The sequence below is a fragment of the Mesotoga sp. BH458_6_3_2_1 genome (assembly GCF_003664995.1).
Taxonomy (GTDB): domain Bacteria; phylum Thermotogota; class Thermotogae; order Petrotogales; family Kosmotogaceae; genus Mesotoga.
Map to the genome: position 1 here is coordinate 1 of NZ_JFHL01000014.1, position 57,671 is coordinate 57,671.

At 44.1% G+C, this 57,671-nt stretch carries 36 protein-coding genes and 3 CRISPR repeat arrays (1 of these 39 running past the window's edge); of the genes, 3 read left to right on the forward strand and 33 right to left on the reverse strand.

What is annotated here, in order from left to right:
* Positions 1 to 409: 409 nt before the first annotated feature.
* From Y697_RS07420 to Y697_RS07475, 11 genes are all read right to left on the reverse strand, one after another.
* Positions 410 to 1,591: a sugar MFS transporter gene (locus Y697_RS07420; protein ID WP_121551013.1), complete on the reverse strand. Its 1,182-nt coding sequence runs from the start codon at positions 1,589 to 1,591 to the stop codon at positions 410 to 412.
* 369 nt (positions 1,592 to 1,960) lie between these two features.
* Positions 1,961 to 3,121, reverse strand: a complete 1,161-nt coding sequence (locus Y697_RS07425; protein WP_121551014.1) for a substrate-binding domain-containing protein — start codon at positions 3,119 to 3,121, stop codon at positions 1,961 to 1,963.
* Between the two features lie 32 nt (positions 3,122 to 3,153).
* Positions 3,154 to 4,386 (reverse strand): alanine racemase, encoded by a 1,233-nt coding sequence (locus Y697_RS07430; protein ID WP_121551015.1) that lies wholly within the window; start codon positions 4,384 to 4,386, stop codon positions 3,154 to 3,156.
* A gap of 24 nt (positions 4,387 to 4,410) precedes the next feature.
* Entirely contained in the window at positions 4,411 to 5,370 is a 960-nt protein-coding gene (locus Y697_RS07435) for an ABC transporter permease (RefSeq protein ID WP_121551016.1), read from the reverse strand.
* A gap of 19 nt (positions 5,371 to 5,389) precedes the next feature.
* Entirely contained in the window at positions 5,390 to 6,118 is a 729-nt protein-coding gene (locus tag Y697_RS07440) for an ATP-binding cassette domain-containing protein (protein WP_014731674.1), read from the reverse strand.
* 52 nt (positions 6,119 to 6,170) lie between these two features.
* The gene (locus tag Y697_RS07445) at positions 6,171 to 7,004 is read right to left on the reverse strand and encodes a hypothetical protein (protein WP_121551017.1); all 834 of its coding nucleotides are present in this window, start codon (positions 7,002 to 7,004) and stop codon (positions 6,171 to 6,173) included.
* An 18-nt stretch (positions 7,005 to 7,022) separates the two neighbouring features.
* On the reverse strand, positions 7,023 to 9,122 hold the full coding sequence (locus Y697_RS07450; protein WP_014731676.1) for an alpha-amylase family protein: 2,100 nt from the start codon (positions 9,120 to 9,122) through the stop codon (positions 7,023 to 7,025).
* 46 nt (positions 9,123 to 9,168) lie between these two features.
* On the reverse strand, positions 9,169 to 10,311 hold the full coding sequence (locus Y697_RS07455; RefSeq protein ID WP_121551018.1) for an ROK family protein: 1,143 nt from the start codon (positions 10,309 to 10,311) through the stop codon (positions 9,169 to 9,171).
* A gap of 1,424 nt (positions 10,312 to 11,735) precedes the next feature.
* Positions 11,736 to 13,124 carry a transglutaminase-like domain-containing protein gene (locus tag Y697_RS07465; protein ID WP_121551019.1) on the reverse strand — a complete coding sequence of 463 codons (1,389 nt, stop codon included), beginning with the start codon at positions 13,122 to 13,124 and terminating at the stop codon, positions 11,736 to 11,738.
* Between the two features lie 289 nt (positions 13,125 to 13,413).
* Positions 13,414 to 13,851 (reverse strand): putative toxin-antitoxin system toxin component, PIN family, encoded by a 438-nt coding sequence (locus tag Y697_RS07470; protein ID WP_121551020.1) that lies wholly within the window; start codon positions 13,849 to 13,851, stop codon positions 13,414 to 13,416.
* A complete protein-coding gene (locus Y697_RS07475) occupies positions 13,835 to 14,110 on the reverse strand; it encodes an AbrB/MazE/SpoVT family DNA-binding domain-containing protein (RefSeq protein ID WP_006489367.1) in 276 nt (91 codons plus the stop codon). The genes Y697_RS07470 and Y697_RS07475 overlap by 17 nt, the downstream gene beginning before the upstream one ends.
* An 872-nt stretch (positions 14,111 to 14,982) precedes the next feature.
* Here Y697_RS07475 and Y697_RS07485 point away from each other — a divergent pair.
* Together Y697_RS07485 and Y697_RS07490 are read left to right on the forward strand one after the other, a co-directional pair.
* Positions 14,983 to 17,469, forward strand: coding sequence for an EAL domain-containing protein (locus tag Y697_RS07485; RefSeq protein WP_121551022.1), 2,487 nt, complete (start codon positions 14,983 to 14,985; stop codon positions 17,467 to 17,469).
* Between the two features lie 1,237 nt (positions 17,470 to 18,706).
* Positions 18,707 to 20,074, forward strand: coding sequence for an ATP-binding protein (locus Y697_RS07490; protein ID WP_121551023.1), 1,368 nt, complete (start codon positions 18,707 to 18,709; stop codon positions 20,072 to 20,074).
* Between the two features lie 580 nt (positions 20,075 to 20,654).
* On the opposite strand, the gene Y697_RS07495 is transcribed toward Y697_RS07490, so the two are convergent.
* Positions 20,655 to 22,070: a DUF1254 domain-containing protein gene (locus Y697_RS07495; protein ID WP_121551024.1), complete on the reverse strand. Its 1,416-nt coding sequence runs from the start codon at positions 22,068 to 22,070 to the stop codon at positions 20,655 to 20,657.
* Positions 22,071 to 23,199: 1,129 nt separating this feature from the next.
* Between Y697_RS07495 and Y697_RS07505 the strand changes: the two genes are divergently transcribed.
* Positions 23,200 to 23,676, forward strand: coding sequence for an ATP-binding protein (locus Y697_RS07505; protein ID WP_310793767.1), 477 nt, complete (start codon positions 23,200 to 23,202; stop codon positions 23,674 to 23,676).
* 489 nt (positions 23,677 to 24,165) lie between these two features.
* A CRISPR array of direct repeats spans positions 24,166 to 24,868; the repeat unit is 30 nt; unit sequence GTTTCCATACCACTATGGTTCTTACGCAAC.
* A gap of 746 nt (positions 24,869 to 25,614) precedes the next feature.
* Here Y697_RS07505 and Y697_RS07510 read toward each other — a convergent pair.
* From Y697_RS07510 to cas7i, 21 genes are all read right to left on the reverse strand, one after another.
* Entirely contained in the window at positions 25,615 to 26,664 is a 1,050-nt protein-coding gene (locus Y697_RS07510; protein WP_121551026.1) for a CRISPR-associated protein, read from the reverse strand.
* Positions 26,643 to 29,870: a hypothetical protein gene (locus tag Y697_RS07515; protein WP_121551027.1), complete on the reverse strand. Its 3,228-nt coding sequence runs from the start codon at positions 29,868 to 29,870 to the stop codon at positions 26,643 to 26,645. Before Y697_RS07515 ends, Y697_RS07510 begins: the two co-directional genes overlap by 22 nt.
* A gap of 48 nt (positions 29,871 to 29,918) precedes the next feature.
* Positions 29,919 to 33,014: a helicase-related protein gene (locus Y697_RS07520; protein ID WP_121551028.1), complete on the reverse strand. Its 3,096-nt coding sequence runs from the start codon at positions 33,012 to 33,014 to the stop codon at positions 29,919 to 29,921.
* A 373-nt stretch (positions 33,015 to 33,387) separates the two neighbouring features.
* Positions 33,388 to 35,535: a hypothetical protein gene (locus tag Y697_RS07525; protein ID WP_183083756.1), complete on the reverse strand. Its 2,148-nt coding sequence runs from the start codon at positions 35,533 to 35,535 to the stop codon at positions 33,388 to 33,390.
* Entirely contained in the window at positions 35,532 to 36,308 is a 777-nt protein-coding gene (locus Y697_RS07530; RefSeq protein ID WP_006489344.1) for a hypothetical protein, read from the reverse strand. Before Y697_RS07530 ends, Y697_RS07525 begins: the two co-directional genes overlap by 4 nt.
* 54 nt (positions 36,309 to 36,362) lie before the next feature.
* Entirely contained in the window at positions 36,363 to 36,821 is a 459-nt protein-coding gene (locus Y697_RS07535) for a hypothetical protein (RefSeq protein ID WP_006489342.1), read from the reverse strand.
* Entirely contained in the window at positions 36,808 to 37,509 is a 702-nt protein-coding gene (locus Y697_RS07540; protein ID WP_183083757.1) for an RAMP superfamily CRISPR-associated protein, read from the reverse strand. The genes Y697_RS07535 and Y697_RS07540 overlap by 14 nt, the downstream gene beginning before the upstream one ends.
* Before the next feature lie 169 nt (positions 37,510 to 37,678).
* Complete coding sequence (locus tag Y697_RS07545; RefSeq protein WP_006489338.1) at positions 37,679 to 38,068, reverse strand: hypothetical protein; 390 nt, start codon at positions 38,066 to 38,068, stop codon at positions 37,679 to 37,681.
* Positions 38,065 to 38,964 carry an RAMP superfamily CRISPR-associated protein gene (locus Y697_RS07550; protein WP_006489336.1) on the reverse strand — a complete coding sequence of 300 codons (900 nt, stop codon included), beginning with the start codon at positions 38,962 to 38,964 and terminating at the stop codon, positions 38,065 to 38,067. The genes Y697_RS07545 and Y697_RS07550 overlap by 4 nt, the downstream gene beginning before the upstream one ends.
* Complete coding sequence (gene csx7, locus Y697_RS07555) at positions 38,961 to 39,719, reverse strand: CRISPR-associated RAMP protein Csx7 (RefSeq protein WP_006489334.1); 759 nt, start codon at positions 39,717 to 39,719, stop codon at positions 38,961 to 38,963. The genes Y697_RS07550 and csx7 overlap by 4 nt, the downstream gene beginning before the upstream one ends.
* Positions 39,716 to 40,039: a hypothetical protein gene (locus Y697_RS07560; RefSeq protein WP_006489332.1), complete on the reverse strand. Its 324-nt coding sequence runs from the start codon at positions 40,037 to 40,039 to the stop codon at positions 39,716 to 39,718. Before Y697_RS07560 ends, csx7 begins: the two co-directional genes overlap by 4 nt.
* A 13-nt stretch (positions 40,040 to 40,052) precedes the next feature.
* Positions 40,053 to 41,609, reverse strand: coding sequence for an RAMP superfamily CRISPR-associated protein (locus Y697_RS07565; RefSeq protein ID WP_121551030.1), 1,557 nt, complete (start codon positions 41,607 to 41,609; stop codon positions 40,053 to 40,055).
* Complete coding sequence (locus tag Y697_RS07570; RefSeq protein WP_006489330.1) at positions 41,606 to 43,174, reverse strand: Cas10/Cmr2 second palm domain-containing protein; 1,569 nt, start codon at positions 43,172 to 43,174, stop codon at positions 41,606 to 41,608. The genes Y697_RS07565 and Y697_RS07570 overlap by 4 nt, the downstream gene beginning before the upstream one ends.
* A 29-nt stretch (positions 43,175 to 43,203) precedes the next feature.
* The gene (locus tag Y697_RS07575; protein ID WP_121551031.1) at positions 43,204 to 44,334 is read right to left on the reverse strand and encodes a putative CRISPR-associated protein; all 1,131 of its coding nucleotides are present in this window, start codon (positions 44,332 to 44,334) and stop codon (positions 43,204 to 43,206) included.
* Positions 44,335 to 44,431: 97 nt separating this feature from the next.
* Positions 44,432 to 44,695 (reverse strand): CRISPR-associated endonuclease Cas2, encoded by a 264-nt coding sequence (gene cas2, locus Y697_RS07580; protein WP_006489328.1) that lies wholly within the window; start codon positions 44,693 to 44,695, stop codon positions 44,432 to 44,434.
* A 163-nt stretch (positions 44,696 to 44,858) separates the two neighbouring features.
* A complete protein-coding gene (locus Y697_RS07585; protein ID WP_121551032.1) occupies positions 44,859 to 45,050 on the reverse strand; it encodes a hypothetical protein in 192 nt (63 codons plus the stop codon).
* A gap of 1,687 nt (positions 45,051 to 46,737) precedes the next feature.
* Positions 46,738 to 48,307: direct repeats of the CRISPR family, unit length 30 nt; unit sequence GTTTCCATACCACTATGGTTCTTACGCAAC.
* A gap of 552 nt (positions 48,308 to 48,859) precedes the next feature.
* Positions 48,860 to 52,088: a CRISPR direct-repeat array (repeat unit 30 nt; unit sequence GTTTCCATACCACTATGGTTCTTACGCAAC).
* Positions 52,089 to 52,775: 687 nt separating this feature from the next.
* A complete protein-coding gene (gene cas1b, locus Y697_RS07600) occupies positions 52,776 to 53,759 on the reverse strand; it encodes a type I-B CRISPR-associated endonuclease Cas1b (protein WP_121551035.1) in 984 nt (327 codons plus the stop codon).
* Between the two features lie 11 nt (positions 53,760 to 53,770).
* Complete coding sequence (gene cas4 / locus Y697_RS07605) at positions 53,771 to 54,280, reverse strand: CRISPR-associated protein Cas4 (RefSeq protein ID WP_006489323.1); 510 nt, start codon at positions 54,278 to 54,280, stop codon at positions 53,771 to 53,773.
* Entirely contained in the window at positions 54,280 to 56,334 is a 2,055-nt protein-coding gene (gene cas3, locus Y697_RS07610) for a CRISPR-associated helicase Cas3' (protein WP_121551036.1), read from the reverse strand. The genes cas4 and cas3 overlap by 1 nt, the downstream gene beginning before the upstream one ends.
* A gap of 4 nt (positions 56,335 to 56,338) precedes the next feature.
* Positions 56,339 to 57,034: a CRISPR-associated protein Cas5 gene (cas5, locus tag Y697_RS07615; protein ID WP_121551037.1), complete on the reverse strand. Its 696-nt coding sequence runs from the start codon at positions 57,032 to 57,034 to the stop codon at positions 56,339 to 56,341.
* A gap of 45 nt (positions 57,035 to 57,079) precedes the next feature.
* Positions 57,080 to 57,671, reverse strand: the 3' portion of a protein-coding gene (gene cas7i / locus Y697_RS07620; protein ID WP_259462377.1) for a type I-B CRISPR-associated protein Cas7/Cst2/DevR. It continues 299 nt past the right edge of the window; the window shows 592 of its 891 coding nt (coding positions 300-891); its start codon lies off the right edge, out of view; the stop codon is at positions 57,080 to 57,082.

Genomic DNA, 57,671 nt, shown 5'->3' on the forward strand with positions numbered 1-57,671 from the left:
ACTTTTCGGGAACTTAGGATTCAAGGCTCTTGGAGGTCCCGGGTCCTTGTCCGCCATCTTTGCTCTACCCTTTCTCTAAGAGACCGCAAAGCAGGTTTATTGGGGCAGACTCCAGGGGACTACAGCGTATGGTTATTCTGAAAATGCCACAATCTGTCATGCTAAACTTGATTCAGCATCTCGTGCTCTTGGTTTTTGTTCTTCCTCACGCGATGCATGAAGCTATGAAGTAATTAGGTGTGGAAAAAGATGTGCGACTTGTCTCAATCCAATGCACAAAAAACCGGTTCTGTCTCGGATTTTCCGGATTCTAATGGTCACTGATTTTCAGTCACTGATTCTCTGGTTTCATAGAGAAAGAGAGACCGCAACGAATCAGTTCTCGAAATCATCTAGACTAACTAAGGTCTTAGTTTCCCCATTGGTCTGTTGTGTCTACAGTTCTATTCAAACTTTCGGTCATGATCAGGATCAAGAGAGCAAACACTGCAAGGTACACTGGGTAGAATCCAATACTCAAATTGCTTGCAACTAGCCCAAACAATGGAGGCATGAAAGTAGTACCTGAGTATGCGCTCGCCATCTGGATTCCAATGATGGCCTGGGAGTTCTCCTTTCCGAAGTTCGACGGCGTTGCGTGAATTATGGAAGGATATATAGGCGCACAACCTAAACCGATTACAATCAGGCCCACTAAAGCTATTTCTGTTCTAAGTGGGATACCCACCATCACTACGCCAACTATCATGACTGCAATCCCGTAACGTATCAGTTTTCTGTCTCCAAATCTGTCTGCAACGAAGCCGTTCAGGAACCTACCTAAAGTTATCCCCATATAGAAGAGCGATGCGAACATTGCTGCAGTCTCCACATCAACTCCACGATACTCGACGAGATAAGTACTTGCCCAGAGTCCCGTAGTTGTTTCAAGGGCGCAGTATCCGAAAAATGCAATCAATACAGAAGGGACACCCTTGATCTTTACTGCTTGAGTAATGGTAAGCGGTTTCGAAGAGGTTTTTCCAGAATCTCCAAAATCCATTTTCCCGTTCTTCCATTTCTGCAAAGTGGCAAATAGAATTATCGTCAACACAATCTGAATAACTGAAACCGTTGCATACCCTCCGCGCCAACCAAGCTTTGTTCCAAGGGAAAAGCTCATGATATAGGGACTGATAGAGGCCCCAACACCCCAGAATGAATGAAGCCAGCTCATATGTCTCGAAGCGTAATGCAAGGCAACATAATTGTTGAGAGCCGCATCGATCGCTCCGGCACCGAGGCCATAAGGCACCGCGAAGAGGCAGATTACCACGAAAGACCTCGACAAGGAAAATCCAAGAAGAGCCATCGCAGTCATTGCAACGCTTATAGAAGTGACGAGTCCCGTTCCCAGTTTTCGCGTCAGTCGGTCTGACATGAGACTGGCAGCAATCGTACCTCCTGAAATAATCATGGAGACCATACCCGCAAACGATAATGGAACGTTGAATGAATCCTTCATAGCAGGCCATGCGGAGCCCAGCAGAGAATCTGGCAAGCCAAGACTAATGAATGCAATGTAGATAATAACCAGCAAGAGTGAAAACATGTGCAACCTCTCAAACTCGGTCGATTCATTTAACAATACTTCGCCGGTGTTTTGCGAAGGATTCGCTACTATGAAGAAACCGGGGTGGTCGATTCCTGATTCATTTAACTGAATTTAAATCAAAAACTGTGGAAACCATTATGGGTAGTGCCTTTTTGTTACCACGACTTACACGTTCATCCATAAATTATTATATCGCAATTTCGCACTCTAGAGTGGCAATACAGAACCGAATTCCATCCTTGTGCTGCACAGTTCATAATGCAGCCTCATGTCCTTTCTGAAATAGAATTTGAGAGCTGATTCTCATATTAAGCGCAAAATTAAGGGAGGGCAATGCCCTCCCATTAACTAGTTTTCTGTTTTCAATTAATCGAGCAGGTCTAGAACGTCCTGAGGAAGCTCGCCTATTGCTTCGAGATTTGTCTTGTTGTACACATCCACCAGGTTAGCCTTCACTACCGGGTACACTCTGCTCACGAAGTAACCCTGAGCGATGTCGGTATTGCCGAGATACCACTTGATGGCAGCGTTGACTGAATTCTCTCCCATTTCAATACAGTCAGCCTCTGCGGCTCCAATGATCGGATTCTCTGGGTCAGCAATGTACTGAGCTCCAGCCTTTCCCCCCAAGTCAGGTGCTGCCACAATGACCTCACCAAGTCTGCCTAGAGAAAGAACTGCTTCTGCCGCGCCAGTGGCAACTCCCATCATCCAGGTTCCCCACATGGCATCTATTTCGGGATACTTCTGCAGTAGACCAATAGCCAGATCAAAAGACTGAGACGGATCTGTGAATCCTGCTTTGCCAACTACTTTGATATCAGGATACTTTGCGAATGTATCTTCCGCGCCCTTCAGTCTCATAACGTTTGTCCACTGTTCTAGAGCAAAGTAGATAAGACCGACTTCTCCCTTGTAACCCATGGAGTAAGCAAGGATTTCTGCCGCTGCAGCACCCTGGCCATAACCATCGGCATCAACGAGACCAACATAGTACTCTTCGTTCTCAAGTCCTGCAGGGGTTGTCCAGTTGTGAAGCTGAGGAACGCCTGCTTTGGCAAGTTCGACGAACGAGGGCCCTAATGTAACTGCTTCCCAGGCTTGCGCAACGACGAAACCAATCTCATCGGCCTTCCCTGCGAGTGTAGTTACCTGGTCGATCTGATCAGCTATTGAGTTGGATCCCATGAAGCTTATCTCGGGTTTGCCTATAGAGGCCAGAACCTTGTTCATACCAAATCTGTTAAGGGTCTCTGTCATGTCCAAGCTAGCACCCATGAAGTAATATTGACCGAGATCGAGCGACTTTGCTTTCTCGATTTCTTCTGCAGTCAGCTCTAGGTCTCCGGCTCCCCTTACTTCTTCACCACTTGGACCTGCCGGAGTCCAGACCTGATGGAACTGCTTCTCCATCAACTGAATGAGTTCTAGCGGGACCTCTCTGAACTTCTCTGCTGCTAGGGCTGCTGACCCGGCAACAATTAAGAAAGCTACTAACAAAACAATTGCTAAGCTCTTTCTCAACATCTTTACACCTCCATTAGATAGTTTGGTGCTTTTTACCTCCCAAAGAAACTTGTCTCGATTGGGTTCCCAAGTCTGTCGAAGATTCCAAGCAAAACAGGCTTGTGACTCTGAATACCTTTGACGATTGCTACATTTGCTCTGGAGACAAACACCTGATTCCGTAGACCGTAGATTACGGAATCTCCCACGGAGAACTCGACTTCTCTGTTTCCATACAGAGTCCCGTAGTAATCAATATAGCTGGACCTCTCGGCAAGGATCTTTCTCCGAAGTATTGAATCCACATTGTCTCCCGAAAGTGCATTAAGCCTGTGATTATGATAGAGCGTTGACCAAATACCCATTGGTGAGTCACCGCTCATTAGACCTCCTCCGATTGCGTAAGCGTTATCACCATTAACATGCGAAATCTCTGATAAATACAGCCAGGCAGGTTTCTCGGGTAGATCCTCGAATGCGTGCCATGGAGTCGTGCCAGTGAACGCATTTCCGGGTTCTACATGGGTTACACCAAGTTCTCTGAACTGGTCCATCATCTGTGCCGAACTGTCTCCGGGCGCGTTTATCTGTGTTATTCTTAACCCTAATTCCTTCTCCAGAGTTTCAGCTGTGCGCTTTAGGGTGAACAGATTTGGCATGGGCATCGTCTTTCTCGCTTTCACGTCAAATCTGAAGCAAGGAAAGCTTACAACTCCGACAACTTTTACCGACGGGAGCTCGCAGATTTTGCCGACAGTTTCGAGTAGATCTTCTTCTTCTATACCTCCGAACTGAAATGGATAGAAGAAGTCTCCCTTACCCACAACTCTTATGAGCAAGTTCTGAACTATTCCCAGATCCTTTGCCACTTCAGAAATCTGTAAAGCCTTCTCATAGGAAAACACAGTTATAACTTCAGGGGCCATTGAAGAGAGCACATATCTTATTGATGCTTTGGGAATTTGAACAAGATGACCTATGTGTCCCACTCTGATCCCGTTTTTCTGCAAACAAATACCGTCTTCAAGATCCACGGCAACAGCCTTGTCAATACCCACGTTGTTAAGTGTCCGACAGATTTCCGGATTCCTTCCAAATTGCTTAGTCATGAAGTACAGATGAATTCCTCTTCCAGCGGCAGCGTCAAGAATTTTGACCGCGTTTTCTTCAACCATATCGAGATCAACAACGACAGAGTTTGCAGGTAGTTCATTTCTTTGATGCATAGAGACTGCCGTTTGTATGAGCGAGGGATTACGTCTGACGATAGTGTCAAGAAAATCCATATTTCACCTCATTCCTAAATGATGCTAGTCACGGTTCATATTCTGCAGGTATCTGACTGAAAGAGCAGATATCAAAATTACACCCATAAAAATGTCACGGTATGCCGGCTCCAAACCAATCAAAGTGACTCCGTTCGTAATGATAGTTAGGACAAATGCTGCCAGCAATGTTTTGAAGGCAGACCCCTGCCCTCCGGTAAGTGCAGCTCCAGCCAGGATGGGTGCAGAAATGGCGGGCATCAGATAGCTAGTCCCCATTGCAGGGCGAGCGGATGTTGCTCTGCTACCCAATATGAATCCGGCGATACCAGCAAGAATTGCGCTGGTAACAAAGAGAGAGATCTTCACTCTATCTGTAGGAATGCCCATGAGGCGTGCCGAACTCTGATTTCCACCAGTTGCATAAACCCATTTTCCGAATCTCGTTCTTGTCAGAACAAACCAGATGACTATTGCTATTCCGATCATCCAGTAGACCGCTGAGGCAATGTTCGCAAACGGTCTCCCAAAGAACATGTTAATGAAGCTCTTGTCCCTGATTATGATCGTTCTGTAGTCACAAAGAATCATAACTAAGCCGCCTATTGCCACTTGAGTACCCAATGTGACAAGGAAGGATGGTATCTTCAGCTTCACGGCAAAGAACGCATTGATTAGCCCCACAGCTGTTGCAGCAAGTACACCAAATGCAATTGAAACAAACGTATTCATGTGTGCAGTGCTGCTTATCGCAACAACAGCGGCAGAAAGCTCCAGAACAGACGTGAATGAAATGTCCATTTCACCAGCTATCAGGAGAAAATTCACGCCAAGTGAAAGAATTCCAAGAATACTCATCGTCTCCAACAGAATCCTGAAATTATTCACCGAAAAGAATCTTGGTTCAAGAATTGAGAACACAACAATCAGAACAACCGCAGCAAGCAGAAGAACAAACAACTCAATGTTGGCCGTACTTCTCTTCAACAAGTTTTTATAATTCATAAAAGACAATCACCTCTCATCACATCATCGAAAGGAGCTCTTCGAGGCTGAGGTCTTTCGTCACTTCGCCCTCATACTCAATTACTCCATGCTTCAAGATTATGATGCGGTCGCATAGTTGCAGTGTGTTGTTCAGATCATGAGTGACAAAGATGAGAGAATGTTCTTCCTTAAGACCCTTCAAGAGTTTGAAGACTTCATGCTTTGCGATTTCCGAGAGAGCAGAGGTTGGTTCATCGAGAAGGACAATTTTGGGATCGGCGAAAACCGCTCTGGCAACCGCGATTGCCTGTCTCTGACCGCCAGATAGATCAGAGACTTTCTTGTTAACATCCATGCTGAATTCCATCTGTTTCAGCGCCTGTTCAGTTTCGTTTTCCATCTTCTTCTTTCTAAGCACGGGAATGAATCCCAGTTTCTTTTCACGAAGTTCCCTTCCAAGAAAGAAGTTGTCAACAATTGTCATCTGATCGACCAGGGCGAGATCCTGATAAACACACTGTATTCCTTCTTCCGCTGCATCCATTGGACTGGAGAATTCAACTTTCTTTCCGTTTATCAATATCTCACCGGATGTGGGTTGAACGGCTCCTCGAATTATCTTCAGCAGAGTTGACTTACCGGCCCCGTTGTCTCCAACGAGGCCCAATATCTCATTTTTTCTAAGCTCAAATGAGACGCCGTTTAACGCTTCTACGTTTCCGTAGTGTTTAACAATATTCCTGCATTCAAGTACGACGTCATCCAAATTAAACACCTCTCTTCTTCGAGGGGGCTGACATAATAATTACCTGGGTCTCTCAGCTTAGCTCGTGCAATCTGTACTTAGCAACAAAGGCCTTCAGTGACTCAGTTGAAGGATCAATAATGATGGAACCTTTATCGCAAAGGCCTTTGAACAGATAAGAGGGAGCCTTACTGCTTGAAATCTCAAGGAAATCCTTCTTGTCCATATAGATCGCCAGTCCGGATTTCCAGTAGTTCTCATCAACCCATCTGTTGATGTCCTGGTATTCTTCTCTCCAGTCCTTCTTCACTATGCCCTGTTTGACTGAGGTTATTAGAGAGATTTTGCCCTTTTCGTCCACCCCTAGAACCAGACTTGTCCAGAGTTCCGTCTTATTCTCAAAAACCGCAATCACAACTGCAGTACCTCTATCGGCAAAGCTTTCCAATACTGATTTGAACTGAAGATACCCGACCTTTCCGGGTAGCAACCACTGCAGGCCGAATTGGCGACTTGCAGGACCGGGATAGGCCACTATTCCAGGGTAATAGCAGTCCAGCAAGCTGTACATTCTGTACATGTACTCATCAAGATCCTCGTCGACTTTCCATGAACTCTGGACTTCATTGTAGTAGTTCTCTACGTGGCTTCTCTCTAGAACCATTACCAGATCAACATTCTTTTCATTTGTCTCAAAGAGTTTCTTTGCGTCCATCTCAGGATCTGTGACCTTCCTGATTGGATTTACAACTTCCACTTCATGAGAATGACTGATGTTTTGGACCTTTCCATTCTCATGTATCACAACGATTCTTCTCTTCTCTCTCAAGCCTTTTAGAACTACATGATGAAGATTTGCCCATTGCTTTACATCGATATCAATCATCAAAGGATTTTTATCCAACATACTCATCATCCCTCCCGTCTAAGCGTTGATTGCCTTCCAGCTGAAGATCCTAATGTCGTGCGCGCAAACTTCCGTCACTAATCTTCCAGCCGAGATCTGTTCCTTCTTTTCTTCCCAGATGTCTGTAATGCTCTCGGAAACGCTAGGCAACGGAATGTCAATTTCAATTTTCTTGTCTGATGGATTTGCCACAAAGAGAATGTACTCATCACTTGTCTTGCCCTTGTACAAAACCAAGTCTGCAACGGATTTACCTTTGTCTATTCTGAAGACCTTAACGGAATCCAAGATCTCGATCAAACCGGAACTGACACTTTCCAGCTCGAAAATCTGTATTAGGGAGCCTTTACCACATGCGAATTTCTTTCCGATTTCCATGCCGTTGCTATTGAGCACTGGCTTCCCTGTTGTGGAACTCACCAGCTTGCTTAGGGCAGACTCTGAGCTGAACGTATCGTCAAGCTTTGGAACCTCCGGACCCAGAACTACCGTACCGCCGGTTTCGATGTACTCGGCCAACTTGTCGGCCGTTTTCTTTCCTATGTAGTCGAAAGCAGAGATAACCAAAACCTTGTGCTTCTTGAGTGCTTCGACTGACTGAGCGGTATCTCCCAAGCTGAACACTACTCCACCTTCTGTCAATGCCCTGTAGAAAGCATCGAACCATGTACTCTTGTGCTGCTGTATTGGTCTTCTGAATCCAAGATTTTCATCGGAGACTATTACTGAACTTGGATATTCGGAGAATCCAAAGACCGGTTCTAGAAAATCTCCTACTACAGGAAGAAGAGTAGTTGCGGCTTCTAGTCTGTCGTAATCTCTATTGACCACAAGTAGTACGTCATCACACTTGGCAAAGTCGTTCCACCGTATCTTCATAAGATTGGTCCCGACTTTCTTGTGAGCGGCGTAAGAGTCTTCTTTTACGACTCCCTTTCTGTTGATAGGGGACCCGAGCCATTTGTTTCTATCAACTAGCATGTACCTGTTGAATTCCTTTATCCCGTGCATAAGCGCTTCTTTCGTTACGAAAACCTCGTCAGTGACGTCTCCGGGCTTTATATACCATGGCCAGACACCCATAATGAACTCTGGAATATATGGAAATCTGCTGCATCCTGAGACATATGATGCGATCGTCTTGACGTGGTCGTAGAGTTCCTTTCTTGAATAGATATCGAAGCCGACAAAGCCAAGCTTTTCTTCGAGAGCAGGGAGATTGAACGGAGTAGTAGGAGCTCCCTTTGCTCCACCGGGACCTAGAGGATGTGGATAGTTGTGGAATAGAGGCACGTGAATCCCCCTTGACTTCATTCGATTACCTAAGTTCTCCATGCTGGTTATCAGGTAGAATTCTCTGTATTCTATCCAATCGAGGTAATAACGAAGCTCTTCCTTCCTTGTCCCTTCAAAACGGCCTGGGGGATCTATCTCGTCAAACCCACTGTAATTTGAAGAGTACATTTTGTTAAGCTCGGAAACCGTGTTGTATTTCTCCTTCAAAAAACTTCGGTAAAGAGCCTTTGAAGAGTCGCTGTAATCTGTTGAATATGGATTGACATTGAAAAAGAATCCCATCTCGTTGTCTACTTGCACAGCGACGAGATTCCCTTTCGGTGGTTGATGCTTCTCGAGTATGCTGAAGATCGCATCATACCATAGATCAACTTCGGCGAGGAATTCCTCTGAATGATAAGCGAGTGCCGGAATGGGTCTTGGCACTTGTGTCAACACAACTTTCCCACCCTTTGCGTTTCTTGCCTGTAGCTTTGGGTCTTCGAGGATTCTCTCCGGGAAACCGAACCAGGTAAGCTCCGAATTTATCTGTGGGCCCGGCCTGACTGCGAAATATAAACCCTTTTCTTCGCAAAGCGTCAAGAATCTGTCTATGTCTCTGCTGGGTTCTACCTCCCCGAAATCAAAAACGCCTCTCTGCAATTCGTGGATTTCCCAGGGAATGTAAGTGGTAATTGCATTGAAGCCCATGTCCTTCACCTTATCAAGAATTCCGCTCCAGGCTTCCGGTTTGCTACGCCAGTAATGAACCGATCCGCTGTACATGGAAATCTCTTTCCCGTCGACCTTGAACTTCTGATCTTCAATTTTAACTGTCGCCATCATTGGCCTCCTTTCAATTCTCTTTTTGAGCTCTAGATATTAATGACTACAAGAATGTTTTTTTCTGAACTAAGTAGCCCGCACCTATTAAGACTCCTTCAGATGGAAATTTGCTTCTTGCAAAATCTACTGAACCGACAAACTCATTCGGGAGAATGTTTTTAATCAGTGGGATTGTATATTTTGTTAGGAGCTCGAATTGGTTGTAGCCGATCCCCCCGGTCATAACAACGATATCTGGATTAAGAATTGAAATCAAGTTACAGAGCGCAAGAGCTAAGCTCTTGCATCCTTGATAGATTAGATCTCTTAAGCGCTCGTCATCAATGTCCCTTTCAAATAGATCTGTGGCTGTGAACCCGTGATATCCAAATTCGTCAAGCTTTCTCTCTAAACAAACACCTGACATCTTTTCTTCAAGCTCGCCGAAGAAGCTCTCTCTGTAATAGGTATTGTCCCAGTTGGAAATTAAGTAACCCAATTCTCCGGCCCTTCCAGTAGAACCTGTATAAAGCCTTCCGTCAATAATCACCCCGCTACCGATCCCTGCTCCAAGGTTAATTACAACAACGTTTTTCTTTCCTTCAGCCACACCTTTCCAGCTTTCACTGAGCGCCTGCAAAGCTGCGTCGTTCTCACAAAAGGTTTCAATACCGAATTGCTCCTCGATCCATGATTTAATTGGAACATTTCTCAAAGACAGTACCGGGATGAAATCGGCAACGCCGTTATTGCTGCCAATTACGCCTGGTATTCCTACTCCTATGCCAATTATCTTCTCTTTTGGAACGACCTCGATTACCCCTTCTATGGCTTCAAACAAAAGACTCATGAACTCTTCTTTTGACATGTTTTCTCTAAGAGAAACTGTTTGTGAAGCTCCTATGTTTCCATCGAGATCGATCATTGCAGCAACTATCTTGGTTCTGCCGATGTCTACTGCCAGTGTCAGTCTGAAATCGGCAACAAAGCCCAATAAAGTAGCATGCTTGCCGCCCTTTGAGCTTCTCTTAACATCCTTCCCGACTTCTCTGACAGCCCCTATGCTCAGGAGTTTGCGAACTCCAAGAGTGACAACAGGCTTACTTATGTTTTCTTTCTTCGCAATTCTGACTCTTGCAATAGGACCCTCATTTCGAATCCTTGCAAGAATAACTCTCTCTCTTTCCGTAAAATGCAGATTCCCCAAGATAGAACTCCTAACCAAGTTAGTATCATAAAGTCCAACGAATGAATTCTATCACACTTTTCCACACCATCAAAACTTGATTCATCATAGTTAGTAAAACCTAACTAATTGTCTGATCATAGAGAAGGCTGATAATCAGTCTAGAATGCGTTTGAATGATCATGACTGAAGTTAAGAGGGAACTATTAAGGCAGTAAATTGTACATTGCTTTCGAAGCAACGGCACTTCAGAGGCTAAAAGGCCCTGTGTGCGGATTGTTGCTGTGATGATAAAAAAGCCTTCAGATGAATGATTTCTTTCTCCGAATTCTTATTGTAATAGAAATCAATGTTTTACATAGATTCTGCAGGAATCTCTCACCTGATTCGAGGAGACTCCCTTCTAGTTGGCAATTAGAGTGCGTTTTCATTCATCGAAAGGGCTAATCTAAGTGATATGGAATTAATGATTACTCCAAGTGTCTCGCATAGCCGAGCAGCCCACAAGAGGCGGAAGCTCTAAAAAGGAAAAAGAGAATCCTTCAGACCGAGCCTTCACAAAGTCGATCAGGTTCTAATGTTTATCCAAATTTCTGCTCAAGTCAAGCAAATCGAAGCAGAGTAATACTAGATGGTACTCCGTAATATATATACAGTTTCGATTTCATTGTTCCACTGAACCTAATACCCCCTCGAAAACCCAGATCCTGAATAGGAGCTTTTCAGGATGACGAAGTGAGAGATCGCAAGAAGTCACTACGGAACGATAACGCAATAAGTTTTCGAAAAGCCGTTATCGGGATAAAGTCCTTAGTAACACCGATAATTGCTAATCTGCCAGCCGTTTCTGTTCGCTAGACCCCAGACTCGAGGCCCGAGAACCGTTTCGTTGGGCTTTTTTACTCGCAACTGTTCTTTTCGGTGAACGGAGAACCGCTCAACGGTCAACCAGTTTCTTTGCTCTTACTAACCTCCGACCCCGGCCTTTATTGCAACTCACATCTTGGAACTTGCAACTGGTTTTTTGCTCTTTTTCTTTGGTTTTTGCCTCCTGGTGCGTAAGCGCCAGCATCACTTCCTCGCGCCAGCGAGCCTCACTTCCTGCTGGAGGCAGCATCACTTCTGATCTTGATGCCACCAACCTGCAACCCCCTACCTCGCTGTAGTTCAAGCCCAGATTCTGAACAGGAGCTTTTCAGGATGACAAACTGAGTTGGTTCTCACAGCCTAACATGATGCCCCTTGAAGGATCTTTCCTCCTGGCAAAGCCCGCCTTGCGTCCTGCAACTTCTTGTCGGAGGACGGTAGACCAGTGACGGTTGACCTGAGAGGCTTCCTGCGAAGCAGCATCACTTCCTGGGATGCTCATCCCAGCATCACTTCTGCATCTTGCAACTGATCTTCTGCTCTTCCCAACCCCCTACCCGCAACCCCGTACCTCGGTTCTATTTCAACAAAATTGTCTTCATGGTGAAAGAATCAAGAATCGCCATTGTGACGTCGAACTCTTCGTTACCGAATTCGCTCTCAACGAACGGAGACTGCAGCGTGATCTCAAGTAGCTGAGTGTCGGCGGGCCTTTCGGCCGGCAAGAAGTCGACGGAGTTTTGAACCACGAGTCTCAATGGATCCTGGTTAGCGAAGAAGTAATCGATGAAGTCCTGTCGCTCCTCTTCCGTGATTCCGTAAGTGTAGGTAGCAATCTGTCCTGCCGAAGTGTCCACAGGAACCCAACCGTAATTTGGCAGATAGAACTCGGCCCAAAAGTGCGAACCCAGCTGTCCGGAGAAAATCTGAAAGCCTCCCGGTGCCCTTGCCGGTATTCCGACGGATCTGCAGAGAGCTGAGAAGATCATCGACTGGGTCCCGCAGTCACCGTAACCGTGTTCGAAAGAGTAGAGGCTTTCCGGAATGCCGGCGGCTTCTAATGAAACGTGAGCCATGAAAGTGTATTTGATGTTTTCGACTACGTAATAGTAAATCTTTTTCGCCTGGAGGTAAGGATTGGTTTCATCTCCAACAACGCTTCTTGCAAGCTGTTCAAATCTTTCATCGAAGTAGATGCTTCCTTCTGACTTCGTGTAGTCCTTGTAAAGCGAGCTTTCTTTGTCGTATTCGCCTACCTGATCTGGATCTATATCGAACTGTTGCTGGTAGTGTGTGAAAGTAAACTTCACTGAGATATCCAGATCCTCAACGAGGTTCGAAAGATCGAATTCGAAGAGAACATATGCTATATCGCCGGAGGTTCTGGGAATGCCGACCACCGCTTCCTTCGGGGTCACCTCAAGCAAAGAAATATTCTCTTGAGCGGCCGTCTGCAGAGGAAGGGGGAACCAGATTCTCAACGAACCCTCATCCGGCAGCAGAGATCTTTCAGTATGCACTTTGTACTCCACGAGGTAGTTTTTCGGGCTGAAATACGGGCTGTGAGCTGGCTTGAAGGTGGCAAAAGGTGTTTGCCTCGGTCCGTATTCTTCCAAGAGGTATCTAACCAGCAAGACATTGCCCGCCGACCACTCTGGCACCCTGTTTACCAGTTCAGGGTCCCTGGTGAAGAGATTGTGCTCCATGTCACAGTAGTACATCTCTACGCCGTCCACGATAGCTCTCTGGATGTCTCTTTCGATAATGAATTCTCTAACTTCTTCATCACTCTTGAGCTCGGGATAATGTTTCACAATTATCTCTTTAGCCTCTTCGAATGTCAGCGAGAATTCCAGGGTGCTTTTCAGTTCGTTCTGTCTTCTCAAATACTCGTCGGACCGCTGGAAGAAATTACCGAAAGCGACTGTCGAAATGAGAACGATCACAAGAACAAGTTTCAATTTCATAGTTTATCCCCCTTTTCTGTTCCCTGATTTGTCACAACAAAGAAAGTATATAATGATTGACTTTCAAAATTAAAACAATGAATGTAGTCTTTTGATGAATATCCTTGCCTTGTGATCTCAGAAAAGAGTAAATTCAGATCGGAGCACTCAAATATTGAGGCTAAACAGTTAATCCCCGGTTCTGGATTTTTATTTGACCAAATGCTGTATTTACTAATGTCAGAAGCTTAGGGGTTAATTTGATCAAATATGTTGGTGCGTTAGTTTTCCTTTTCATTTGTCCCCTTATTTAGCTGTTTTCAGATTTCTTGCTGTCAAAGTTGAGTATGAGCTCGAGAGTCTCTCTTGTAGTTGCGACTTTGATTAATACTCTAACTCGCTCCTCAAAGAAGTCTTTGTCGCCTGTGACAAACACATCTGGTCTAGCCTCAATGGCGGAAGCAAGAATCGGAGCATCATGATCATCTCTGATTAGATCAATACATCGCTCCACTTCACTTTTGTCTGGAAGGGGCAATATTTCTGCATCAAGTGATTGGAGAACATTCTTGTAATCTTGGATCATACTTGGGAACTTCCTTCTCAATACTCTCTCGACCTCTGAAACACTGAACTTCGCAAGCAGAAGCACATGATCAGAATGGACGAGGGTACGCAACAAGAGTCTTTCCATTCCGTCGAAAACAATGCCCGAGAGGAATGTGTTCGAATCAATCATCACTCTCATCGTAAATCTCTTTGAAGAGCTTCTTTCTGACCTTTTCCAGCTCGTTTTCTAATTCTTCCTTTGTATAGCCTCTCGCCTCCGCCTCTTTCTGAAACTCCTTTACTATCATGTCGAAAGGCGACACCAGCTGATAGATTATCTTATCTCCTTCCACAGAGACCTTGAACCTGCTGTCGGGAGTGATCTTAAGTTTATCTCTCGCTTCCTTTGGTATTGTTATCTGTCCTCTCTCCGTTGGTCTGAGTAATCTGGTCGACATGACATCACCTCCAGCAAGTAATATGATAGCATGAATTCATATTTCCTATTAATGATGTTTTTTCATCAACTACACTGCTGAAGCGATCAGTTATAAGATCTACGAAGTCTCTTCTAAAAGCAATTTTGTTCAATAGGAACGGATTCACGTTCATGTGCATAGAGGCCTTTTTCAAGACGAGGCGAGAAATTCACAGGCGCTAAGGATCAATACTTCGAAAATATGGGGACAGACAGGTTTTCCGTTGTCTGTCCCCTTGAAAAAACGCTATCAAGATGACGTCCTTAGTAACACCGACAATTGTGAATCTGCCACCTGCTTTTGTTCGCCAGACCCAAGACCCCAGACTCCAGATCCGCTGTCAATCTTGTACCCTACCCGCTAACTCCGACCGCGGCCTTCGCTTCAAGAAAAATCGAGTCTGAATCCTCTTGCTAAATGAGATGCTGATATGTTCTTCTCGCGGTTAGGCATTGTGAAACAAAGGTCATATGCTATCATTCAAATACTAGCAATCAAGTTTCAGGACTGCCGGGAGAAATCCATGGAAGAAAACGAGCAGAGCAAAGTCGTTAAGTGGTTCAAAAAGGGCTTTTTTGTTAAGGCTATCATGTTGTCTGAATTACAGACAGTGCCCTTTCTCGATGCAAGACTCGTTTCTGCTAGTTTTCCAGGAATGAGGAGAAACGATCCGCCAAGAAACCCGTGTGCTTTTGGTAGCAAAGGGAAGTCTGAACTTGCCATTAGTAGCCTGCGCTCATATTTACTCAAGATTAGTACCATTCAATAAGTGTATAGTGTGTGGGGGCAGTTTGATAGGCCTCTTTTCTTGATTCCGAGGAGATTGGTCTATTGATTAAGGGGGATGATCAATGTCAGCAAAAATCCTGGTTGTGGACGACTCGACTGCTGATCGACTTATGATCGAGAAGATGTTGAATCAATACGATGTCCTCACTGCTTGTGATGGCATAGAAGCAATGCAGCAAATAGATGAGAACGAAGAGATTCAGCTGGTCATACTCGATCTTAATATGCCCAGAATGAATGGATTCGAGGTTCTCGCCGCACTGAAGTCAGATGAGCGGTACAAGAGAGTACGTACGATAATATTGACAAACTACGAAGAACTGGAAAATGAAATTAAGGGTCTAGAGCTCGGAGCTGTTGACTACATAAGGAAACCTATTAGTCTTGATGCTTTGAAGGTCCGAGTCAATATCCACCTTGAACTGCTCAGAAGTCAGCTAATGGCCGAACAGAGGCTTGCCGAACAGAAATCAACATTTGAAAGGATCTTCAATCAGGCACCGATTGGGATTTCGATTTCTTACGGCAGCGACTCCTCAGATGGAATCAGCGGTGTAGATACACAGATCAACTCGATGTTCGAGCAAATTGTTGGCAGGACGAAAGAAGAGATGATCGAGCTCGGCTGGGCAAAGATCACACATCCAGATGATCTTGAGAAGGACTTGTCATACTATAAAAAGCTGAAGTCGGGCGAAATCGAAGACTATTCAATGGAGAAAAGATTTGTCAGGCCGGACGGTTCAATCGTATGGGTTGAGATGACAGTGGCTTCACTAAACCTGCCTAATCAAAAGGAAATCCCCCACATTGCCCTTCTTAAGGATATCACCAGAAGAAAAACAATAGAAGCAGACCTGATAGAAAGCGAGCGCAGTAAATCCGTTCTTCTATCTCACATTCCCGGAATGGCGTACAGGTGCAACTACGATCGGGAATGGACTATGCAGTACGTCTCTGCGGGTTGCTTCGAACTGACCGGCTATCCTTCGGAGAGCATCATAGGCAACAGGGACCTCTCTTTCAACGATTTGATCGCACCGGAATACCGTGCGTTTCTCTGGGATGTTTGGAAAGAACGTCTAGCGAAGCGAGAGCCTGTAAAACAGGAGTACGAGATAGTAACGGCCGATGGGACGCGCAAGTGGGTTCTGGAGATGGGAGAAGGGATATTTGATGAAAAAGGACGGGTTGAAGCCTTAGAGGGAATCATTATAGATATCTCCAGCCGTAAGAAGTTCGAGAATGACCTCAGATATCGCTCTGAACACGATAACTGGACCGGTTTATATAATCGACATTATCTGGAGAGCCTTTTAGAGAGTGATGCAAGCAAACGAGCAGCTGGGAAAAGGGCCATTGTGAGTATTAACTTGAGTCCAGTACAGTCACTGACAGCAACCTACGGATTTCATTACACACAGGACCTTGTAAAGAAGATAGCAGATATGCTAACACAGTTCTGCAATGATAAACAGATACTGTTCAATACATATGAGAATCGATTCGCATTCTATTTGAAAGGCTATAAAGACAAAAACGAGCTGACGAACTTTTCAATAGCAGTTGCAAAGCAACTGGAGCCTGTACTTCTGATGGAAAGGACCAGCGGTGGTATTGGAGTAGTTGAAATCGATGAAGGTAATGAGAAAGACGTTGATCTTCTACTGAGAAGGCTTCTTATCACATCTGAAAAGGCGATCGATATATACGATAGAGACATCGGAGTTTGCTTCTATAACGAAGAAATCGAGAAACAGATGATCCGTGAACAGGAGATAACCTTAGAACTGGCGAAAATCTCGACAGAACAGGAAGACTACGGACTCTTCCTGCAATACCAGCCGATTCTGGACCTTAAGTCAGATAGGATAAACAGTTTTGAGGCTCTGTCCAGACTGAACATAGATAAGCTTGGTATAGTACCGCCTCTAGAATTCATACCGATAGCGGAGAAAACAAAGCTTGTCGTTCCGATCGGCAGGAAGATTATTCTCCAGGCTCTTCGCTTCTTGAATGAGTTGAAGAGAAACGGGCATAGATCGATCGGGGTTTCAATCAATATATCAGCCATACAGTTATTGAGAGACGGTTTCGCAGGCAGCCTTCTTGAGATGATAGAGCAAACTCAGGCCAACCCTAAGAATGTCGGACTCGAGATCACCGAATCGGTATTTGCCTCGAATCACGATGAGATAAACCGCATTCTTGGCAGGCTGAGTGATACAGGGATTCATATAGCTATAGACGACTTCGGGATCGGATACTCCTCTCTTGCAAGAGAAAGAGATTTAAACGTGAACTGTCTCAAGATAGACAAATCCTTCATAGATAGACTGATGTATCTCGAGACCGACGATGCAATCACCAGTGACATAATTTCGATGGCACACAAGCTAGGCCACTGTGCCATTGCAGAAGGGGTAGAGCACGAAAAGCAAAGAGAGTATTTGGAGAAATGGGGTTGTGACAAAATACAGGGTTATTTGATTAGCAGACCACTTGATGAAAAAGCGGCGATCGAATTCCTAAAGACGTATAATCATTAGTAGTCAATTAGGATCGACTGATGAACACTGCGAAGAGAAATTTTAAGAGCCGCTGAACGCTTTGAGCTGTAAGGAGACGTCCTTGGTCCTTCGTTGGCCCGTCCGCCGAAAAGAATAACAACAATAGCTGAAGTGCTCCTGCAAAAGTCATCCCGTGATGCCTCTGCACGGGATCTTGCATTAGACACCGCTCTACGCTTAGGAACAAAAAAACGCTGAACGTCCTCAAGACAACGTTGTCCGTTAACGGTCCACCGTCCTCCGCCGCGAATACCGGTTCTTCGTTCCGACGCTACGGGTCCAGGTTTTTTTGTTCTTGGCAAGAATTCCGTCATGACTGAAAATGAGGTCCGTTCTTGATCTTAAATCCCCGCTTGAGCGGGGGGGACCGCTTGCGGTGGGGTGTGTGCTCTTTGAACAACGTTTAGAATAGATTGGCCTGTTCGCAATTGAACGATATATTCACTACTTCACATTATTAAGCTGTGATCCATATGTATGCTCCTACCAGAGACCAAGAACTAACATCGAGCAATCACTCACATCGGACTATTTCAGAGCATCAACTTTTCTCGCATACAAAGACCAACACCCTCCGCCACTACGTGGCCCTCCTCCCTCAAGGGAGGACTTAAGATCAGGATCATCAAGAGCCAAACACAGCATTCGCACGAGGACCAACATATTAATGGAATTTTGCTCCCTGACTCATGGGTAATGATGAGCTCTTGAGGGAAATTATAGAGCTCTTCAAGGCTTTTCAATATCGCGGAACCTTACCTACCCTCTATACTTTTCCCTTCTCTCTACTCTCTGAATAATGGTTCGACCAAGAACGGTTATTCTGAAAACGCCCAATTCCGTCATTCCGACAAAGCTCCTGGTCGGAATCCCGATGCTATTGCTTCACGGCTCTCCTCGACGAACGGAGAACCTCTCAACGGTCAACCAGTTTCTCTTGCTCTTGCTAACCTCCAACCCCCGACCTCCGACCCCGGCCTTTATTGCAACTCACAACTTGGAACTTGCAACTGTTCTTTTCGGCGAACGGAGAACCTCTCAACGGTCAACCAGTTTCTCTTGCTCTTTCCAACCCCCAACCTTGGCTCCCAAAAAAACCGGGTCCTTTTCAGTGAAATTAACCGGAAACCTAGAAAGGATGAGAGATGTGAAGATGATTTGCTATAAATATACTTTATAGTATAATACTGTAAAGTATAATAAGTAGGTGATTATTGTGTTTGTTGGCAGAAAGAGGGAATTAGCCTATCTCGAGGAGAGACTTGAAAGGGGAAAACCGGAACTGCTTATTCTATACGGTAGAAGGAGAGTTGGAAAGACAGAACTCACAAAGGAATTCTTGAGGAAGAAGCGGGGGATCTATTACCTGGCAGAGAAACTGCCTGAGAATCTTCAACTGAAGAAGCTCTCCGAGAGGGTCATTGAATTCTTCGACGAAAACATAATAACCGAATTCTCCAACTGGGAGATGCTGTTCAAGTACCTTGCCTCCAAGCACGATCGATACGTATTCGTGATAGATGAATTTCCTTACCTTATAGAAAGAGAACCGGGCATTATTTCGTCTTTTCAAAAAGGCTGGGACGAATACTTGTCAGACTCGAATGTCTTTCTCATTCTCACGGGTTCGAGCGTCTCCGTAATGGAGAACAGTGTCTTGAGCTACAAGAGCCCTCTATACGGCAGGCGAACTGGACAGCTTCTTCTAAACCAGTTTCCCTTCAATGAAATCGGCGAGTTCTTCGAGAAGAAATACGAATTTGACGATTTACTCAAGATATGGGGCACTCTTGGTGGAGTACCGTTCTATCTTGAGCAGTTTGACAGCGATCTTGACTACTACGGAAATGTCATGGAGAAGATATACAACCAGAACGAGGTGTTGTTTGCCGAAGCCGAGTTTCTTCTGAATGAGGAGCTCAGAGAACCGAGAAACTACTTCGCCATTTTGAGGGCAATCTCGCTTGGAAAGAGAAAACTGGGCGAGATAATAAACGAAACTGGTATCGACAAAAGTAGCATCATGAAATATATCTCCATTCTCAATCTTCTTGGCATAGTGGAGAAAGAAGTACCAGTGGGTGAAGATCCGCTTAAGAGCAAGAAGGGACTATACAGAATAGCAGACAACTTCTTCAGATTCTACTTCCGTTATGTTTTCTATTACAAAGATCTAATACTCACCGATCAGAGGGAAAGACTGTTGAGCATCCTGAAGGATACCGAAAACCAGTTCTTCTCGCTCACATATGAGGATTTCGCGCGCAGTGCCGTCATGTGGATTAGCGAATCGAATTACTTCGAAATCGGTCGCTGGTGGGATAGAAACACTGGGATCGATCTGGTGGGCATGAACAGAGAAGAGAAACGAATATTATTGGGAGAAGTCAAGTGGAGTGAAAGGCCCGTCGGCACTGATATTCTTGCAGCATTGCGTGAAAGGGGAAATCTGCCGCGATGGGATGAATTCAAAGAGAAGGAGTACGCTATTTTCAGCAGATCTGGCTTCACCAAAGCTCTAGTTGACGAGGCTAAGTCCGATCGATCTCTAATGCTTTTTCACGGGGACAAGAGAGTAGTCTAAAGATCCTGTGATAAGCACACCACTTTCCGAAAAATCTGTCAGTAAGAAACCTTTTCGAGAGTTTACCAGTCTTCTGATGAGAGGAATAGAAATCGAGAAGGCAGTAACCTTCGGTGTCGAGTCCGGACTTTGTCGGAAAGCGAAAATGGGAACTGACGAGTTCAATTAGACCCGCTGGTCGCTTTGAAGAGCCGCCCTTTCGGAAAAACAGTTCATCGTTCCGACGCTGCGCGTCCAAGTTCTTAGTTCTTTGTCTGAGATTTCGTCATGCTGAACTTGTTTCAGCATCTCTATCCTAAGAACCGGTGTACGCTGTAGAGATCAGCTGCAAGTTGCTTGTTCCAAGTTGTAAGCTGAAGTCCAAAGGAATCTCGATGCTATTGCTTCATGGCTCTCCTCGGCGAACGGTGGTCTGTTGACGGCTGACCTGTTCCTTTGATCATTCCTACCTCCTACCCCGAACCACGTCCGTAATTTTGCATCTTGGAACTCGCAACAGGTCCTTTGGTCTTTCCTACCACCGACCCGCTACCCCCGACCCCGGTTCAACATTCCATAGCCAGGCTCAATCTCTGACTCCTCAAGGTTTGCCGACATTATCAACAGTTTCAGATTTCCTCACTGGAACCAGACAAGAAAGAGAATCCAGCACTTCCCGTGAAGGAAGATATAATCTCATGGTGAGTGAGAAGATTCCATCTGGTGCGGGTAGCCAATTAGATTCCTTGTCAACGCCAGGTGATTCATGCTGAATATAGATAACAAGCGAACCGTCCTCTTCATATTTAATATCAGTACGATCGCCTATCGAATAGCGATTTATCTCATTGGCAACCAGGAACTGATCTTCGCCGTACATCGTGATTGACCAGAATCCCTTTGGTTCAACCGCCGGAACCTCATCACTATTGAAAGAGAGAACGTAATTGAATCTCGATCCATCAAAAGCATTCCCGTCTGCATCTACTAGACCGTTTGGGCAATATGCTTCTTCAAGGCTGTTCCCGTACAAGCTGCGATAAGCAGCCACAGCCCGCAGTTCGTACTCTCCCTGCATTTCTTCTCGATTCCCGAAGACACTCAGATTCCAGCCATTTTTCGAGATTCCCACCATTTCTCCCGGGCTCTCAATTATCTCCAGAGCTTCCTTGATTCCTTCCTCCACCGCCTCTCTTATGCCGGATGGCATTGCATTGACGCCGAACGGGAAGTTCGGACCGATGCCTATCCTGCCGAATTGTTCTATCAGCTCCTTCTCGCTCGGATGTACTTCGAGCTGGCCCAGAAGAAAATTGAAATACGAGATAAACTCCGCGGACTCGGCTTTTGTCTTGTCATAGGTCGGGAAGATAGTGGGATCTGCGGGCGGCGGAGCCTCTTCTCCAAGATATGAACTGAGGGACTGAATCTCATGCTCATCCTGTATTGCTAGAACCTTCTCAAGATCGCCTTCGACTTCCATGTCAACCGCAATCCGAACTAGGCACAGGACAAAATTACCTTCGCTGCGAAAGACATCATCTACTCCGGCAGGCATGCTGCCCTGCCAGAAAGGGCCGGAAATCACAAAGGTTCGCGCGCCAGTTCCGGTGGTCCTTGTGCCAACATAAGCAAAGTTGTGTGTGTACATGTCGATCATCTCGAAGGAGTAATAGCGGTCCTCTACTGCCGGTACACTCACCACTACAGGCTCCGATCTCAGGTCAAGCCAGAGCCTAGAATAGATGCTGTCGTTATTTGGCCGGACAACTTCTCTGTAATCAGGACCCCGAAGGCTCCTTTTGTGATAGAACATGCTGAATAGCCCGGGATCGACCGCCTGGATTATCATGGTCTTGAAATCCTCCAACATCGGATAAGCAAAGATGTAAGCTTGCTTAGCGATTTCTTTTGCTTCATCGAAATTGGTTGTCAGTTCCGTTGCGTTTGCAATTGGAGAAGAAAACAGGAAGAGACAGAGAATGGCAAGCGTGATCAGATTCTTGCATTGTAGCACTTTTTGCACCCCCTTGTGCGCTCCAATTATTATACAAAAGGGCTTTGGCAGAAGAGAAAAGGCGAGGCTTTAGGTTTGAAGGCACACGGCCGATTATACTGTGGAACAGTTAAGAATCCAAGGGAAAAAGCAGACTCTTGACAGAAGAACTCTCGTCGGGAAGGTGGTTACTCCCCAGTATGCTTCTGGTCTCGAATTCTATCTCGACCAGAAGGCAAAAAATAGAGCCGTCACCAGTCATCCCATAGAGCCTGCCCCAAAATGGTCCTGTTTGGGGGACCTGCACGGGATCTCTCATTAGAAACCGCTCTACGCTTAAAACCAAGGACCCGCTGAGCGCTGGGAAGTGCCGTCCTTGGTCCTTCGTCCCAAACCATGAATCCGTCCTTCGGGAAGACTGGTTCTTCGTTCCGACGCTGCGCGTCCAGGTTGTTCGTTCTTGGAAAAGATTCCGGATCAAGTTCGGGATGACAGCGTATGGTTACTCCGAAAACGCCCAATTCCGTCATTCCGACAAAGCTCCTGGTCGGAATCCTGATGCTATTGCTTTATGACTTCAACGGTCCTCGTTTCTTACAACTCACATCTTGGAACTTGCAACTGTTCTTTTCGGCGAACGGAGAACCGGTTTGTTTGATCTTCCGAGACCCGAGACCCGTTTCGTTGGACTTTTCTACTCACAACTCACACTGGAACTTGCAACTGATCTTGGCGCACTCCAACCACCGACCCGCTATCCCCACAACCCCGTTTGAGAGTCTCAATTCCTCATAGGTACTCTTAGAACAAGCTTTTCTCTGAATCTAGATGTCGCCGAGGTGTTGTTTCAATTCCTCATAGGTAGTCTGAAAGCGCACCGCCCTCGGGGGCTTTCTTGTGATGCTAATTCGTTTCAGTTCCTTATAGGTAACCTGGAAGCGGTGCCAAAGCTTATAAGAGCATTGAGTCTGTTGTTTCAATTCCTCATAGGTAGCCTTGATGCTTTGTAGAAGTATATCATATATGTATCATTGTGTTCAAATGCCTCATAGATAGGCGTATAGCGGAGGTTTTTGCATTAGTTCTATATAGAATACTTAAAATGGCCTCTTCTTTTCAAATTGATCCATCAGTTTCTGATTTAACTCAAATGGAATTCCGTGATCTTCTTCAACCGGCTTTCGTATTCGAGAAGAAGAATTCGAATCTGTATGGAAATGCTGGTAATGGAAAGACTCACCTTGCTCAGGCAATCGGTTTAGAAGCGTGCAAACAGGACAAGGTGGTTCGTTTCTTCAGAACGGCTGCGCTGGTAAATCGCCTTTCTGAAGCACAGAAGAAGTCAGAACTAAACGCCTTCATGAAAACTCTAATGAAGGCCGATCTGATTATCTGTGATGAGTGGGGCTATGTGCCTCTTGATCGTGATGGATCGAAGTTGTTGTTTCAAGTTATCTCAGAATGCTATGAACAAAGGAGCGTGATAATCACAACGAATCTTGAGTTCAGCAAATGGGTCCATATCTTCTACGATGAACAGATGACTTCGGCAATGATTGACCTTCTTGTTCACCACAGTCACTGTTTTTGTTCAAAGGCCAAAGCTTTAGAATCAGGAATTGGCTAATGAAAACTCCTTAACACAATTTCCTGGTGGAAAGTTGTTTGCAATTCTTGCAAAAACAGGAAATTCACTCTTGCAAATAACATTCTTTGATTGCTTATCTGGAAGAAATAGCAGAATGGAGCATCCTAACATTAAGGGTAAGCGATTGATTATGGGTTCTGGATTTTGTTTGGCCAAATAATGTACTGCTTACTTTCCAAAAAACAGTTGTTTGGGATTCCTAGAAAAACCAAAAATTCGCTCATGAAAAAGACTGCGGATTTTCCTTCTTGAGCTGTATTGAATTGATTGGATTTAGATACCTTTAAGGATATATGGGGACGCTAAAAGCCAGCCCCTCTTGTCGTGCATTTTTACAATTTAGATACCTTCAAGGATATATGGGGACCGGCACTCGACCTTCGCACTCATAACCGGGCTCATATTTAGATACCTTCAAGGATATATGGGGACCGCATATCGAACACCAAACAGCACGAGTCCAAGGCGGTTTCCATACCACTATGGTTCTCACGCAACAATATGATTTTAGTATTTAATAAGAAAGCGTATAGGCTGTTTCCATACCACTATGGTTCTTACGCAACCCTATTGATACCCTATCAATACCGTATCCATACCCTACGTTTCCATACCACTATGGTTCTTACGCAACTCCTGACATGGCGGGACACCGATCTGCCAGAGGAAGGTTTCCATACCACTATGGTTCTTACGCAACCAAGGTAAAGGACAGAGAATTCGTGCTGCGTGGTATAAGTTTCCATACCACTATGGTTCTTACGCAACCTATAACTCATATTTTCCTTGTACCAGAACCCCCAGAATGTTTCCATACCACTATGGTTCTTACGCAACAAGTAGTGCGGTATGGCTTTCTATTTATAATCAAATATGTTTCCATACCACTATGGTTCTTACGCAACAAGTCAAATGGGGAATTGCTGAGGATTGTCCCAATTTGTTTCCATACCACTATGGTTCTTACGCAACGTATGTGTTGGAGGTAGAACAATGATTTTTCTCAAGTTTCCATACCACTATGGTTCTTACGCAACGTGGCTGGTTCTAACGATACTGCTAGCTTCGTGTATAGTTTCCATACCACTATGGTTCTTACGCAACATGAGAATGAGAAATTATCTGCGGGTGATCTCTTCGGGTTTCCATACCACTATGGTTCTTACGCAACCGCTTTTATTACAAAGATATTATACAGGTTTTGGGGAGGCAGAATCAACCAAATGGAAAGATCTCGTAAGCAACATCGAGTTTGCATTTCAGCGATTCGCCTAGATTTGATTATGATGGACTCAGTGCTAAGTGGAGAGAGAAGGCGTCGGTATCTTCTAAGGAAGACCGATCGCAGAAAATACCGGCGAGACACTCTCTAGCAGAAGCTTACAGAAGAAAACTGCTCTCGATTTCGCTTTTAAACAAATGACCTATCCTCAGTCGGATTTGTGTAAACTGTGCAATAATAATTCTAAATAAGTTTAAAAGTGTTATTAGCAAAGGAGTTCAGGAGAAGATGGTACACGATCGATCCGACAAGGATCGGTAACGGAATTATTAACTCGTAAAAAGCTTTATGGAAGGACAACTCAGTGCGATCAATAAAATAGGATAACTTTACTCCGCAATATGAACTTCAACAGAATCGACTTTATGTAATGCGATCCGACAATAAGGATAACGTACAACAACTTAAAAAGCTCTTCAAGAGTTTTTTTGAAAGAAATCTGCTAATATCAAGTCAAGTGTGTGAAATGGGGTATTTTAAATGATAATATTGCGAAGATATGAACCAAGATCGAGAAGGTGACTGCCACTGAATAGCAGATCTTCAATACCCTCAAAAGCAAAAAGGCACACCGGCTTTGTTGCCCAAGGTGTGCCCAGAAAAAGTCTTCAAGGAAAAGCCAATGTACGAATTGTTCAGATACTTATTCTTGTTTTTGTGTAGTTTAAACCTGCTTCGTGTTGCTCTGTTCTGATGTACCTTTCGTATTCGTCATGATTTCTAAGTATCGTGGCTATTTTGAAGGGCTCTTCCCCGTGTCTTATATAGAATACTCTCACACCCTTTGCCGGAAACTTGTAGCACTGGGCATCACCAACATACTCATGAAGCTGATGCTCTGCTTCTGCCTCGCCCCTAAGCATTTTTCTGATGTAGTCCATGTAGATCGGGTCTCTGTCGATGATCTTCTGTGCGGAGTCACTGAAGTATATTTCAGGGTTCGAAACAGTGTACCTCCCCCAGAGAATTTTCCCGAAGTTCGAGAGATAGACGAGCCCGTCTTCTTCAAGAAGTATTTGCGGGACTATTTTGGTGAAAAGCTCATATCCAAATCCCTTTATTGCTTCCTCGGCAGGAACGCAATCGTTATCAGCTCTTTCGAAGAAGGCAGAATGCTCCTCGATTATTGCAAAGTCGAAGTTTATCGGGAATGGAGGAAGCTCCAGCAAGTGAGGTGAATTCTCGTAAAGGTAGATCACCCGTGAATCGAAAACTGCCGCAACGATCGTGGTGTACGGAATCAGTGATCTGTATCCTGAGGTGGCATTGAAGTAGTTGTCGTATGACCATTGTTCGCCGTTATCAAATAGGCCAATAATTTGATCTACGTAATCTGCGATCCCCTTTTTAAAGGCCGTACTCGAATCGTCGGTCAAACCTTCGACAACTCTTGTGACGACGTTGATTCCCCCGGATCTGTATAACTCTGTGAGAGCTTCCATACATGCTTTAGATACATCAGTATTGGTAGCTATGAAGATTAGCAAATCGTCTTTGCTTACACCGAAGGTTTCGAGCCCGTTGATTTCTGGAGAAATCTTCTTAAGCTCGTCCTCGCTCATCTTTCTGAGATAGCTTACGATTGCTGAACTGCTGAGTTCACTGTCTGGGGAAGCATACATTTTCTTAAGGTTGAACCATATCGTTCCACCGACGTTTGTTATTACTCTTCTTTGTCTGCCCATGATTTGCTCTCCGGAAGCTCGACGACGTCGCCTACGACATAAGGCTCTTTCTTCTGAGCGTCAATTCCTCTTCTGTCGACCGCGAATACTCTAGTGACATCAAGCATCTTAGATTCCAGAATCTCTGCAAATTCACCCGTTACGTACTGCAGAAAGGATGTTCCACCGGCGAGATTTACGGTTATTCTGGATGTGATGTCAACCGGGAAGTCCGAACTCATTCTTCTCATGATGTCTTGAACATCTTCAAATCCTGTGAATGGATCATTGAAGAGATAAGGGGTGATCTTCTCAATATCGAATCCGGCCTTCATGCATATCTCTGGAATGTTATCTTTACCTGCTTGCGAAGTTATGACTATTACTCTGTCAGGATTCAGCCTTTTAATGAGCGTGTACAGTACTCCCGGGGATGTGCCGAGAGGAGTAAGCAGTATTTTCTCTGTCAATGGTGTGACCTCCATCTTTATGGTTTTTATTGCGAATTGATTCAGGCCGGCACGGACGAACTCCTTGACTATGTCCTTCTTAACACCGTCTATGATTTTGATCAATGAATTCATGTCATTTTTGCTTTCTCTCTCTATATTGATACTCAGGCAGAGAGTGCCATTGGTGTTTCCAAATAGGCTCTTTTCCATGAAGAACCTTGGGTAAACGTAGTTCACCATATTGTGTTTTTCGAAGTGTGGAAACTGGACAGCCTTGAAAGAGATCTTTGACAGGAGCTTCAGCCAGTTTGGCATCGTGATCGTACCCAAGCATTCATCGATTCTCTTCCGAATCATTGGGTAGAGTGTGCTCTTTTCTAGCTCACTTGCTTTGTTTCTGATTGAGATTGCGAGATCTCTGTTCATTGACTTGTATTCAGAGGCTTCGAAGGACGCTCGCAGCTTACTCAACTCACCCACAAGATCGGATACCTCATTCCTAATAGATATTGAAATCTCCGTGTTGCTTTCGAGTTCCACAGCAAGCGCTTCGATCTCGGTTATTGTTCTCAAGACGCGTGTCTTGAAATAGTTTGGTTCTACGGTTCTGTCTGACTGAACATCCGTGCCGTCAATAAACTTTAGCCATCTCGCAGCCATTATCGTTAATTTCTGCCAGTTTTCGTCGGCGAAACTAGCCGCAACCACCTTATCGAGAGGTTCTGGTTCCATCGAAAGCATCCTCACAATATCCTTCAGCTTTCCGGGTTTTCCGGTAATGGGCATGTACTCTCTGTGGTATCTTGTCACCAGTTTCACGGCAGTCTTTATGTTGTCCCAAGTGTTTTTATTACATGAGTCTGTGTCAAATGAGTTTTGCTTATCATCGAATAGCCTAAATCTATCATCATCTTCCAGCATCTGATATGAGAGCTCATGATGAAGATCTCTTACTACGCATGGAAGACTATCTAGAGGCAATATGCGACCGTCTCCAAGTTCGTAGGTTAGTTTTGTGTGACCCAGATCATGAACATTCATCGCAATTGCCAACACGAAATAGAACTCGTTTCGCAGTTGCTTTGGGATACCGTTGAGAAAGTTTTCTTCGCCGATAGTATTTATGAGATTGACAGTAAATTCCATAAGCCTTTTACTATGGCGCTGAGAATGTTCAACGGTCTCGGGTATCTGATCGCCTATCCATTGCAGGGACCAGACTTCTCGAATCATTTTCCGGAGGTAGTTCTTGTAGTTTTCCGTACAACTGTAATCATTATCTAGAAGCTTCAAGAAGTCTTCGCCGTACCCGAAGGGAAGGCCTCTAGCTTTTCTATATTTGCTTTCAATGACGTTTAGCGGTAGAGAACTCGTAAGATAGTCTTCATTGCTGCTTGCGGTATACAGATTTCTGAAAGTCTCCGGGAGCGAGCAATACTCTGAGTATTTCAGATGATTTCTTTCGAAACTATGTGTTGTGTTCCTAATAAGAATAGAATTGAATGCAGCCAGCGCTTCGTCAATTGCTCCAAAATCCCAGCTTGCTGGAACGGGTGGGAATTTCGCAAGACTGACTTCTCCTTCGAAGATGTAGAAGAAGGGTAGATTGTTAAAAATACAGTATAGTGAAGCCATAATACCCGGATACTTTTGACCACCCGTAACGTCAATCAGAATTTCCTTGTTTGGGTATTCTTCTCGGATTCTGTCAAGGATTTTCCAGATCTCAGTGAAGGCTCTTGAAAGACTCTCTATGTTATCACCTGTGTAATACATTGGCCTTTTGTGGACATCAATACCATACTTGCTGAAAGCATTTTCTGTAAGCGCCTTAAGAAAGCCATAGATTGCCGGTTCGTCTTCTCTCGAAAAACCTTCTGGCCTATCCGGAAATACAATGTACTCTACATCTGATATTGAATATCCTGTATTCAATATGTGCTGGATACTATCGGTCTCTGCGGCTAGGAAACGAATGTCGTTGTAAGAGCACGGATTCTTCAGTACTTCGTTCAGATCACAACTGAGTTCTTCATCGTCGTTGTACTTTTTCTTGTACCTAAGTACGCTGTACTCTTTTTCTTTCCGGAATCCTTCGCGTTCGTATTCGTTTCTAAGGTTGCCAAGCTTGTTGAAGAAAGAATTACCCTGCAACGCCACAACGACTTGCTCTGGTTTGAGCCTGTTTTCGACATACTGAATGATTTTGAATGCGCTGCTCTCTTCGTGATGTTTGGCAAGTGTCTTGTTCTCATATTTCTTTGATTCTTCCTCTGTCAGACCAGTAAGATCTTTCAGAAATTTCCATGAGGAGGCCTCTTCAGAGATGATGCTCCTGTCTTCTTTCCCATCGTTCATTTCGATCTCAACTAGATACTGGCAATCGCACTTCCATTTCTCGAGAAATTCATCCAGAATCACTTCTTTGATCCCTTTGTTCTTAGGTTCGAGATAATGCCTTATCTTTACCACGAAGGGAAGTGTTTCCAGGTTCTTGAGATCTACTTCTGTTGGGTCGAGCGAATACTCTCTTTCGATTCTGTCTTTCGAATCCGAGGAACGCTTCTTATAAGTCTGAGTCCACACATGGCGCATTCCGGTCTTTTCCGGAACAATCTCTAGACGGACCCGTTCCTCTTCATTTTCTTCACGCATGATATACCACTGAATAATGCCTGTTTTTCTTTCTGCCTCTTCCTTAAAAGCAGCAATTGCCTTTTCGTGTGAAGTTCTGTCTAGCAGAAACTTCTCTTCTTTTTCTAGTTTTTCTGACATCAAGCGGCCTCCATTTTCTGAAAGAAACGGGGCGGGATTTCCGCCCCGTTAATAAATTCTACCAAGAAAGTAATTCTCAATGAAATCCCATCTCTGGCTGTCATCGAGCTTCATGGTGAAGAAATCGCGCATAATCTGCTCTTCCCTATCGATTCTTCTTCGGATATCTCTCGTTATTTCACAGTAGTAGTTCTTGAAGTTATTCAGAATGTAATTTCTGTCTGTGCATTTCAAGTGAACAGCACAGCTTTCGCCACCGCTGAACTTGACGTTTGCCATTCCCAAGATGTCCAAAATGTTTAGTAGACTGGTAATTACTTCTGTGTGTTCATCCTGACCGTTTAGATAGAGTCTGCAAATTCCTTCTTCACAGGGCTCGAGTAACTCTTCGAGCTTGTTCAACCATCTGTCCTTTGTTATGTTGGGGATGTTCTGGACCGTATAGATGTAATTCCCAATTTCTCCCCGACATTTGAACAGGCCTGTCTGAAATCTATCACCATTATATGAAACGAAGTTGTTCTTCACGATATTTCTAATTTTTATATCCAGATCCTGCACACCTGTGAGAAGAGATGCCGACTTCACCTTCGAAATGATCCCGTCGAAGAGGCTCTTCTCATCCATCTGTTTTCTTGCAGAATCTAGGGCGAACTCGCCCAGAATCTCAATGAATCTTGTGAGTTGCTGTTTTATACTGTCCATATCCTTGATGACTGACATCTCGACGGCAATTTTCGGGATTACCGGTTTTCCTAGAACCTTTGACGGAAATCTCATGAACTGCCAGACGAGCTTTCTAAGATTTCTGTCCCTGTATAGCCTAGCCCAGAGGGCAGAGATGTCTATCTTGTAAACGGCTCCAACGGATCTGATCTCCTCGTTATGGAAAAAGCCTTTTCTCGAATAGCCGGCAGATTCTCTGGATATTTCCGGGAAGGATTTCATGAGCTCTTCGGCGTCATCGTTGCTGGCAGTGAAGTAAAGATACTGATAGGTTTCTCCCTTTCTAATCAGAATCTGTTTCCCAGTCCTGCTTTCAAGGTCTTTCTGAATGAGGAAGATGGCGACTCTAGCCTTATCCCTTATTGTTTCCTCATTGTACTTGTCTTTACCGGTAATTAGGAGATATCTGATGTCGTCCAGGGAGAGAACAATCTCTCCATTCTTGCTCTGCCGTATCAGTGTACCGATGTGCTCCATTATGTGTCTCATCTTCCACTGTTCCGGAACGGATATTTTGGAGAGCTTCAGGCTATCTGAAAGGTCTTTCGTATGGAAGTGAGTTGAAGCGACTGAAGGCCTTCCATCTCTTCCTGCTCTGCCGATTTCCTGGACGTAGTCTGCCATGATAGAGGGAACACTGTGATGAAAGACTTCATCTATATCTGGAATATCTACTCCCATCCCAAAAGCTTTGGTCGCGATTACAGTTCTATAGATACCCTTCCTGAAGAGCTCCTGGGTTAGGCGACGTTCCTGGGTCTCGGTCGGCCCCGTATATCTGCCGACTTTGTTGCGGCACTCTTCGAGGTCGGCTATGGCATTGTATATGTTGTGAGCCTGACCAACAAAGGGACAGTAGATAATGCTCTTCTTTCCCGACTCGACAAGGTCGATTGCATAATCAATACTGTCTGATAACTTTTGTGCCGTTCTGCAGTCTTTAGAATGTTGATTCAATTCGAAACTGTCGATCTTAAACTTGATATTGTCCCTTCGAACATTTGTCATGACAGTCTTGGGATTTTTCAGACAGAGAAGCTTGCTTATTTCAGATATTGTATTCAGTTCGCCTCCGGAGATAGCCGTGGCGGTAGTGGCCATCACCGGAAAGCTGAGCCTAGATCTAAGGAATCGAAGATCTTCTCCCAGATATCCATAGTCCACTCTGAAGGTCTTTCCCCACGTTGTAACTAGATGAGCCTCATCTACTACAAGAAGACCGATAGACCTTTCGCCGATAATTGAAGATAGAGAGTTTCCCACGAAGGTTTCAGGAGAAACATACAGAATGGTGATCTCTCCCTTCCTTACTCTTTGAGTGAGTTCGCTTTTCTCGTCAAAGCTCAAGTCTGAATTCAAAAAGGCAGCCCCATTTTCAAAGTATCTTTCGATAAGCCCATTGACCTGATCTTCCATTAGGGCCTTCAGAGGAGTAATGACTACCGTGAGTCTATCCAGATCTCTCTTCAGAATCTTCGCAGTAAGCTGATAGATAAGGGACTTTCCAGACCCGGTCGAAGCAACAAAGAATAGATCGGAGGGGTCTTGCCTGTAGTTCTGATCGATCAGATATCTGATCAACTCTTCCTGACTGACAAGATAATTGCCCGTTTTTCCATAGACTTCATACTCTTTGAATGAATCGAATCCGAAATGCTCCTTCAATTCATTCTTGAGATCTATGCTTCTCGCCTCTTCACCGGGACAGTATCCTGTGAAGTCTATTACTTCAACTTCTTTGCCAATAGCTCTAAGCATAGAGACCTCTCTGTCCACTTCACTCAGTACACTTTCGGCTGGAGAACTCACAATAATCACTTCGTGCTTAGAGCTACCGCTTACAAGCGATATACCGGCTTCGGTAAGGAATGATTCCAGATTCTTATCGAGGCGGATGCCAGTGCATTTTCTACCCGCTGTGTGATTGAGAAGCTGATCGAGAGTGTTCACTTCAATAGGAGTAATTCTTTCGAACAGAGAAATAGTCTCGGTCTCTGGGAAATCTTTGACAGAAATGAACTGTCCTTCGATATCGAAGAGAGGCATCAGTTCATCTGAGATATTCTCCCCTGTGTCGATTGAAGCTCTCTCTCCACAATCAACGGCGACCACTTTTCCGAAGTAGCTTTCAAACAGTGGAGCGTACTTCTTTATTATGACGTATAGCCATTCAGTGATTACGACCGGAGAGTCGCTGAAATGATCTGCAACTGAAAGAAGCCCATTGAGAGATTTGATTGTCTGATACCATTCGAAATCGAGATTCATGTCATTCGAGATGGTTTTGAATTCACCTTCAGAAATGCACTTAAGCGTTTCTTTCTTTGCATTTTTCAGGACGACGGTCTTCGCCCCGAGAGTTGTAGCGTGTTTTACTCTTGAACTCAACAGTGTTTTCAATGGTTCGAGTTCATTCAAATAATCACCTCCAGTTTTTTCATACGGAGTTAAGTGAGCAGTTTTTTGAAGCGGGAAATAGAATCGAATAAAACAAAGCGTAGAGGAAGCGTTCCAAAAGAATTTACGTTGTTTCTGACGATATAGAAGTACGAATTAGCAGTGGATTACCCCAAAGTGTATAATCACACTTTTTTGGGAGCTGGATCGAAGTTGTTATTTGGAGAGTGCAAGAGACTAGAAAACTGACAAGTCTTGTGAAGGGAGCTCCGAGTATAGATAACTGAAAGGCACTGAATCAATAAAGACGGAATTGCGACCTTCTTCAGACCTTGTTTACCTTCTGATTCATTCAATATTACGGACAATTCCGGTTAGCTTCCAAATGTGGTTTTCATACAATTTCAAGAGCAAGGCCTATTAATTTTTCTTTTTCCGAAACTTTTCTAATCAAATCCTCATCATTTGCCTTTTGAGCTATCTCAGCAGCATAAAAAAACTCTTCAATTTCAAAGAGGTAGGTGCTTAGGTCAGAATACATTTCATATTTACACATAAGCGTGATAGCCTTTTCGAGGTCACTTTCTTTACTTGATTCTTTATATTGTTTTAGGAGATTTTTCGCTCTCTCAGTTGCAGTGTTCAGTAACTCTCCGTAGTCAATACTTGTTCTTCCATATTCTATTAGTTCATTTATGGCGTCAACGAGATCCATCTCTACACTTGCCTTTCCGTGACCATCCAGTCTTGTGTCAGTCAAGAAGAGTGAGAAGATCTCTTCATCTGCTGGAGCCTCCTCTGTAAAGATAGTGAGGAGCATGTATTTTGCCCTGGTAATCGACGTGTAAAGTTTCTCGTGGAGAGTTTTGACTTCTATATTACCCATTTCATGAGGGTTGACCAATATTACGTTGCTGAATTCGAGGCCTTTTATCTCTGAGATCAAGAACGGATAGATTTGTCTGTCGTCACAGTCATCAAAACGGTCTTGAAATTCAAGTTTCATTTTCTGGTTCGGGAGGAGAACGGCTATCATCACCTTGTTTGAGTTATCAATACTATTCTTCAGGTTAAATACAAGACTATCTAGATTGGTCGATCTTGACACAATAGGCTTCTGATAAGGCAATACCGGTTCAGTCAGTGGGTCAGAATCCTTCGTAGCTATCCTGAACACCTTAGCCAGAAGGAAGATATCGCGGGTGTTCCTGTAAACCTCTTTGAGCGAGTAATCTTTTGCATTGTCGAAGTATCGAGTGATGAATTCCTTTCGCGATAAACGGCCGAGAACCTGCTGGTTGTAGTCACAAGCAATGATATAACTGGCTGGATTACAGCTGGCCAGATACTTCAGCTCGATTTCTGTTAAGTCCTGAGCTTCATCGACTAGAAGAAGATATTTGCTGAGGTCCCTGGGAGTCTGCAGAGCTCCCGCCATAACTTCCCAGGGCAGCAACAGATCTTTGTGATCATGTGTCTTTAAATCTTCTGCCTTCTTCGATAGTTTTCGCAGAGTATTGTCAACAACATCTGCTAATCCTTCAAGTGGAGCATCTGTAAAGCCACACTTCTTTAGGAGATAAATGGTCTTATTTCTATCGTCATTATCAGTAGTACCTTCTATATTCACAGTCTTCACAGAATAAAGCAACCTTGAGAAGGCCTCTATGAACTCATGTGAGCCTCTTTCTGGTAGATGACTTTTCAGAATAGGCTCGAACTCCCTGCTAATAGGTATTTCCTTGATAAGTGAACCCAAGTTATGAAACGATTTTGCAAGGCCAGGAACAAGATCCTGAATGGTTGTGAATTCAGTCGGTATTTTGCTTTCACATTTTGTTCTGTTGTAGTGACTCTCCCATTGCTTCAAAAGGTTTTTGCTGCATGAAACATACATAGCATTGCTTATGCTGTCTTCACTGCTAGTAATAGTAGGGTCTTCCCTAAACATGGCTCTAAAAAGCAAAAGGGATTTTCCGGTGCCTGCGGGTCCTTCGATGATGTAGTTTGAACCCTTACTGAAGGAGTCCCGAATTATTGCCTTTTGAGTGGGCGACAACTCATATTTGATTTCGCGGAGGTTCTCCAGTAGTTCATCTATCGATTGAGAAGGATCGAATCTAAACATACGGATAGGAATCGAAGAATGACTTGCGAAGATTTTGAAATTATCTCCGTTTTCAAGCTTGAGTTCAACCAGCTTCTCACGAAGCTTTTCCTCAAAGAAACGTAAATGACGCCCTTTCCTGAAAGCATTATTTGCCTTCTTGTATGATTTGTCGTGTTCATCCACAAAATAAAGAATTGATGTGGATCTTTCCTTGTCAACAATGAACTGCGCTCTATTGCCACTTTGATGTCTGTATGCATAGTAAGTGTACATGTCTTCACTATAAAGAAACTCAACTTTACCGTCCTTAACTGGGCCTTCGCCTGTGTCTATGTGCCTCCAGAAGTCTTCCCACAAATTCTTCAAGTTGATTCCTAGCTGGTTTGCTCTTTCAACAGCGGTTTCAACACTGAAGAATCTTGCCGTTTTCACCATAGAAATGCAACCGCCAGATTCGCTGCCAATGAAACAAGGCAGATAAGCGCCCATAACTTGCTTCTATGAGAATGTTTATCGCTCTTCGAAAGCTGAGCTTGAATCGTTTCTTCACTCGCCCTCTTTTTACACTCCAGTTCTAAAGTTTCTTTAGAGAGCTTCTCAAAGAATTCTTTAACTTTATTGTTAATCGCTTCTTCTGCCTGGTTGAACTCCTGCTCAAAGTTCTGCTGAGCGATTTTTAAATTCTTATTTTCTGAATCCAGAGCCAATAGCAAGTTGTTCATGCTGGCAAGTCTATCTCCAATACTCTTATCAAAATCTCTGACCTGATTAAGGTGGTTTTCAAATGACTTAAGATCGAATCCTCTGGTTTTCGAGATTATTGAAATTAGTTTCTCAAGAGATTCTGTATCCGATGAATTGAAGAAGAGTCGAAGCTCTTGCCGTACTTTATTGAAAGAATCTCTGCAACTAATTACATCAGACTCGAACTCCTCAAGGAGTTTCTTCTGATTATCAACGTTTGAAAGCTCTTTTCTGAGTGAAACCATGGCCTCTTGTAAATCTTTGACATTAGCTTCAGCCTTGAGAGCCTCCGAATCAATCTCACTAAGCTCTGTACGGATATCACCAACTCTTTTGATGATGTCCTTCGATTCTTTTTTTGTCTCACTGAGGAGATCCTTCATTTTCAAATACTCTTCCCTAAATCCCTCATAAAAGGCTTTTGCTTCCTTCAAGTTCTGCATTAGTTTTGTTTCGGCCACTAACTTCACCTCCTTCAGTTATCGATACTAAGAAAACAGCGGCATTCGCCGCTGTCAATTACCTAGCTTCTTTCTCAACTTCTCGAAGGGATTGTAAGTAGCTGGACCACTAACTGGCCTATTAGGGGCGTTCCCTCTTCTATTACCACTTTGCTTAGTTGCTTTACCATTATTAGATCCATCTGAATGAGTGAAGGCCTTAGCCGATTCCAGATACTTCAATTCCCTCGACAGGTATCCAAGAAAGCTAGGGATATCTTCACTCGAAAGCTTACCGGTTTTAGACAACTCTTTGATCTTGTCAATAATTGTGCCAAGATTATCTCCTGAACCATCAGTTCTCATTTTTCTATATTGATTCAGGTCCAGTTTCTTTGCTTCATCAAATCCGAATTTCTTTGAGATCTCCAAAAGTATTTTGGCTGACCTGGATAGATCTGCTTTGTTAGCTCTAAAAAGCATATTTGCAGTTTCGGCTGCAAGTTCAATTAACGATGTACTATCCCTCTTCAAGCTGCAACACCTTCTTTGAGTCATCAATGATTTTGTCAAGATTTGCGACTATATCACTATCTCCTGTGATACTTTGAAGATAGACATCGGCACATTCATCAACGAGTTTTGTGAGCTCTTCTCCAGAAATTGGAATTTCGCTCACAGCACTTATCTTCAAGAAGTTTTCTGGTCTTAAGGTCACACTTCCAAAGCCTATGTTCTTGCCTCTTCCTAGCTTTACTGAAAAGCGCTTTCGTGATACTCCCATTGCAACTAACAAGAGACCGAATTCCTTCCTGGTAAGTCCTTTCACAGTTACTTCGAATTGAAAACTGCTGCCGGGTTCTATCACTTCGTAGTTTGAGGTTTTCTGACCGGTTTCTGATAGAGTATGGGAGTAAATTTTGCCCGTATTTGGCAGAGTTGCTTTTCCCTTCCATTGAGAAGGACCGGAAACAACAGTTGTTTTCAAGCTACGTTCGTTAACAAGAACGTCGTCGAACTGGACTCTACCGAGTTTTCCAAGTGTTCCAAACATTGAACAGACAATACAAAGTCTATCGCTGCATGAAGCTGTTCCGCTTCCAGCACATGAATTAGAAAGGAACTCCGCGTACGTACGTATAGCCCCTTTGAGCGACGCCCCAGGAATCAGTACTCTTGTCCCTTCTCTCGACAATACATTAGTGATTTTTCCCTCTTTCATCAAGAGATCTCCCTGAGTGAAGCAAGTATATGATTTTGTGACCGCTCCAATTCTCAAGATACCATTAAGTCGATCAGAGCAAAATGAGTCAATGTGAGAAAACTCTTGGGAACTGATGTGAGCACTAAGCTTGGGAATCTTCAGTCTTAAATATCCTTTTGGAGAGTCATTATAATCTGTCATCAGGTTCCTCCTCTACTCTGATATACCTCATACCACCAGGCATCGAAAGGTCTCTGACAAACTTTATTACGGGATTAGAAAATGGTATCTTTTTCCTGATACCGGCATTAAGAAAAACAATCCCTTGATTGCTGTTCTTTTCATCGCTGATGTAGATATCTCCGTAGAACCACACAAAATCTAGATGCTCATTGAAAGCTCTGAAGTAGAAATTGTAGTCGAAACTATCATGCAGTTTATTGAACAGCTCTACACTTTCATCGGGGGTCATTTTGTCAAGATGAAGAGCCCTGTAGTCGTTAAAGATCACATAGAACAAGTCTTCTGTGCTTTTTAATCTTTCGAGATACTCAAGTCTATCATTCAACTGTCTCACCACGCTCTTGAAAGAGTGGAGTTGACGTCTGCTTCAAATTTCTCCAAGGCCTCGCCTGAGAACTCAAAGCTGTATGGTGGAAATGTGTCCGAAGAATGGAACACACTCATAGGGTCGTCGATGAATCCTCTAGCTGAATCAAATGAGGAGAAGACTATTTTATCCCTCAGTTTTGATAGGCATGATATCTTTTCAATCGTTAGGTGAACATGGCCAAAGCCTCTTGATTTCTGCCCACCAGCTTTTTGATAACCATGATTAATATGTGCAAAAGTTTTTAACAGCAGAGCGAGCTGCCACTTTTCTGGATTCTTAAGGAATATGCTTCCAAAAAATTGGCCGCCGGAGAGACACTCAATGTCATAAAGTGCTCTATTTGCTACCGAACCTGACTTCCTGTCAATCTTTATTCCATGTCTGATATTTAAGTACTTCTCGATGTCGGTAACCGCTTTCATTTTTTCTTCTCGAGTATTCTCCGGCTTGTAAGGAAAGAGGTCATCGAATCTGACGATCGATCCAACTGCAGTTGAGCCGAACATTTTGCATGAATAACAGGAATTCCGGTATCTTAGCAGACCATCATTCTCTCTTTCAAGAGTACCCCTGTTGATTTCCTTCTTCCCACAGTCAGCACCCCTTTGATGAGAGAAGCCGCATACTTCCTTTGACAGCGCCTTTAATATGCTTTCTATATGGCTTCTGAAAACTCCCTTCATTGAACTTCCGGGAACATAAATAGAGTAACCGTAAGGTGTGTTAATCCTTACGAACGGATTGTCAGGAGCTGTCGGATCTGGTGAATCTCCGCCGGCTCGTATTACAAACGCTGTTTTTGGCTCGAGTGAATAGTCGATCTTTATATGGCTCCTAAGTTCTCCAAAGAGTGTACTCATACTATAACCTCCGCTATATGGTTTCTAGCAGCGATTCTCATATTTTCGATCTCAGGATCTGAAAGTCTGACTGCGCCGCCTTCTTTCAAAATACTCTCTTTGTCAATCTTGTGTATGTTGAAAGACAGCTTCACTCTTCCAAGACCAGCTGACTTTTTTCCGCCAAGTCTGATAAATCCCTCATTCATAAGATCGATGATCATCAATACATATCCAACCTGATAATCATCAACGTTCTCGAGCAATATCTCTCCGGCGAAAACCGTTCCAGGATTCACAACTTCAAAATCGTACTTCCTACCACCTGCAGCATTTTCAGTATCTCTTCTTATCATCACTCCATCTCTGATTGACGTAAAACTCTCGCCTGGCTCACCCTTCCTTATGGCGTCACTTATGTAAATGTGAGAAGAAATCGACTGTGAACCGAAGAGGGAACATACTTCGCAACTCTGTTCAATATCTTTGTACAATTTCTCGTTTGAGGAATCTTTTGAGCTATAACTGCACGTTGAATTTGTGCTGTCACAAACATAGAGACCTCTCATTCGTAGTATCGCTTCCAAGTTTGACCTAAAGACCCCTTTAAGAGATGCTCCGGGAATCACTGCATTTCCATCGGGCATTCGCATTATTGCGTTATCTGAATCGAGGGGTGAGATTGATTGATTACCAACTCCAATATGAAGAGGAGTGATGAGCTCTATTTCTATGTCTAGAGTATATCGATTGATAAAAGTATCAAAGAATCTCATCTTCTCCCTCCCCTTTCAGCGGCAACAAACTTCGCAAACCTTGCCATGTAACCGAAGTAATATGAAATGGCTTCGAGAGTTTCTTCTTTAGCAAACTCCTTTATCTTTTCTACCTCTTTCATGAGTCCTTTTCTGAAAGGAAAAGTGTCCCTTCCAATCTGGTACTTCAGGTAGTTTTCAAATTCCTCGACGCAAGATGACTGCTTTGCGATTTCGCAAAACTTACGAAGCTGCGTATCAGTATCAGTTCTGGACCCACCGCTCTGATAATATTCCTCTGCCATAGTAACCAGCTTTCTCTTTTGATCAGCACTGATCATATCTATTCCTCCTTCACTTATAGATAACGAACTGACCGTATCCAGACCCGGTGAACTTTCCCAAACCTTTTATATATAGCTTCTCAACAGTCTCAACGGATTCTTCAACTGACAAATCGGTGTCGTAGATAAGAACCGTTCCTGCAGAAACGACATTTTGGAAAGGTTTAAGATTGTTGGAGGCTGAAGACCATCCCGAGGTATGAGAAGTCTTCAATAGGCTCAATGTGAGTTTGAACTCATTACCAAGCAGCATCTCTATATTCTCGCCTTTCCGAAGTATGAGATCCGAGGTTAGCAGAATCGGAACATACGTACGATCTTTTCCCGAAACAGCTATCTGAATACTGTCATTGAAACTTCTTATTTCTGCTGACAAATCGATAGTATATTTTTTGATTTCTACAACTCTTACAAGTCCAAATCCTCTGGTCTTTGAATTGCCAATGTATAGCCAATCTTCATTAAGCACACTCAGAAGAGATTCCGACTCGGATCTGAAGAGTCCCGACATTTTATTATGGAAATACGTATTGTAAGTTCTCAGGGATCCGTCCTTTGCACTTCGTAACTTACTGTCAAGCGACACCTGAGTTGACGTATCACCTTTTCCTGAATCAAAAACACCGGTTCCTAGGACATACCATTTTCCGGCCCGGTCAAGTCTCTTACCGTTTCTAGCGTTTTTTACCGACAATTTCTTGCCTCTACTATTCTCAATGCTGGATATTAGTATAGTCCTCAGTTGATCGAATATTTCGTCAGAGTCTTCAGAATACTTCGCCCTAAGAATCGAGTCCGGGGAGGGATATGCAATAGCATCGTCTATCATTGGATAAAGGTTGGGAAACTTCACCCTTTCTAGTAGAAATATTTCTTTAAAATCCTTGGTGTCTTTCGACAATCGTGCCGCATATGCTCCTCTAAGTGTAGATCCCGGGATGTATTTGGCAGAGTTGTACAGGTAAGACTTAGTTCTTTCCGAGGTGACCAGAAAAGGCTCCATTGGTTCGCATATTATCTGTGCTACTCTTGCTTGGGGAATATTCTTTATGCTGCTTTTCTCCACTTTGCCAGTTAGTCTGATGTCTATGAAACCGTAGCCGGCCGACTTCTTTGAACCGAGTTTCTTTGTGAGAGAGAGTAAGAGTAAAAGAATCCTCTCCTCGCTAGAAGTCAAGGGTGAAACGGTAAATACTTTTCCCTGGAACTTCACTCCAGTATTCACAGCACGTACCTTAAACAGCTTCTTTTGGCTCACTGTCCTTGTCTTCCTATCCATAGAAATATGGGTGCGCTCAATAAAAAGGTTTGAATCACCTGGAGTCTTAACCGATAATTCAGTGAAGATGAGCTTTCCCTGATTTTCAGAATCACCAAAAAGAGAATTGACTTCATTTACGTATTCGCTTAGCATAGGCGAGACTTCTCTCAATGCTCCCTTAATGGCTGAACCTGGTATTATTGGAAGGTTTTTCTTCATTGCAATGTCCTTTGACCAGACATCGCTTCCCGAATTTGAGCCAATAAGAAGAGGCGATTTGGTCTCGACTTCGATGTTGTATATCACGCTCTCACCCCATTCTGTAATGACATCGCTTTACTGAGTTCCATTAAAGTCAACACTTTACTTTCAATCTCTTCTTCTGAAGTGTCACCTATTAGGAAATACTTGTTTATCATTTCTACGATATTCATTCCTAAGTCGTGAGATTTTTCTCCATGAGCGTAGAAATATCTCATGTTCAGTTTCGCAACCAAAGGATCATCTGCCATGCACGAAATTATCTTCTGAAGGAGGTTTGAAAACTTCTTGGGATCATCTATTCTTATGATTCGAAGAATCTCCTCAAACTCACTCATCGGCAATCCTTTTCCCAAAGTCTCCTTTACCCTGTGACTAACACCAGGAGCTGTGAAAAAATGCTCCTGGATAGGGTTGAGAGAATTTTGAAGCAGCATTCTGAATGCAACATAATTCCCCGGATTAGAGTAGTTAGCTTTGTACGCAGCTTTCTTGGCTGATTTTAACAATTCCTCAACTACTTCAAAAATGAATCTCACCGGAAGCTTCTTTGGAACTAGTGCCATTCCACAACAGAAACCTATTCCAAGCGCTTTGAAACCATTGTTGATACTCTCGGTAAGTGTTTTATATACTGCGAATAACTTTGCTGCAGGTACGAAGAGAAGTAAATCGTCTCCTCCGATTATTGGAGTCGAATAAGTGCCTTCTAACTTGTTTTCTACAATTGCTTTTTTCAGCGATTCTGAAACGCATCGTTCAATTGCCTGGCTCTTCTCTCTATAATCTCTTTCGTCACGGATCTTCGAGTACAGATTTCCCAAGTTATTGCCATCGATATAAATGACGCCGAACAGGTTATTTTGCGATTCAGGATCCTCAGTCACATCGATATCGTTTATAGAAAGTGCCATCTTCCTGTTCTTGATCAATTCATTAGCAAGGTCTCTCTTTTCTTTGCATACCGGGCAAATATAATGGACCTCATCGTAAGATTCAATTTTTATCTGTGCGGCTTCTCTTGAACAGAACTCACATCTTTGTATTTCTTCTGTTAGAAGGAAACTACTGAATATCTCTTCGTTTCTTCTCTCTCTAAGTTTTGTAGATAGCCACTCGAAAAGATCAGAGAATTCTCCTGTACCCGTTAAGTCCTTAAGATCTTCTATCGGTGTTCCATTCCCGCGTTTCTTAAGACCATATATTAACTCATAAGGCTCAAGATTGACTCGCGACACAATCAACTTAGCTCCGGGGACATTCTTTGAGAAACTCTCGTTCAGCCAATCGGTAATGATTTTGCTATCCTCTACACTGCATATAAGTAACCCAGTTCCACCTGCGGCAATAACTACATGCGAACCCAATTTCTCGAGTTCCTCTGTTGCAAGACTATCGAATCTGCTCAAAGCATTGCTTGCACCAAACATCCCTCTGAAATCCGATGTAGAGAAGATGTACCTTTTTATTGAGGGAACATCGTACGAAAGAACACAGATTTTGGGAAGCGATTCATCTCTGTTATCCAGCCTCCTCCTAAGTTCTTCGTCCGTAGATCCTGTGCATTTTGCGAGTATTCTAATCACCGCTTCTTTGTCAAACAAACTCAAATTCATATCCCTCCAATCTAAGAGAGTCTTCAGAGCAAATATCTGTTGATAACTTCAACCGCTTTTTCTAGTTCATATGGATTTCTAGCTGTCGTTCGGATTTCCATGTACAGTGTTCCGCCTCTAGTACTGTATCTTGCCTTAATGATTTCCCCGAACTGCTTGCAGACGAATTCATTTCTGTCAAATTTTTGGCTTGAGCCCCTCACCAATACTTCTTCGATGAATGGAATGGATACCAGCTTGTCTATGAATGATTGATTGTCCGAAATCATCTTGTTTGAATGGGCTTCTTTGGAGCTTTTCTTTAGTCTGTTCTCTATCGGTACAGAGCTATCCTTAAGACTCGCTTCAACATCCAGCTTTCCAAGACTCAATCTGCAGGCTTGGACAAAAACCTCGCCCATCGGACTCAGTGAAAGCATATGACCTACTGAATCCTGTTCGCGGTCTATGAGAAGCTTAATTTCTGCGGGAAGCGAACTGAAGTTGATCCTGTAATCGTACTCTCTTTCCAGATCTTTTTCGTTTATTACGGAATTCATTTCCAGAGTGTCGAGAAGGCCTTTGTTCTCGAGCCAAAGCTCAACATCAAGAGACAGAGGCATTGGTGGCAGCTTTATAACGCCATCAAATGTCTCGAAGCGGTAATAAACTGGGATCTTAACCCCCATCCCGAAAGCTAGAGAAAGCGCGATCTGAGCCTTGTATCCTCCTGTAGCGTTGATAAGTAGATTATCCATGTGATGTTTGTAAATCTCGGCAATTTTCTTAACTAGATTACGCAAGCCTTTGTTCTGGAAATCGTCTGGTCTTGAGTCATCAAGATCGGATATTGGATTCACGGAGACATTTTCGAAGCTCATATCTTTCGAGTGATCAAAGAATGATTTGAGAGCGTCACCGATCTTCTTGCCTTCTTCGGTATCCGAGGTCAAGAAGTATAGGTAGTCTCTCGAAGACAAGACAGACTGAGAAAGAATTGACGCAAGAGAGTTAATCTCAGCTCCAAAGTCGCGATTCCCGATCGGATCTTTCAAGTGAAGCAGACGATCAGCAATTTCAATCGAAGCCATGGAGCACAGTTTTCTCAAGCTTGCTCCAACTGTGCAGATAATCGTGTTTATGACGGTTTCCCCCTGTCTTCCCTCAAAGTGCAATCCCCTAGAAAAACTGAAGTCAGAATGGAAATTGAATTGATTATGAACGAATTATATCAGTTACTTTGTGGATATCCAAAGGCCATACTAGCTATTCTCATAGAATTTGCGTTTCTTTGGCCTTGTCAAGGCCAATAATTTCCTTCTTGTAATCATTTGACAGGCTCGAGCTGAATATTATAACTGAGTCCTCTTGCGTGTTCATGAGTCTTTTCAGTCCAGACTTCACTTTCTTAAGCTCTGCGTAAGTCAACTCTCCCTCAAAGACGGAATTCTGGATCCAGTTCAGGTAACGGCGGAGATACTTCAGCACCTTTGCTACTCTCTTCTCGTTCACATCATACACAAGTATTATCCACATTTAGCCCCCATGAGTAATAGATCCTGGTAGAAAGACCTCCATTCAATTCGGACTATTTTGAGTAAGAAGTGAAGTAGGTATTGTCCCTTCCATGAGTTGAGAACTATCATAGGATTGTCCAGGAGCATATGTTTAAAGCCATATTCTTGCAATACTGAACTTTTTACATACTAAAAATCTTGTCCGTGATCTTCTTCGCGATTACTGTGTTTCCGTTATCCATCTCTCTGCTCGTTGTTGCGGTAGCTTTGACTGTTAGAAATACCGCACATGCACCTGCTACAATGACAGCACAGGTATGTACTGCAGAGCGGATATTTTTGCACTTCTCTTCAAATGAGAGTTTGACCGACATACTTTCACCACCTTTCTCCTATAAGTTGACTATTCCAAGTTTCATAATCACACTTTTTGTGTAGATTTGCTTTTTGGCAATCGCGTTTCATTCTTCCGACGCTTCTATCTCCTTATCTGTGAGGCTGTGTTTAACTGACGTGGCTTCAAGTCATGTGGGTACACAAGGAATGAGCTGGGATAGTTTAAGATCATTCTCCTTTGCTTTTTGCATTTGTTGCGACCCGCTTTTTCTTAAGAGTTTTGAGCTGAGAAGACTTCTTTTTCCATGAATTGAAAGAGTTTATTGCTTCGAATCTCGAGTCTGAAAAAAGAAATCAAGAATCACGTTTGAGCACTAAATTGTCTATTAAGCTCTTTAATAAATGCTTTTAGCCATTTCTAGATGCAAGTGAAGACTTTCTAACGCGAAAAAATCAACGCGCAAGTCGTACGCAACCAATGTGCAATCCATACGCACTTTCAACCCACTATGCTGATTGCACATAATTCCCTTCCGAAAAGGGATAGCATTAATTAAAAATGCAGTACTGCGACGATTCTACGCGCAAGTCATGCGCAGACTATGCGCAACTTTCGCGCGAACCACGCACCCGCACATTATATATAAACAAAACAAAACAAGACAAAACAAAACATAAAACATTCTTTCTCCTAAAGGAGAAACGAAAGTTTTGCTTTCGGAAGAACCAACTGAAGAGACGAAAAAGCCGAGAGATCAAAGAAGTTTTTGTTGACATGATTAAGAACCGTTCTTTGTTAAGATCAATCGAGAAAGATCATTTAGAGACGTTCGCTGCGCTCACGAAAAGGCGAGAAATAGAAAAGCCAGTCTGCTGGCGCAGGCCAGTCTTTGCTTCGCAAAGGCCAGTTCCGACTTCGTCAGGCAAAGAGCCACTATTAGGAACGGGTTATGAAAATCGGGTTAGTGGGAGCGAGTTATCAAAACGGTTTATGAATATCGAAAAACCATTCAACGGCTAACCAGTCCCTTTGCTCTTTCCAACCACCAACCTGCTAACCCCAACCACGGTTTCCCAAAAGCCCAGATCCTGAACAGGAGCTTTTCAGGATGACAAACTGAGTTGGTTCTTACAATCTAACGTCTTGGCTCTTGAGAGGTTCTTCCTCCTGGCGAAGCCAGCCATGCGTCCCCGGATGGTTCTCCGGGCATTGCGTCCGCCGATGCTCTTCGGCGCATCACTTCCCGGGATGATCTTCCCGGCACAGCGTCCTGCCGAAGGCAGCAATTCATACCACTATGGTTCTTACGCAACGGTGATGAAATGAAGATCTCCACACGGAAGATGACCTAGTTTCCATACCACTATGGTTCTTACGCAACGGGAACAGGTGGCAAAGATGACTCCGGAGCAGATCAAGTTTCCATACCACTATGGTTCATACAAGAGCAGTCCTCCGTTGACCGTCCCAGAGCATGGACCCGTCCTCCGAAAGGATCAAAGACCAGATCCTGAACAGGAGCATTTCAGGATGACAAAATAGTTGGTTCTCACAGCCTAACATAATGCCCCTTGAAGGATCTTTCCTCCTGGCGAAGCCAGCCATGCGTCCCCGGATGCTTTTCCGGGCATTGCGTCCGCCGATGATCCTCGGCGCATCACTTCCCGGGATGATCTTCCCGGCACAGCGTCCTGCCGAAGGCAGCAATTAGCCATTCGGTCATCGTTTCCATACCACTATGGTTCTTACGCAACTTAGTGTTCGGCCCCGATCAGGACCGCCTGATCGAGGCAGTTTCCATACCACTATGGTTCTCACGCAACAGATCACCGAGCACCTGCCCGACGACATATATATTAGTTTCCATACCACTATGGTTCTCACGCAACTGGTGTCTTCTATGATATGAGGCTTACTCCTCATGCAAGTTTCCATACCACTATGGTTCTCACGCAACGCTCCTTGTGAATTATCCTTTGGACTTTTCAAAACTGTTTCCATACCACTATGGTTCTCACGCAACCTACGGGCGTTTAAAAGGTTCAAAAATTTAACTAAAAGTTTCCATACCACTATGGTTCTCACGCAACTATCCTGTTGATGTTCTTGAATTTATCGTGTTAACACAGTTTCCATACCACTATGGTTCTCACGCAACGAACCCGAAAGAATCGTTCCTGTTGTCATCGCTCAAGTTTCCATACCACTATGGTTCTTACGCAACGGGTGACATCCGCATCAAGATGAGTGCTCGCCTCCACGTTTCCATACCACTATGGTTCTTACGCAACATGAGGCCATAGATCCTGAAACTATGAGCCTGTACAGTTTCCATACCACTATGGTTCTTACGCAACGAAAGTTTACTATGTGAAAAACATTGCAAGATTTGCACGTTTCCATACCACTATGGTTCTTACGCAACTCGAGGTCGAGTACGAGGACCTCGCCACGTTGCTCGATAAGTTTCCATACCACTATGGTTCTTACGCAACTCCACCAGGCGATTCCAAGATTAACAAGAGTAGACACGTTTCCATACCACTATGGTTCTCACGCAACCAGAAAAAAGTAAGTATTTACATTGCTGGAGATTGTGTGTTTCCATACCACTATGGTTCTTACGCAACAACCCTCAGGAAGAAACTAACCTGTGTGTCGCCACGTCTCCATACCACTATGGTTCTCACGCAACTTTGGGTAGAAATAGGGTTCAACGGACTAAGTGTATTCAGTTTCCATACCACTATGGTTCTCACGCAACAAAGTTTGCCCTGGCGAATACTTGTGTGAAAGTTGCGTTTCCATACCACTATGGTTCTCACGCAACTAGAGCTACCGGATTAGTTATTACCATAACACGTACGTTTCCATACCACTATGGTTCTCACGCAACCCATGATATATACGTCCCGAGCAAGACGTAAAACTGCTGTTTCCATACCACTATGGTTCTCACGCAACGAAAAACCGGTGCTGGAATACCTCGGCCAGAACGAGTTTCCATACCACTATGGTTCTCACGCAACGGATTCCGAACGGGCAAAATACATCAACAACAAAGTTTCCATACCACTATGGTTCTCACGCAACCATAATGTAAGCACAACAGCAATCAGCAAATACATTAGTTTCCATACCACTATGGTTCTTACGCAACCTACTATCTCGACAGTTACCTGCAAAAGAAATTTGCTGTTTCCATACCACTATGGTTCTTACACAACCTGTTGACGTTACCCTCGAAGACGGTATCCATTTGTGTTTCCATACCACTATGGTTCATACAAGAGCCGTCCTCCGTTGACCGTCCAAGAGCATGGACCCGTCCTTCGTTAAGATCAAAGACCAGATCCTGAACAGGAGCTTTTCAGGATGACAAACTGAGTTGGTTCTGATCATATTGCTATAATTTGCTTCTTGAGGATAGGTCAGGCTCTAGTTTTTTGCTCCTGACCAACCACCAACCACGAACCACCCACAACGGCTCTTAGCATACCACTATGGTTCTTACACAACTAGTCTTCAAGTTAGCAGAAATCCATACGATGATCCAGCAGTTTCCATACCACTATGGTTCATACAAGAGCCGTCCTCCGTTGACCGTCCAAGAGCATGGACCCGTCCTTCGTTAAGATCAAAGACCAGATCCTGAACAGGAGCTTTTCAGGATGACAAACTGAGTTGGTTCTTAAAACTTAATGTCTTGCTCCTAGAAGGGTTTTCCCTCCTGGCGAAGCCAGCCATACGTCCCCGGATGCTTTTCCGGGCATTGCGTCCGCCGATGATCTTCGGCGCATCACTTCCCGGGATGATCTTCCCGGCACAGCGTCCTGCCGAAGGCAGCAATTCATACCACTATGGTTCTTACGCAACCGGAAGAAAACGTTGTATACATTGTGTCCTCCCGTTTCCATACCACTATGGTTCTTACACAACAAGTACTTCATACATTAGTTTACTCTGTTACCTATAAGTTTCCATACCACTATGGTTCTTACACAACACCAATCAGACGAGACCGGCCTGATATTCTAAACGTGTTTCCATACCACTATGGTTCTTACACAACGGTCCGAAGCCTCAGAACGCTCTCGTGAAAGCTGACAGTTTCCATACCACTATGGTTCTTACACAACGGTTGATGGTGTAGTTGGATTTGCTTCTAGAATTGGGTTTCCATACCACTATGGTTCTTACACAACCCAATCGATTCCTTGACGACGAATACAAGAAAGTCATGTTTCCATACCACTATGGTTCTTACACAACTGTAAAAATCCACAGCGCGTGCAACAAAACTTTATGTTTCCATACCACTATGGTTCTTACACAACACGCGCGTACAAACTTATCATGAAGGTGATATCATGCGTTTCCATACCACTATGGTTCTTACACAACAATGATTATATGTTCTTCGACAAACTTGAGTTCTGCAAGTTTCCATACCACTATGGTTCTTACACAACGCGCTCAATGGACTCAGATGTCTCTCTCCCCTCAAGGTTTCCATACCACTATGGTTCTTACACAACTGAGAATCGGACTCAAGGACGATGAGCTGTATGTCTTGTTTCCATACCACTATGGTTCTTACACAACTCATGAACCTTTCTCTTTGCCGCTGGTACGATCCCTGTTTCCATACCACTATGGTTCTTACACAACCAGGAGCTTTGTAAGCTGCTGCTGGAGCTTAACACGTTTCCATACCACTATGGTTCTTACGCAACCTAAGTGAGAGTCGGCCACAAAAGGGAGGAAGAGAACAGTTTCCATACCACTATGGTTCTTACGCAACCTAAGTGAGAGTCGGCCACAAAAGGGAGGAAGAGAACAGTTTCCATACCACTATGGTTCTTACGCAACCGAGCAAACGGTGAGGTCAGCTTTGTAAGTAACACACCAGTTTCCATACCACTATGGTTCTTACGCAACCCAAGGAGACCATCACGCACCCACCGTTAACCAAAACCGTTTCCATACCACTATGGTTCTTACGCAACGAAGAGCGAGACCAGCCTCACGTAATCATTTACAAGTTTCCATACCACTATGGTTCTTACGCAACCGGGGGATCTGCGACAGGTAAAGGCTGTACGATCCAGTTTCCATACCACTATGGTTCTTACGCAACCAGCCTCAAGACTACCGGTTAGGATTCTAACGCTCATGTTTCCATACCACTATGGTTCTTACGCAACATATTATAATTGAAACACGCAGAAAAGGCGGTCTCAGTTTCCATACCACTATGGTTCTTACGCAACCGACTACGAAATTAAGTACATCGGAGTCTACTTCTAGTTTCCATACCACTATGGTTCTTACGCAACACAATGGTTAAGAGATCAGAGCTTCTACCCAAATTTGTTTCCATACCACTATGGTTCTTACGCAACGAGCTATTAGAAAAAGCATTATCGACCGATACATGTTTCCATACCACTATGGTTCTTACGCAACTCGCCCTCGCTTCGCTCGGTTGACTCCTACTCATGTTGTTTCCATACCACTATGGTTCTTACGCAACCTTTCATCCGACCATCTATCTAATCTTCTTCTGAAGTTTCCATACCACTATGGTTCTTACGCAACTTAGGAGAAGTGATCGACCACTGGCTCGACCACATGCAGTTTCCATACCACTATGGTTCTTACGCAACGGATGTTGCGTCAAGCGTGTCGGTGATCGGGGGTATGTTTCCATACCACTATGGTTCTTACGCAACGCGTGTCTGGTCCGTTGCTGTGGGTCGGTACGTGTACGTTTCCATACCACTATGGTTCTTACGCAACTGCTACGGTTGCAATTCCTAGTATGGCTGTTAGTGTAGCGTTTCCATACCACTATGGTTCTTACGCAACAAGGCTTGACGGCAACGTTCTGGCGTTGCAAAACAGTTTCCATACCACTATGGTTCTTACGCAACCATATACATCGAAAACAATTGTGGCCCGTATATCCCGTTTCCATACCACTATGGTTCTTACGCAACGATCACATGGAAAAACCATCAGCCGTCTTCACTTGGCGTTTCCATACCACTATGGTTCTTACGCAACCGGAAACTATGTTCATTCAGGCTTAGGCGTTACGAGAGGTTTCCATACCACTATGGTTCTTACGCAACTGGGGATTTCACACACAACATTCAGGGAAAGGTTGATAGTTTCCATACCACTATGGTTCTTACGCAACTGGTAAGCGGCAGGGAATATGTGCTGTTCAGAGGTATGTTTCCATACCACTATGGTTCTTACGCAACAAAAAGTTTTATCAGGCGTTGAAGGAGGCACAAAACAAGTTTCCATACCACTATGGTTCTTACGCAACTGATTCTGCGACCGAAACTTTCTATGCTATTTGTGAGTTTCCATACCACTATGGTTCTTACGCAACAGATAAACGAAAAAACAGGGGCAAAGGAGGTGCAATAGTTTCCATACCACTATGGTTCTTACGCAACCCGCGGAGTATTTGACTAAAGGCAGCCCCATTTTGCTGTTTCCATACCACTATGGTTCTTACGCAACCGCCGGCATCTGGCAGCTCTTAGGTCTCACGATTCCGTTTCCATACCACTATGGTTCTTACGCAACCTAATGGAGAGATATCATTCATCTCACCAGATCCCTCGTTTCCATACCACTATGGTTCTTACGCAACTAAAACCATATCAGACCATACTAGACTAAGCCTGCATGTTTCCATACCACTATGGTTCTTACGCAACCCATCGAGAACATCAGAGCCGCAGAGACACCGGAGCAGGTTTCCATACCACTATGGTTCTTACGCAACAGAGACACCGGAGCAGAGAGAGAAACTCATAAGAAAAGTTTCCATACCACTATGGTTCTTACGCAACACATATTAGACCAGACCCGCATAGACTGTATACATGTTGTTTCCATACCACTATGGTTCTTACGCAACGTGGCTTGATCGCAGCGGGAACATACCCTTCACAGGAGTTTCCATACCACTATGGTTCTTACGCAACTCAGCATCACCACCATTTATTTGATTAAATATCCCGTTTCCATACCACTATGGTTCTTACGCAACCGCTTTTATTACAAAGATATTATACAGGTTTTGGGTAGGCAGAATCAACCAAAAGGGAAGATTCCGTAAGCGACATCGAATTTACATTTCGGCGATTCGCTTGGATTTGATTCTAGATGGACGCAGTGTTATGTGGAGGGAGAAGGCGTCGGTATCTTCTCAGGAAGACCAATTGCAGAAAATACCGGCGAAAAACTCTCCAGCAGAAGCTTACAGAAGGAAATGTTACCGATTTCGCTTTCAATCAAATGACCTATCTGCAGTCGTATCTGTGTAAACTGTACAGGAATGATTATAAATAGGTCTAGAAGTGTTATTAGGAAATGAGTCTAGAAGAAAATGGCATACGATCGATCCGACGAGAATTGGTAACGAAATTATTAACTCGGGAAAGGCTTATGGGAAGGATAATACAACTCTGTTCGGAAAAGCCGATGATGATAATCCGCAATATGGCTTTTACATGAAATGATCGCATGTAATCTAGTGCGACAATAAGCTGAATTAACCAATCTTGAAATGCCTCAGTGGAATTGGGTTTTAGAAGCATAGTGATTTCGACGGCAAGTAGTTCCGAATGGGTATTGACCGAGAATGATTATTGCGGGAATTTTACTTCTGGAGTCAAGAAAATTCGAACTTGATGAAAGGATTTGAGAGAATTGTTCTGAATGGGTGTTCTGCCTTCTACCACCACATGTGAAGCGCTTTGTACTCCTCCTCTGAAAGAAGTGACCGGATCAGTTTGTAGCATTCGGTTAGAAGAAGCGTGTTGTACGAGACTTTCCTTTTTAGTGTTGGATGAAAGACCGTCTCTTCCATGAATTTCTCGAAGTGCTCTACGTACTTCTTCATTCCTTCATTGGTAAGAAGGGTTGAATTCATTTCCTTATCGAAGTCGTCTTCTGTAATGATGGTTTTGTTTAGTAGAGTCATGATCAGTCTGTCTACTATTACCGGCTTGAAGACCTCGCTTATGTCAAGGCAGAGCGAGAATCTCATTTCGCAGGGTTCGTGTAGGAAGCTTACTGTGGGGTCGAGCTGAGTCTGATAGATCTTGCTGAGTGTTCTGGTGTAGAGAAGAGAGTTTCCGAAGGAGATCATGCAGTTGAGTATACCCAGTGGAGGCTGTCTGACTCTTGTGACGAATTCCTGACCGGTCAGCCCTGCAAGAATCGGATAATAGTATTGTCTGAAAGCGCCCTCGACAGCCATTACCGAGTTGATTCCGGTCGTGTTCTGAAGTCTTTCTCTAGTGCTTTTCAGCCCCTCTATCTTGTCTTTGTAACCGGGAATCTTGCTGGATGATCTCTGAAGTACCCTGAGCATGTTGTGCATCGCTCCGTCGATGAATTCTCTAGATAGCTTCAGCCTTTTAATAGGGTCGAGAAAGGTTCTGACCTGTTCTACCAGTAGTTTCCCCGAGACTTTTTGCTTCCTCGGTACGAAACTCCCGCTGTACCAGCCATTATGCGAGTAGACATGGAGCGCAACTTCCTTTTGGGAAAGAAATGAGAGAAGACGGGTATTAAGATCGATTTCTCCAAAGGTTGAAATCGATTCGATCTTTTCTATTGGAATGAACTTTCTTCTACCCTCGCGTTCTAGTAAGAGAGTGTTGTCTTTTCTGCTCAGCTGTCCGCTGGCAAAGAGATAGAAGTTCTTCTTCATGATCAAACCTCCTAGGAAAAGCAGAGATCGAAGTAAGAGCAACCTTTGCAGCCTTTCTTGAATAGCGGAACGGGCGCGCTTTCGAGGTTGAAGATCGTCTTTATCTCTTCGAGATCTCTTCTTATCTGTTGTTCATCTTCTTCGGTAAGTGAGATCATGATCATTTTCTTGGCTCTAGGATATGTAAGTCGGGCAGTGAATCCGTGAAGGCCAAGTTTGTGCTTTAGGTAGTAGAGATAATACTTGACCTGATAGATGTGACCTTCTCTCACTTCTTTGCCATACTTAATTTCAACGATTTCTCTTGTGTTTCTTAGTATGTCGAGAGAGATTTCGTCGATCACAATGTCTTTGTCTTCGCCCTGGCTGTATTCTTCTTGGAGAAGCTTGCCGAGCTGAACGCTCTCTGAAGTAGATTCCATAGATATGTTGTGCAGAAAGAACCAGAGTTGTGTCTTGCAGTAATGGAGATAGTTGATTGCATTACCTCCTATCCTCGGCTGTCTTTCGGTGATTTCCATCAGGTGTCCTCGACTATGGGGCTTTCGTCTTCTTTCGGACCGAGGTAGCCGAGTGATGGATTGTAGATGATTGGCGCGTAGATGAATCCGTCATCATCCTTTTCCAAACGCCCGATGACATCCTTTACAGGTACTTTGACAAGTTTGCCGAGTTTCTGCATCTTGCCTGAATTATTGGCTCTGAATTCAGAAGGAATGACTTCGATGGTCTTGTAGGGGATGCGGCGAATCAGGTCGTCTGCAAGCCTTTGATCGATTGACATCGAATAAATCTGGAAGTTCATCTCTCTCACAAACTGCCAGCTTGCCTTACCGGCAGAGATCTCCTCTTCAATGTTCTCGATTTCAGAGAGTAAGTTTTCCATCATTTCCCTTAGTTCAAGTCCGCTAGGTGTTTGACGGGCTTTTAGGAGTCCAAGAGATTTGTCGACAAGGTTCTTGTTATAGATAGAATATGAGTTTTCATTCTGAGGGAAGATGATAACCTCACCTATCGGAGTGGTGCCTTCTCTGTTTACTCTCCCGAATCGCTGGGTGAGCGAGTCAATCGGTGCAGCTTCTGTTATGAGGACATCGTAGCTTATATTAAGGCTAATTTCGATCGTCTGTGTGGCTACGATGATTCTCGGAGGAGAATCTCCCGTTATGCGAGAGAGGATTCTTTCCCTGTCCTCGAGGTTGAAGCGGCCGTGATAGAGAACTATGTCTTTATCTGGCATCTTATCGGACAGGGTTTTGAAAGCTTCGGTGGCCTTTCTGACGGTGTTGAAGCATAGAATGGCTCTTTTTCCCTTTTCATATTGTCTCTTTGTCTCTTCAACAGGGTCGACTTCTTCTAAATGAGAGATGGTGATTCTTCTCAGCGATTCACCTTCGTAATCTCTCACTATCACAGGGTCATCAAGAACTTCCTTGAGCTTCTGGATCATGTAGGAAGGGAGAGTGGCGCTCATCACGCAAACTGGAGTACCCATGGCTTTAAGCATTTTTATGCTTTCAAGCAGTATGCCAAATGTGTACGGTTGGCTCGCGTGGATCTCGTCGAATATGACCGCCGAATTGACGATATTTACTATCTTTGGCTCCCATCTTCCCCAGTTAAGTGACATGAGAAGAAGCTGATCTAGAGTAGCGACGTTAAATGGGTTGTCAAAGGCTTTCATCCAGAAGATTCTATCTCGGGTGTCTTCTGAATATCCTTCGTTAGAATACAAATAGTATGCGATGTTGCCGTGGACCAGACCGGTTTTGTCGGACACTTCTTCCGTGTATCTTTTGTACATAGCTTCGACTGTTGTCACTGTGGGAAGAAAGAGGGTGGACTTTTCTCTTCCAGTCGATTTTGTCCAGACAAGAGCGGCGAGAGATTTTCCACGACCAGTAGGAGCGAGGATTATCGTGTCCTTTCCGGTAGAGGCCTCTGCTTGAAATGTGCGCAAGGGCCGAGAATCGAGTTTTATGCTTGCTGATGAGAGGGGCTTCTTTGCGGAAGCCGACCAATCTGCAAGGTTTAGAATTCCCTGGATCAAGAAATAGAGTCGCCGATCGCGAGGTGCGCCAAAAAAGAAGTTGCAGAGTCTCTTGAGAAGTTCTCGAGGAGAAGGTATCTGCAAGTTGAGATCGGGAAGCTCAATGCTGAAGTGGCCCTTCGCATAGTCTTTTATCTCCTTGAATTCATTCACAAGTTCGGGGTTTGGAGTCGCCTGTTGTCTTTGAAATTCCAAGGATGAAAAAGAGTCTTTGAATCGAGAACCATGATGGCCCAGTATAGACTGGAGGATGTAGTTCTTGATGGGGGATTCATTAAGAGAGGCCATAGCTATCTGAGCCGAAGCAAGTGAGTGGGAAAAGCCTTTCTTGTCGAAGGAGAATTCTACACAGCCTTTCCCGATGTCGTGGAAGGCGCAGGCGGTTAGAATTGCTTCTGAGATTTGTTTTGGGTCAAGATTCGTGTTTTTGAGGGCGATTTTGTTTTGATCAAGATAGCTATGAGCGTAATCAAGAACTCTCTCGGTATGCTCTATTAGGCTTACTCCCGGCTTTGCGAGAGACATTATTCTACCTCCAGAGGGGAAAGACAGTATCTGAGACAGCTACTGCTTCTCCAGAGTATTCGACCGGTTCGGAGATGTATGTGTAAGGTGATCTGTTTCTTGGCCTCCGTACTTTCGGGTTCCGTTTATCTCGATCAAATTCGCTATTCAGCCAGTAAGTCTTGAAGTGAGGGATACTCCCTTCACTTAGAGCGGTGATGTTGATCTTGCCTTGAAGGTCTCCCTTAACCACAGTGTTGTGTATGACTGATTTCTCCACCCTCTCTGCGGTCTCTAATTCAGACTGGATAAAGGTTATGAACTCGTCGTCCCTTCCCAGACTTAGGGGGAAGCAGGGATCGGAGATAGCTTTCTCGATCTCTTTTAGTTTGGTCTCGGGGCCCACAATTAAAAGTATAATATTGGGTCGATAGAGGACCTCTCTTATTACGACAGCCTTACCAATGGATCTTCCACCGTCTTTTACCTTCTTTATCGCCCATGCGTCTTTCGCCATTCCTTCATTCTCCTGTATGTGTACGCCGAAAGAAAGGTCCCGGCAATAGTTCTGTGCTTCGAAGTATTCTCTGCCGGTAGCTGCGCCGATTATTCCAGTGATCGTGGTGGGCGGAGGAAAGGGCAGGCTCTCCTGATAATTCATGGATGCGGGGCTTCGAAAGGAAGCTGTGTATCCTTTTATTGAGATTTGGAGCACTAACATCTTTTCACCTCCATTGGAAAAGGCCCCTCGCATGAGGGGCCAGTGTTATATTGTTGAAAGAATCTCTTTCACTCTGGAGAAGGCATCTGTCATGGGAAGAACTTCAACTGTCTCAGGAACTCCACCATCCAGCGCAGATGCGTCAAGTACTTTCGTGGTTCCAATGATTACGCGATCGATTATGCTTGAATAATTGGTAATGCTATCGATCAGCGTTTCGGCCATGATCTTTCCCTTTGTATCACAGCTTACGGATTCGAGGAGGAAGGGAAGCTTTACTGTTTGAAAGGCGAAGGTGATGAATTTCGGAGAGATGTCTGATAGTATGTTGGTCTGCTTTCCGCCTGTCCAGAGAGTCATCATGGAATCGAGGAAGAGGTTGAGTCTTCTCAAGCGCTCTTCTTTCTGTATCTCGAGTGTGGTCTCTTTGATTTCAGAAGGATCGAATTTGCCGACCCTGTCAAGTTCTATGAGTCCACCGCCTCTGAGATACGCGGAGTAGACTTCGGTTTCAACCATGTTTCCGCCCTTGTCGCTGGCTTTTCTTGTCTTTGTAAGTAGATCTCTGTCGCCTCTGTAAGGGAAGAGAGATACGAGCGGGGCGATTCTTACGGGAGACGTTCTCTTTCTGTTGTCA

What these genes read in the sequence shown, in the direction of transcription:
- Y697_RS07420 (WP_121551013.1), bottom strand. Translation starts at nt 1,591, where the DNA reads ATGTTTTCACTCTTGCTGGTTATTATCTACATTGCATTCATTAGTCTT.
- Y697_RS07425 (WP_121551014.1), bottom strand. Translation starts at nt 3,121, where the DNA reads ATGTTGAGAAAGAGCTTAGCAATTGTTTTGTTAGTAGCTTTCTTAATT.
- Y697_RS07430 (WP_121551015.1), bottom strand. Translation starts at nt 4,386, where the DNA reads ATGGATTTTCTTGACACTATCGTCAGACGTAATCCCTCGCTCATACAA.
- Y697_RS07435 (WP_121551016.1), bottom strand. Translation starts at nt 5,370, where the DNA reads ATGAATTATAAAAACTTGTTGAAGAGAAGTACGGCCAACATTGAGTTG.
- Y697_RS07445 (WP_121551017.1), bottom strand. Translation starts at nt 7,004, where the DNA reads ATGTTGGATAAAAATCCTTTGATGATTGATATCGATGTAAAGCAATGG.
- Y697_RS07450 (WP_014731676.1), bottom strand. Translation starts at nt 9,122, where the DNA reads ATGGCGACAGTTAAAATTGAAGATCAGAAGTTCAAGGTCGACGGGAAA.
- Y697_RS07465 (WP_121551019.1), bottom strand. Translation starts at nt 13,124, where the DNA reads ATGAAATTGAAACTTGTTCTTGTGATCGTTCTCATTTCGACAGTCGCT.
- Y697_RS07470 (WP_121551020.1), bottom strand. Translation starts at nt 13,851, where the DNA reads ATGAGAGTGATGATTGATTCGAACACATTCCTCTCGGGCATTGTTTTC.
- Y697_RS07475 (WP_006489367.1), bottom strand. Translation starts at nt 14,110, where the DNA reads ATGTCGACCAGATTACTCAGACCAACGGAGAGAGGACAGATAACAATA.
- Y697_RS07485 (WP_121551022.1), top strand. Translation starts at nt 14,983, where the DNA reads ATGTCAGCAAAAATCCTGGTTGTGGACGACTCGACTGCTGATCGACTT.
- Y697_RS07505 (WP_310793767.1), top strand. Translation starts at nt 23,200, where the DNA reads ATGGAATTCCGTGATCTTCTTCAACCGGCTTTCGTATTCGAGAAGAAG.
- Y697_RS07510 (WP_121551026.1), bottom strand. Translation starts at nt 26,664, where the DNA reads ATGGGCAGACAAAGAAGAGTAATAACAAACGTCGGTGGAACGATATGG.
- Y697_RS07515 (WP_121551027.1), bottom strand. Translation starts at nt 29,870, where the DNA reads ATGTCAGAAAAACTAGAAAAAGAAGAGAAGTTTCTGCTAGACAGAACT.
- Y697_RS07540 (WP_183083757.1), bottom strand. Translation starts at nt 37,509, where the DNA reads ATGAAAGAGGGAAAAATCACTAATGTATTGTCGAGAGAAGGGACAAGA.
- Y697_RS07550 (WP_006489336.1), bottom strand. Translation starts at nt 38,964, where the DNA reads ATGAGTACACTCTTTGGAGAACTTAGGAGCCATATAAAGATCGACTAT.
- csx7 (WP_006489334.1), bottom strand. Translation starts at nt 39,719, where the DNA reads ATGAGATTCTTTGATACTTTTATCAATCGATATACTCTAGACATAGAA.
- Y697_RS07560 (WP_006489332.1), bottom strand. Translation starts at nt 40,039, where the DNA reads ATGATCAGTGCTGATCAAAAGAGAAAGCTGGTTACTATGGCAGAGGAA.
- cas2 (WP_006489328.1), bottom strand. Translation starts at nt 44,695, where the DNA reads ATGTGGATAATACTTGTGTATGATGTGAACGAGAAGAGAGTAGCAAAG.
- Y697_RS07585 (WP_121551032.1), bottom strand. Translation starts at nt 45,050, where the DNA reads ATGTCGGTCAAACTCTCATTTGAAGAGAAGTGCAAAAATATCCGCTCT.
- cas1b (WP_121551035.1), bottom strand. Translation starts at nt 53,759, where the DNA reads ATGAAGAAGAACTTCTATCTCTTTGCCAGCGGACAGCTGAGCAGAAAA.
- cas4 (WP_006489323.1), bottom strand. Translation starts at nt 54,280, where the DNA reads ATGGAAATCACCGAAAGACAGCCGAGGATAGGAGGTAATGCAATCAAC.
- cas3 (WP_121551036.1), bottom strand. Translation starts at nt 56,334, where the DNA reads ATGTCTCTCGCAAAGCCGGGAGTAAGCCTAATAGAGCATACCGAGAGA.
- cas5 (WP_121551037.1), bottom strand. Translation starts at nt 57,034, where the DNA reads ATGTTAGTGCTCCAAATCTCAATAAAAGGATACACAGCTTCCTTTCGA.